Origin of the sequence: Micromonospora sp. CV4, assembly GCF_003667455.1 — a bacterium.
In the GTDB taxonomy this organism is placed as follows: domain Bacteria; phylum Actinomycetota; class Actinomycetes; order Mycobacteriales; family Micromonosporaceae; genus Micromonospora.
Genome location: NZ_RCVI01000252.1, coordinates 1 through 55,801, shown reverse-complemented (window position 1 = coordinate 55,801; position 55,801 = coordinate 1). Strand labels below are relative to the sequence as shown.

At 71.6% G+C, this 55,801-nt stretch carries 57 protein-coding genes (1 of these 57 cut by a window edge); 28 read left to right on the top strand and 29 right to left on the bottom strand.

Features of this window, described 5'->3' with window-relative positions:
- Window positions 1-743 carry the 5' portion of a GH25 family lysozyme gene (locus tag EAD98_RS13850; RefSeq protein ID WP_121654449.1) on the bottom strand. It extends 13 nt beyond the left edge of the window, so only the first 743 of its 756 coding nucleotides appear in the window; the start codon lies at window positions 741-743; the stop codon falls past the left edge of the window.
- A gap of 127 nt (window positions 744-870) precedes the next feature.
- Window positions 871-1,422 carry a Uma2 family endonuclease gene (locus EAD98_RS13845; protein ID WP_121654448.1) on the bottom strand — a complete coding sequence of 184 codons (552 nt, stop codon included), beginning with the start codon at window positions 1,420-1,422 and terminating at the stop codon, window positions 871-873.
- A gap of 101 nt (window positions 1,423-1,523) precedes the next feature.
- Between EAD98_RS13845 and EAD98_RS13840 the strand changes: the two genes are divergently transcribed.
- From EAD98_RS13840 to EAD98_RS13825, 4 genes are all read left to right on the top strand, one after another.
- A complete protein-coding gene (locus EAD98_RS13840; RefSeq protein ID WP_121654447.1) occupies window positions 1,524-2,264 on the top strand; it encodes a M50 family metallopeptidase in 741 nt (246 codons plus the stop codon).
- A gap of 5 nt (window positions 2,265-2,269) precedes the next feature.
- A complete protein-coding gene (locus EAD98_RS13835) occupies window positions 2,270-3,253 on the top strand; it encodes a ketopantoate reductase family protein (RefSeq protein WP_121654446.1) in 984 nt (327 codons plus the stop codon).
- A 62-nt stretch (window positions 3,254-3,315) separates the two neighbouring features.
- Window positions 3,316-3,816: a SigE family RNA polymerase sigma factor gene (locus EAD98_RS13830; protein WP_121654445.1), complete on the top strand. Its 501-nt coding sequence runs from the start codon at window positions 3,316-3,318 to the stop codon at window positions 3,814-3,816.
- Complete coding sequence (locus EAD98_RS13825) at window positions 3,809-4,678, top strand: hypothetical protein (protein WP_121654444.1); 870 nt, start codon at window positions 3,809-3,811, stop codon at window positions 4,676-4,678. Before EAD98_RS13830 ends, EAD98_RS13825 begins: the two co-directional genes overlap by 8 nt.
- A 37-nt stretch (window positions 4,679-4,715) precedes the next feature.
- Here EAD98_RS13825 and EAD98_RS13820 read toward each other — a convergent pair whose 3' ends face one another.
- Window positions 4,716-6,299 carry an acyl-CoA carboxylase subunit beta gene (locus EAD98_RS13820; RefSeq protein ID WP_121654443.1) on the bottom strand — a complete coding sequence of 528 codons (1,584 nt, stop codon included), beginning with the start codon at window positions 6,297-6,299 and terminating at the stop codon, window positions 4,716-4,718.
- An 84-nt stretch (window positions 6,300-6,383) separates the two neighbouring features.
- Between EAD98_RS13820 and EAD98_RS13815 the strand changes: the two genes are divergently transcribed.
- Window positions 6,384-7,259 (top strand): biotin--[acetyl-CoA-carboxylase] ligase, encoded by an 876-nt coding sequence (locus EAD98_RS13815; protein WP_121654442.1) that lies wholly within the window; start codon window positions 6,384-6,386, stop codon window positions 7,257-7,259.
- Window positions 7,260-7,364: 105 nt separating this feature from the next.
- On the top strand, window positions 7,365-7,937 hold the full coding sequence (locus EAD98_RS13810; protein ID WP_121654456.1) for a PH domain-containing protein: 573 nt from the start codon (window positions 7,365-7,367) through the stop codon (window positions 7,935-7,937).
- Window positions 7,938-7,991: 54 nt separating this feature from the next.
- Here EAD98_RS13810 and EAD98_RS13805 read toward each other — a convergent pair whose 3' ends face one another.
- The 3 genes from EAD98_RS13805 to EAD98_RS13795 all read right to left on the bottom strand — a co-directional run bounded on the left by EAD98_RS13805 (window position 7,992) and on the right by EAD98_RS13795 (window position 9,862).
- The gene (locus EAD98_RS13805) at window positions 7,992-8,552 is read right to left on the bottom strand and encodes a MaoC/PaaZ C-terminal domain-containing protein (RefSeq protein ID WP_199723393.1); all 561 of its coding nucleotides are present in this window, start codon (window positions 8,550-8,552) and stop codon (window positions 7,992-7,994) included.
- Window positions 8,549-9,262 (bottom strand): GtrA family protein, encoded by a 714-nt coding sequence (locus EAD98_RS13800; RefSeq protein WP_121654441.1) that lies wholly within the window; start codon window positions 9,260-9,262, stop codon window positions 8,549-8,551. Before EAD98_RS13800 ends, EAD98_RS13805 begins: the two co-directional genes overlap by 4 nt.
- A gap of 63 nt (window positions 9,263-9,325) precedes the next feature.
- Entirely contained in the window at window positions 9,326-9,862 is a 537-nt protein-coding gene (locus tag EAD98_RS13795; RefSeq protein ID WP_121654454.1) for a GtrA family protein, read from the bottom strand.
- A gap of 438 nt (window positions 9,863-10,300) precedes the next feature.
- Here EAD98_RS13795 and EAD98_RS13790 point away from each other — a divergent pair, with 438 nt between their 5' ends.
- From EAD98_RS13790 to EAD98_RS13775, 4 genes are all read left to right on the top strand, one after another.
- Window positions 10,301-12,145, top strand: a complete 1,845-nt coding sequence (locus EAD98_RS13790) for a phosphoenolpyruvate carboxykinase (GTP) (RefSeq protein ID WP_121654440.1) — start codon at window positions 10,301-10,303, stop codon at window positions 12,143-12,145.
- Between the two features lie 37 nt (window positions 12,146-12,182).
- The gene (locus EAD98_RS13785) at window positions 12,183-13,043 is read left to right on the top strand and encodes a hypothetical protein (RefSeq protein ID WP_121654439.1); all 861 of its coding nucleotides are present in this window, start codon (window positions 12,183-12,185) and stop codon (window positions 13,041-13,043) included.
- Between the two features lie 587 nt (window positions 13,044-13,630).
- The gene (locus EAD98_RS13780; protein ID WP_121654438.1) at window positions 13,631-14,773 is read left to right on the top strand and encodes an NAD(P)/FAD-dependent oxidoreductase; all 1,143 of its coding nucleotides are present in this window, start codon (window positions 13,631-13,633) and stop codon (window positions 14,771-14,773) included.
- Window positions 14,774-14,804: 31 nt separating this feature from the next.
- Window positions 14,805-15,575 (top strand): isoprenyl transferase, encoded by a 771-nt coding sequence (locus EAD98_RS13775; RefSeq protein ID WP_121654437.1) that lies wholly within the window; start codon window positions 14,805-14,807, stop codon window positions 15,573-15,575.
- Between the two features lie 44 nt (window positions 15,576-15,619).
- Here EAD98_RS13775 and otsB read toward each other — a convergent pair whose 3' ends face one another.
- From otsB to EAD98_RS13760, 3 genes are all read right to left on the bottom strand, one after another.
- Window positions 15,620-16,444 (bottom strand): trehalose-phosphatase, encoded by an 825-nt coding sequence (gene otsB, locus EAD98_RS13770; protein ID WP_121654453.1) that lies wholly within the window; start codon window positions 16,442-16,444, stop codon window positions 15,620-15,622.
- Window positions 16,445-16,511: 67 nt separating this feature from the next.
- Window positions 16,512-16,865, bottom strand: coding sequence for a hypothetical protein (locus EAD98_RS13765; protein WP_121654436.1), 354 nt, complete (start codon window positions 16,863-16,865; stop codon window positions 16,512-16,514).
- 162 nt (window positions 16,866-17,027) lie between these two features.
- Entirely contained in the window at window positions 17,028-17,471 is a 444-nt protein-coding gene (locus EAD98_RS13760) for an XRE family transcriptional regulator (RefSeq protein WP_089021730.1), read from the bottom strand.
- Between the two features lie 264 nt (window positions 17,472-17,735).
- Here EAD98_RS13760 and EAD98_RS13755 point away from each other — a divergent pair, with 264 nt between their 5' ends.
- The 6 genes from EAD98_RS13755 (at window position 17,736) to EAD98_RS13730 (ending at window position 23,091) form a co-directional block, all read left to right on the top strand.
- On the top strand, window positions 17,736-18,080 hold the full coding sequence (locus tag EAD98_RS13755; RefSeq protein WP_074319161.1) for a hypothetical protein: 345 nt from the start codon (window positions 17,736-17,738) through the stop codon (window positions 18,078-18,080).
- Between the two features lie 31 nt (window positions 18,081-18,111).
- Complete coding sequence (locus EAD98_RS13750) at window positions 18,112-18,447, top strand: hypothetical protein (protein ID WP_121654435.1); 336 nt, start codon at window positions 18,112-18,114, stop codon at window positions 18,445-18,447.
- Between the two features lie 418 nt (window positions 18,448-18,865).
- On the top strand, window positions 18,866-20,281 hold the full coding sequence (locus tag EAD98_RS13745) for a PhoH family protein (RefSeq protein ID WP_121654434.1): 1,416 nt from the start codon (window positions 18,866-18,868) through the stop codon (window positions 20,279-20,281).
- Between the two features lie 277 nt (window positions 20,282-20,558).
- Window positions 20,559-21,248 (top strand): lytic transglycosylase domain-containing protein, encoded by a 690-nt coding sequence (locus tag EAD98_RS13740; RefSeq protein WP_121654433.1) that lies wholly within the window; start codon window positions 20,559-20,561, stop codon window positions 21,246-21,248.
- A 115-nt stretch (window positions 21,249-21,363) separates the two neighbouring features.
- Window positions 21,364-22,017: a rhomboid family intramembrane serine protease gene (locus tag EAD98_RS13735; protein ID WP_121654432.1), complete on the top strand. Its 654-nt coding sequence runs from the start codon at window positions 21,364-21,366 to the stop codon at window positions 22,015-22,017.
- A gap of 105 nt (window positions 22,018-22,122) precedes the next feature.
- Window positions 22,123-23,091, top strand: a complete 969-nt coding sequence (locus EAD98_RS13730) for an NAD(P)/FAD-dependent oxidoreductase (protein WP_121654431.1) — start codon at window positions 22,123-22,125, stop codon at window positions 23,089-23,091.
- Window positions 23,092-23,168: 77 nt separating this feature from the next.
- Here the strand turns inward: EAD98_RS13730 and EAD98_RS13725 are convergent, their stop codons facing one another.
- Both EAD98_RS13725 and glpX read right to left on the bottom strand, forming a co-directional pair.
- Window positions 23,169-24,140: a DMT family transporter gene (locus EAD98_RS13725; protein WP_121654430.1), complete on the bottom strand. Its 972-nt coding sequence runs from the start codon at window positions 24,138-24,140 to the stop codon at window positions 23,169-23,171.
- Window positions 24,137-25,168: a class II fructose-bisphosphatase gene (glpX, locus tag EAD98_RS13720; RefSeq protein ID WP_121654429.1), complete on the bottom strand. Its 1,032-nt coding sequence runs from the start codon at window positions 25,166-25,168 to the stop codon at window positions 24,137-24,139. The genes EAD98_RS13725 and glpX overlap by 4 nt, the downstream gene beginning before the upstream one ends.
- 159 nt (window positions 25,169-25,327) lie before the next feature.
- On the opposite strand from glpX, the gene EAD98_RS13715 reads away from it, so the two are divergent.
- On the top strand, window positions 25,328-26,047 hold the full coding sequence (locus EAD98_RS13715) for a DUF4245 domain-containing protein (protein ID WP_121654428.1): 720 nt from the start codon (window positions 25,328-25,330) through the stop codon (window positions 26,045-26,047).
- 225 nt (window positions 26,048-26,272) lie between these two features.
- The gene (locus EAD98_RS13710) at window positions 26,273-27,121 is read left to right on the top strand and encodes a hypothetical protein (protein ID WP_121654427.1); all 849 of its coding nucleotides are present in this window, start codon (window positions 26,273-26,275) and stop codon (window positions 27,119-27,121) included.
- A gap of 45 nt (window positions 27,122-27,166) precedes the next feature.
- On the opposite strand, the gene EAD98_RS13705 is transcribed toward EAD98_RS13710, so the two are convergent.
- Both EAD98_RS13705 and xseA read right to left on the bottom strand, forming a co-directional pair.
- Window positions 27,167-27,388, bottom strand: a complete 222-nt coding sequence (locus EAD98_RS13705; protein WP_121654452.1) for an exodeoxyribonuclease VII small subunit — start codon at window positions 27,386-27,388, stop codon at window positions 27,167-27,169.
- 46 nt (window positions 27,389-27,434) lie between these two features.
- Window positions 27,435-28,649, bottom strand: a complete 1,215-nt coding sequence (xseA, locus tag EAD98_RS13700; protein WP_121654426.1) for an exodeoxyribonuclease VII large subunit — start codon at window positions 28,647-28,649, stop codon at window positions 27,435-27,437.
- A gap of 159 nt (window positions 28,650-28,808) precedes the next feature.
- On the opposite strand from xseA, the gene EAD98_RS13695 reads away from it, so the two are divergent.
- Together EAD98_RS13695 and EAD98_RS13690 are read left to right on the top strand one after the other, a co-directional pair.
- Entirely contained in the window at window positions 28,809-29,795 is a 987-nt protein-coding gene (locus EAD98_RS13695) for a 4-hydroxy-3-methylbut-2-enyl diphosphate reductase (RefSeq protein ID WP_199723392.1), read from the top strand.
- Between the two features lie 58 nt (window positions 29,796-29,853).
- Complete coding sequence (locus EAD98_RS13690) at window positions 29,854-30,291, top strand: hypothetical protein (protein WP_121654425.1); 438 nt, start codon at window positions 29,854-29,856, stop codon at window positions 30,289-30,291.
- Between the two features lie 42 nt (window positions 30,292-30,333).
- Here the strand turns inward: EAD98_RS13690 and EAD98_RS13685 are convergent, their stop codons facing one another.
- On the bottom strand, window positions 30,334-31,497 hold the full coding sequence (locus tag EAD98_RS13685; protein WP_121654424.1) for a DNA recombination protein RmuC: 1,164 nt from the start codon (window positions 31,495-31,497) through the stop codon (window positions 30,334-30,336).
- A gap of 54 nt (window positions 31,498-31,551) precedes the next feature.
- Between EAD98_RS13685 and EAD98_RS30945 the strand changes: the two genes are divergently transcribed.
- On the top strand, window positions 31,552-32,394 hold the full coding sequence (locus tag EAD98_RS30945; RefSeq protein WP_158609794.1) for a hypothetical protein: 843 nt from the start codon (window positions 31,552-31,554) through the stop codon (window positions 32,392-32,394).
- Between the two features lie 132 nt (window positions 32,395-32,526).
- Here the strand turns inward: EAD98_RS30945 and purH are convergent, their stop codons facing one another.
- On the bottom strand, window positions 32,527-34,098 hold the full coding sequence (gene purH / locus EAD98_RS13675; protein ID WP_121654423.1) for a bifunctional phosphoribosylaminoimidazolecarboxamide formyltransferase/IMP cyclohydrolase: 1,572 nt from the start codon (window positions 34,096-34,098) through the stop codon (window positions 32,527-32,529).
- On the bottom strand, window positions 34,095-34,715 hold the full coding sequence (gene purN / locus EAD98_RS13670) for a phosphoribosylglycinamide formyltransferase (protein ID WP_121654422.1): 621 nt from the start codon (window positions 34,713-34,715) through the stop codon (window positions 34,095-34,097). The genes purH and purN overlap by 4 nt, the downstream gene beginning before the upstream one ends.
- Before the next feature lie 179 nt (window positions 34,716-34,894).
- Between purN and EAD98_RS13665 the strand changes: the two genes are divergently transcribed.
- Both EAD98_RS13665 and EAD98_RS13660 read left to right on the top strand, forming a co-directional pair.
- On the top strand, window positions 34,895-35,101 hold the full coding sequence (locus tag EAD98_RS13665; protein WP_233583814.1) for a CD225/dispanin family protein: 207 nt from the start codon (window positions 34,895-34,897) through the stop codon (window positions 35,099-35,101).
- 116 nt (window positions 35,102-35,217) lie between these two features.
- Window positions 35,218-35,583 (top strand): DUF4190 domain-containing protein, encoded by a 366-nt coding sequence (locus tag EAD98_RS13660; RefSeq protein WP_121654421.1) that lies wholly within the window; start codon window positions 35,218-35,220, stop codon window positions 35,581-35,583.
- 69 nt (window positions 35,584-35,652) lie between these two features.
- Here EAD98_RS13660 and EAD98_RS13655 read toward each other — a convergent pair whose 3' ends face one another.
- On the bottom strand, window positions 35,653-36,942 hold the full coding sequence (locus EAD98_RS13655) for a DUF6350 family protein (protein WP_121654420.1): 1,290 nt from the start codon (window positions 36,940-36,942) through the stop codon (window positions 35,653-35,655).
- Window positions 36,943-37,143: 201 nt separating this feature from the next.
- Here EAD98_RS13655 and EAD98_RS13650 point away from each other — a divergent pair, with 201 nt between their 5' ends.
- A complete protein-coding gene (locus EAD98_RS13650) occupies window positions 37,144-37,401 on the top strand; it encodes a DUF4190 domain-containing protein (protein ID WP_121654419.1) in 258 nt (85 codons plus the stop codon).
- 128 nt (window positions 37,402-37,529) lie between these two features.
- Here EAD98_RS13650 and sucD read toward each other — a convergent pair whose 3' ends face one another.
- The 3 genes from sucD to EAD98_RS13635 form a co-directional block, all read right to left on the bottom strand.
- Window positions 37,530-38,417 carry a succinate--CoA ligase subunit alpha gene (gene sucD / locus EAD98_RS13645; protein ID WP_121654418.1) on the bottom strand — a complete coding sequence of 296 codons (888 nt, stop codon included), beginning with the start codon at window positions 38,415-38,417 and terminating at the stop codon, window positions 37,530-37,532.
- Window positions 38,418-38,419: 2 nt separating this feature from the next.
- Window positions 38,420-39,598: an ADP-forming succinate--CoA ligase subunit beta gene (sucC, locus tag EAD98_RS13640; RefSeq protein WP_089019038.1), complete on the bottom strand. Its 1,179-nt coding sequence runs from the start codon at window positions 39,596-39,598 to the stop codon at window positions 38,420-38,422.
- Window positions 39,599-40,028: 430 nt separating this feature from the next.
- Complete coding sequence (locus tag EAD98_RS13635; protein WP_074314422.1) at window positions 40,029-40,433, bottom strand: cobalamin B12-binding domain-containing protein; 405 nt, start codon at window positions 40,431-40,433, stop codon at window positions 40,029-40,031.
- Window positions 40,434-40,879: 446 nt separating this feature from the next.
- Between EAD98_RS13635 and EAD98_RS13630 the strand changes: the two genes are divergently transcribed.
- Entirely contained in the window at window positions 40,880-41,566 is a 687-nt protein-coding gene (locus tag EAD98_RS13630) for a M23 family metallopeptidase (RefSeq protein ID WP_121654417.1), read from the top strand.
- Between the two features lie 294 nt (window positions 41,567-41,860).
- On the top strand, window positions 41,861-42,628 hold the full coding sequence (locus tag EAD98_RS13625; RefSeq protein WP_121654416.1) for a M23 family metallopeptidase: 768 nt from the start codon (window positions 41,861-41,863) through the stop codon (window positions 42,626-42,628).
- Window positions 42,629-42,664: 36 nt separating this feature from the next.
- Here EAD98_RS13625 and EAD98_RS13620 read toward each other — a convergent pair whose 3' ends face one another.
- On the bottom strand, window positions 42,665-43,132 hold the full coding sequence (locus EAD98_RS13620; RefSeq protein ID WP_121654415.1) for an NUDIX hydrolase: 468 nt from the start codon (window positions 43,130-43,132) through the stop codon (window positions 42,665-42,667).
- Window positions 43,133-43,314: 182 nt separating this feature from the next.
- Window positions 43,315-45,720 carry a DNA helicase PcrA gene (pcrA, locus tag EAD98_RS13615; protein WP_121654414.1) on the bottom strand — a complete coding sequence of 802 codons (2,406 nt, stop codon included), beginning with the start codon at window positions 45,718-45,720 and terminating at the stop codon, window positions 43,315-43,317.
- A gap of 371 nt (window positions 45,721-46,091) precedes the next feature.
- Between pcrA and EAD98_RS13610 the strand changes: the two genes are divergently transcribed.
- Window positions 46,092-46,487: a chorismate mutase gene (locus tag EAD98_RS13610; RefSeq protein WP_121654413.1), complete on the top strand. Its 396-nt coding sequence runs from the start codon at window positions 46,092-46,094 to the stop codon at window positions 46,485-46,487.
- Window positions 46,488-46,599: 112 nt separating this feature from the next.
- On the opposite strand, the gene EAD98_RS13605 is transcribed toward EAD98_RS13610, so the two are convergent.
- The 5 genes from EAD98_RS13605 to EAD98_RS13585 all read right to left on the bottom strand — a co-directional run bounded on the left by EAD98_RS13605 (window position 46,600) and on the right by EAD98_RS13585 (window position 52,338).
- Complete coding sequence (locus EAD98_RS13605) at window positions 46,600-47,616, bottom strand: ABC transporter ATP-binding protein (protein WP_121654412.1); 1,017 nt, start codon at window positions 47,614-47,616, stop codon at window positions 46,600-46,602.
- Window positions 47,609-48,637 carry an ABC transporter ATP-binding protein gene (locus EAD98_RS13600; RefSeq protein ID WP_121654411.1) on the bottom strand — a complete coding sequence of 343 codons (1,029 nt, stop codon included), beginning with the start codon at window positions 48,635-48,637 and terminating at the stop codon, window positions 47,609-47,611. The genes EAD98_RS13605 and EAD98_RS13600 overlap by 8 nt, the downstream gene beginning before the upstream one ends.
- A 26-nt stretch (window positions 48,638-48,663) precedes the next feature.
- Complete coding sequence (locus tag EAD98_RS13595) at window positions 48,664-49,632, bottom strand: ABC transporter permease (RefSeq protein ID WP_121654410.1); 969 nt, start codon at window positions 49,630-49,632, stop codon at window positions 48,664-48,666.
- Window positions 49,625-50,551: an ABC transporter permease gene (locus tag EAD98_RS13590; protein ID WP_121654409.1), complete on the bottom strand. Its 927-nt coding sequence runs from the start codon at window positions 50,549-50,551 to the stop codon at window positions 49,625-49,627. Before EAD98_RS13590 ends, EAD98_RS13595 begins: the two co-directional genes overlap by 8 nt.
- Window positions 50,552-50,700: 149 nt before the next feature.
- A complete protein-coding gene (locus tag EAD98_RS13585) occupies window positions 50,701-52,338 on the bottom strand; it encodes an ABC transporter substrate-binding protein (protein WP_121654408.1) in 1,638 nt (545 codons plus the stop codon).
- Between the two features lie 432 nt (window positions 52,339-52,770).
- On the opposite strand from EAD98_RS13585, the gene EAD98_RS31830 reads away from it, so the two are divergent.
- The gene (locus tag EAD98_RS31830) at window positions 52,771-53,505 is read left to right on the top strand and encodes a PIG-L deacetylase family protein (protein ID WP_305035343.1); all 735 of its coding nucleotides are present in this window, start codon (window positions 52,771-52,773) and stop codon (window positions 53,503-53,505) included.
- Between the two features lie 6 nt (window positions 53,506-53,511).
- Here the strand turns inward: EAD98_RS31830 and EAD98_RS13575 are convergent, their stop codons facing one another.
- Both EAD98_RS13575 and EAD98_RS13570 read right to left on the bottom strand, forming a co-directional pair.
- Complete coding sequence (locus EAD98_RS13575) at window positions 53,512-54,198, bottom strand: response regulator transcription factor (RefSeq protein ID WP_199723394.1); 687 nt, start codon at window positions 54,196-54,198, stop codon at window positions 53,512-53,514.
- A gap of 2 nt (window positions 54,199-54,200) precedes the next feature.
- Window positions 54,201-55,466 carry an ATP-binding protein gene (locus EAD98_RS13570; RefSeq protein WP_121654406.1) on the bottom strand — a complete coding sequence of 422 codons (1,266 nt, stop codon included), beginning with the start codon at window positions 55,464-55,466 and terminating at the stop codon, window positions 54,201-54,203.
- Between the last annotated feature and the right edge of the window lie 335 nt (window positions 55,467-55,801).

Below are 55,801 nucleotides of genomic sequence, written 5' to 3'. Positions count from 1 at the left end.
TTGGCCAGTGCGATCAGCCGCGACCGGTCGCCGTTCCAGTAGTTGCGGTCCACGTTGCCGCTGATCCCGGAGACGGCACCGGTGCTGGTGTACTGCCAGAAGCTCCACACCGGCGCGCCGGCCGGCAGGGCACCGGGCGTGCTCGCCCAGCGGGCCAGCCAGAGCGGGTGGTTCGCCCACGGGCCGGTCCAGCTGCCGGTGCACTGGTTCCAGAAGCTGGTCGTGGTGTAGATGACCGCGTAGCGGCCGGTGCGGGAGCGGTAGGTGTTCAGGAAGTCCTGGACCCAGTTGCGCATCCCGGTGGTGCTGAGGCCGTAGCAGTAGCCGCCGGCGTACGGGTTGGCCTCCAGGTCGAGCGCGGCGGGGAGGGTCCGGCTGTCCGCCGACCAGGCGCCGCCGTTGGAGGCCAGGTAGTTGGCCTGGGTCGAGCCGGCGGAGATGTTCGGCCGGGCGAAGTGGTACGCCCCGCGGATCACCCCGGCGTTGTACGCGTTGACGTAGTTCGCGTTGAAGTTCGGGTCCTTGTAGCTGGTGCCCTCGGTGGCCTTGATGAAGGCGAACTGGATGCCGGCGTTGCGCACGCTGGTCCAGTTGATGGTGCCCTGGTAGCGGGACACGTCCACACCGGGCGTGGTGGCGGCGGCCGCCGGACCGGCGGTCGCGACCAGGGTCGCCGCCGCGGTGGCGAGGAGGGTGAGGCTGGCCGCGAGCACGCGGCGCAGCGGTGATCTGGTACGGGCCATGGCTGCCTCCAAGGACGTCGGTCTATTGACGCCCATCTTTGGAGGTAAGTGCCCTAGATCGCAAGAGTTGCTGAAGAAACTTTCATCGACGGGGGTCTGTGGGTGCTGAACGTCGCGATGGGATGGCTCAGCGTAGGGCGGCGGGGTCGAGCTGCCAGCGGAACGGCTCCACGATGGTCAGCACCTCGCCGGGCTTGGCCACCTGGTCCTCGACGTAGTGCTCGCCGTCCAACCGGTACAGCCGCAGCGAGTGACCGTCGCCGTCCTGCTCGACCAGCAGATACCAGGGGATCCGCGCGATGGCGTAGAGCTGCATCTTGACCAGCCGGTCGGCGGCGGCATTACCCGGTGAGACGACCTCGCAGACCAAGAGGACCTCGGGCGCCTCCACGACCGTGCCCTCGTCGTCGGTGTCCGCCACGACCACGTCGGGGATGACGATCCGGTCGACCCCGAGCCGTACGTTGACCGCCTCGAAGACGAGGAGACTGTGCGGCCGCGCCGCTGGGCGCAGGCTGTCGACGAGGTTCCACGACACCAACTGATGTCGCTTGCTCGGGGCAGGGCTCACGATCAGGCTCCCGTCGAGCAGCTCGATCCGGTCCGGGGTCTCGCTCAGGGCGAGGTAGTCGGCCTCGGTCCAGAGCCCGACGTGGTGTCCCAGCGGTTCCGCACTCACCGGCGGCCACCTCCCGCTCCGCTCGCCACCCGATCAGTCTCACACGATACGAGCCGGTGGCCCGGGACCGACACTGAACGCCGCCGGTAGGCTCGCGCCCCATGATGTCGATCGACGGGCTGGGCGACCTGTGGGACACGCTGTTCGGCGCGCAGCCGGACCCGCCCCCGCTGCTGGTGCTGCTGACCGCGGCCGTCGCGCTGGTGGTGGTCAGCACCCGGCTGCCGTGGCGGATCGCCCGTAACGCCATCACCATCGCGCACGAGGGCGGGCACGCCCTGGTCGCCCTGCTCACCGGCCGCAAGCTGCGCGGGATCCGGTTGCACTCGGACACCTCCGGCCTGACCCTCTCGGCCGGCCGGCCCAGTGGGCCGGGCATGATCCTCACCCTGCTCTCCGGCTACGTCGCCCCGCCGCTGGTCGGGTTGGCCGGCGCCTGGCTGCTCGGCGGCAACCGGATCACCCTGCTGCTCTGGGTCGCGGTGGCGCTGCTCCTGGCCATGCTGATCATGATCCGCAACGCTTTCGGCGTGGTGTCGCTGCTGGTCACCGGCGCCGTGGTGCTCGCCGTCTCCTGGTACGCCACCCCGCAGGTGCAGGCCGCGTTCGCGTACACCGGGGTGTGGTTCCTGCTGCTCGGCGGAGTGCGGCCGGTGGTCGAGCTGCAACAGCTGCGCTCACGCGGCCGGATGCCGGCCTCCGACGCCGACCAGCTCGCCGGGCTGACCCCGTTCCCGGCGTTCTTCTGGGTGCTCCTCTTCGCCCTGGTCAACCTGGCCGCTCTGGTCGCGGGCGCCCTGCTCCTGGCAGGCCCGTTCCTCACCAGCCTGGGAGCAGAATGAGTGCCATGCGATACGTGATCATCGGGGCGGGCGCGGTTGGCGGGACCATCGGTGTACGGCTGGCGGAGGCCGGCCGGGACGTGACCCTGGTGGCCCGGGGCGCGCACCTGGACGCGATCCGCGAGCGGGGTCTGACCCTGCGCCAGCCCGACGGCGAGGTCACCGCCCGGCTCGCCGCCGTGGACGGCCCCGGTGACCGCCCGCTGCCGGCCGACACGGTGCTGATCCTCACCGTGAAGTCGCAGGACACCTCGGGTGCGCTGGCCGCCTGGGTGGACGTGCCGGTGGCCGGGGGTGGTACGGCCGGCGAGCGGCTGCCGCTGGTCACCGCGCAGAACGGGGTGGCCAACGAGCGGGCCGCGCTGCGGCTCTTCGCCGACGTGCATCCGGTGTGCGTCTGGCTGCCGGCCACCCACCTCGACCCGGGCGTGGTGGTGGCCAACGGCTACCCGCACCCGGGAATGCTGCACGTCGGGCGGTACCCGGCGGACGTCGACGACACCGACCGGGCGATCGCCGCCGACCTGACCGCCGCCGGCTTCGTCGCACCGGTCCGGCAGGACGTGATGCGCTGGAAGTACGGCAAGCTGCTCGCCAACCTCGGCAACGGACTCCAGGCGCTGCTCGGTCGGGACATCCCGGACGCGCTGGCCGAGCGGGTACGCGCCGAGGGCGTCGCCGCGCTCACCGCCGCCCGCATCGGGCACACCTCGCCGGACGAGGAGCGGGCCGAACGCGGCGACCGGGTTCAGCAGCGCCCGGTCGCGGGTGCGGACCGCTCCGGCGGCTCCACCTGGCAGAGCCTGGCCCGGGGCACCGGCTCGACCGAGGTCGACCACCTCAACGGTGAGATCGCGCTGTTGGGCCGGCTGCACGGCGTACCGACGCCGGCCAACGTGGCCGTGCAGCGCGCGGTACGCCGGGCGGTCCGCGAACGGATCGGGGCGGGCGCCTTCCCGCTCGCCGAGCTGGAGAAGATGATCGCCTGAGCGGGGCAACCGACCGCCCTGCCCGGCGCGTGTTCCCTGCGACCGACACGGGGAGGTAGCGGGTGCCGGACGTCGACGGGTTCGACGAGTTCTACCGCGGGAGCCGGCAACGGCTGCTCGGTTTCGTCTACGCGCTCACTGGTGATCGGATCGAGGCGCAGGACGCCGTGCAGGAGGCGTACATCCGGGCGTGGCAGCGCTGGTCGACGGTCAGCCGGTACGACGACCCGGAGGCGTGGGTGCGGGTCGTGGCCAGCCGGATCGCGGTCAGCCGGTGGCGCAGCCTGCGCAGTCGTGCCCGCGCGTACCTGCGGCACGGGGCCACCGAGACGGTCCCCGGCCCGGGCACCGACACCGTCGAAGTGGTCGCCGCGCTGCGCCGGCTGCCCGAGGAGCAGCGCACGGCCATCGCCCTGTACTACCTGATGGGCATGCCGGTCGCCGAGGTGGCACGGGAGACCGAGGCCCCGGTGGGCACGGTCAAGGCCCGACTCTCCCGGGGGCGTGCCGCGCTCGCCGGGCTGCTCGCCGTCTCTGATCTGGAGGAGGCTACCGATGCGTGACGACCTGGCATTCGTCGAACGGATCCACCGGGACCTGGGAGACGTGCGATGGCCCGAGCCGCAGGAGATCCGGGCCCGGGCCCGGCGGCGCAGTCGGCGGACCGGGGCACTCGCGGCGACGGCCGTGCTGGTGATCACGGGGGCGTCGGCCGTCGCCGTGGTCGGCAACGGTCGTGGACCGACGCCACCCCCGGTGGCCGCCTCGGCGAGCCCGACCGCACCGGTCCGGGGCGAGATCGCCGTCGACTCGCTGCTGCAAGCGTCCGACCTGGCTCAGCCGGCGCAGGTGCGGCTCAGCCAGTCGGGGTTGGGGGAGATGGTCGTCGTCGAGGACATGCTGGGTTACTGCCGCAAGGAGCAGGGGTTGGCCCCTGCCTGGCAGACGTCCCGCTGGTCACGGGGGCTGACCATGCTCCGGAAGCCCGCGGCGGCCGCCGACGCCGGACCCGACGACTTTCTGCTCAGTCAGGATCTGTACCGGGTGACGCCGGAGGTGGCCGGGTCGTTCTTCGGCGACCTCGACAGGCTGGTGGCTCCCTGCGCCGAGTGGCACCGGTCCGGGGCGTACGAGGTCGCGGGACGCAAGGGAACCGGGGTGGTGACAGACCAGTGGGCGGTGGTCCAGCGGGACTTCGCCGGCGACGGGTCCGCCATGCTGCGCCACACCGTGTCGCAGCCCCGTGACCAGAAGACCGGCAGCGCCATCGGTGGCGCGTCCCCGCCGACCAGCACGGCGGTGGTGCGGGTGGGTGACCTGATCACCGTGCTCACTCTGGGAGAGGACGGCCCCGAGCCGGAGCTGCGCCGCCTGGCCGTGGTGGCGGCGCGCCGGATGTGCCTCGCCGCCAACCCGTCCTGCTGACCGGAACGGGTTGGCGGATCAGGGGACCACGACCGCGTCAGAGCGGGATGTTGCCGTGCTTCTTCGGCGGAAGGGTCTCGCGCTTCGTCCGCAGGACGCGTAGCGCGCGGACGATCTGGGTCCGGGTCTCGTGCGGCGGGATGACCGAGTCGATGTATCCGCGCTCGGCGGCCACGTACGGGTTGGCCAGGGTGTCCTCGTACTCGGCGATCTTCTCGGCGCGAACCGCCGCCGGGTCCTCGGCGCCGGCCAGCTCCGAGCGGTAGAGGATGTTCACCGCGCCCTGCGCGCCCATCACCGCGATCTGCGCGGTCGGCCAGGCGAAGTTCAGGTCCGCGCCGAGATGCTTGGAACCCATCACGTCGTACGCCCCGCCGTACGCCTTGCGGGTGATCACGGTGACCTTGGGGACGGTCGCCTCGGCGTACGCGTAGATGAGCTTGGCGCCCCGGCGGATGATGCCGTCCCACTCCTGGCCCGTGCCGGGGAGGAAGCCGGGCACGTCCACGAAGGTCAGCACCGGAATGTTGAACGCGTCGCAGGTGCGGACAAACCGGGCGGCCTTCTCGGAGGCGGCGATGTCCAGGGTGCCGGCGAAGTGCATCGGCTGGTTGGCCACCACGCCGACCGGGCGCCCCTCGACGCGGCCGTAGCCGACCACGATGTTCTGCGCGTAGAGCGGCTGGACCTCCAGGAACTCCCCGTCGTCGAGGACGTGCTCGATCACCCGGTGGATGTCGTACGGCTGGTTGGCCGAGTCCGGGATCAGCGTGTCCAGTTCGCGGTCCTCGTCGCTGATCGCCAGCTCGGCGGGAGCGTCGAGGACCACCGGCTCGTCGAGGTTGTTCGACGGCAGGTACGACAGCAGCGCCCTGACGTAGTCGACCGCGTCCTCCTCGTCGGTGGCGAGGTAGTGCGCGTTGCCGCTGCGCGAGTTGTGCGTACGCGCCCCGCCCAGCTCCTCCATGCCGACGTCCTCGCCGGTCACCGTCTTGATCACGTCCGGGCCGGTGATGAACATGTGCGAGGTCTGGTCGACCATCACGGTGAAGTCGGTGACCGCCGGGGAGTAGACCGCGCCGCCGGCGCAGGGGCCCATGACCAGCGAGATCTGCGGGATGACGCCGGAGGCCCGCACGTTGCGGAAGAAGATCTCGCCGTAGAGGCCGAGCGAGACCACACCCTCCTGGATACGCGCCCCGCCGGAGTCGTTGATGCCGACCACCGGGCAGCCGATCTTCATGGCCAGGTCCATCACCTTGACGATCTTCTCGCCGAAGACCTCGCCGAGGGAGCCACCGAACACCGTGAAGTCCTGGGCGAAGACGCAGACCTGCCGGCCGTCCACCGTGCCGTAGCCGGTGACCACACCGTCGCCGTACGGCCGGTTCTTCTCCAGCCCGAAGGCTGTGGACCGGTGCCGGGCCAGCTCGTCGAGCTCGACGAAGGAGCCCTCGTCGAGCAGCATCTCGATTCGCTCGCGGGCGGTCTTCTTGCCCCGGGCGTGCTGCTTCTCGACCGCGCGCGCCGATCCGGCGTGCACCGCCTCGTCGACCCGGCGCTCCAGGTCCGCCAGCTTGCCCGCAGTGCTGTGGATGTTGGTCCCGGTCTCGGTAGTCACCCAGGGAATATAACGATGGTTCAGGCCGGCGCCGCTGTGCAGTACGCCTCAGTGCTCCTGCGACCACCGCCGTAGGCTGACGGGATGCCGGGTTCCCCGTACACCGATCTGGACCGCCCGCCGCTCTCGGCGGCCCGGCTGGGGCGCGCGTTGGTCGCGCCGCACGGCCCGTGGTCCCGGCTGGAGCTGCGGGCAGAGACCGGCTCCACCAACGCCGACGTTGCCGAGGCGGCCCGGGCCGGTGAGCCGGAGGGTCTGGTCGTGGTCGCCGAGCGGCAGACCGCCGGTCGCGGCCGGCGCGGTCGCGTCTGGCAGTCGCCGGCACGGGCCGGGATCACCACCAGCGTGCTGCTGCGGCCCGGCGAGGCCGTGCCGGACCGCGGTTGGCCGGCGGCGCCGCCCACCGGGTACGGCTGGCTGCCGCTGCTGGCCGGCGTCGCGCTGGTCGAGGCGGTGGCCCGGCTGGCGGAGCTGGAGGCCACCCTGAAGTGGCCCAACGACCTGTTGATCGGCGACGCGAAGTGCGCCGGCGTGCTGGCCGAGGGGGTGCCCGGGCGCTCGCCGGACCAGCCGCCGGCGATCGTGCTCGGTATCGGGCTCAACGTGACGCTGCGCGCCGACGAGCTGCCGGTGAACCCGACCGGGCTGCCGGCGACCTCGCTGCAACTGGCCGGCGCGGCGGCCACCGACCGGGATCCGCTGCTGCGGGCGTTGCTGCGCGCCCTCGCCGACTGGTACGACCGCTGGCGCTCCGCGGGCGGGGACGCGGTGGCCAGCGGCCTCCGCGACGCCTACCTGGCGGCCTGTTCCACCGTCGGCCGTGAGGTGCGGGTCCTGCTGCCCGGCGGCGACGACCTGACCGGCACCGCCACCGGCGTGGACCCGGACGGTCAGCTCCTGGTCACCACCCCCACCGGCGACCGTGTCCTGGCCGCTGGCGACGTCCTTCACCTCCGGTGAAAGAAACGGTCCCCGGCTGACACAACCCACTCCGCGCGGCTGATCCGCCGGGGCTGTTGGACCGGTTACGGTCTGCGCGTCGGAAAAATGGCGATGGAGGTTCCCGTGGCGTTCCCCGAAGACGTGCTCACCGAGGACGAGCACGTCGTGCTGCACCTGCACCCGCACTGGAAGGCGTTGATCCGGCCGATCGCGGTGCTGGTGCTGGCCGTCGCGGCGGTGGTCGCCGGCGTGCTCCTGCTCCCGGCGGGCGGCGGTGGCTCCATCGCGCTGGCCGTGATCGGAGTGGTCGCCCTGGTCGCCGTGCTCTGGCTCGGGCTGTGGCCGTTCCTGGTCTGGCGCACCACGCACTACCTGTTCACCAACGAGCGGGTGCTGCTCCAGCAGGGTGTCTTCTCGCGGGACCGGCGGGACCTTCCGCTCACCCGGATCAACGACCACTCCATGAACCAGCGTTTCATCGAGCGGCTGCTGGGCTGCGGCACGCTGACCATCGAGTCCGCCGGAGAACGCGGCCAGTCGGTGCTCGCCGACGTCCCGGGGGTCGGCCAGGTGCAGACCACCCTGTACGAGCTGGTCGAGGCTCAGCACGACAAGCACTCGCTGGGCGACGGGGAGATGCGTGACATCCTCGCCGACATGCGCGAGGGCAAGCCGCTGCGGGACACCACGACCTGATCCGGACTCCCGCGACCGCCCCGGCGACCGCCCCGGCCACCGCGCCGGGGCGGGTCAGGCGGGCGGTGCGGTCCCGGACGGCTCCGTGTCGGACGGTTCGGACCCGGGCCGGGGTTCGGCCGGGCGCAGCGCGAACCAGCCGCGGAAGCGGGTCCGCAGCACCTCCTGTTCGGGCCGGTCGTCCGCGCCGAGGCGGAGCATGGTGCCGGTGAGGCTGACGGTGCCGAGGCCCGGGCGGGCGGTGGACGGTCGGGCGCCCATCACGTCGACCCGGACGGCGAGCCGGTCACCGGCGCGCACCGGGGCGAGCCAGCGCAGCTCCTCCAGGCCGGGGGAGGCGTCGGCCGCCGCGCGGGACAGCAGGTGGTCGACGTACGCCCGCATGAACAGGCTGACCGTGTAGAAGCCGCTGGCGATGAGACCGCCGTGCCGGCTCGCTTCGGCCAGCTCCGGGTCGACGTGGTACCACTGCGGGTCGAAGCGGCGGGCGAAGGCGACCATCTCGTCGCCGTCGACCGTGACCACGCCGAGGTCGACGGTGAGCCCCGGGACGAGGTCCTCGAAGAACAGCTCGGCGCGTGTCCCGGTGCCGGAACGGGCTGCGGGTGGTGTCACCGGCGGGGCGCGCGGCGGGTGCCGGCGTGCAGCTCCGCGGCGAGTTCCGCGTCCAGGTCTGCGGAGAAACCGGCGCTCAACGGCGTGGGCCTGCCCTGGGTGGGAGCGCCGATCGGGCCGGGTGTGGACGCCGGGCGGTCGCCGGTTTCCGACTCCTCCAGCTCGGAGACGGATTCGGCCAGCTCGGCGACCGGGTCCATCTCGGCCATCGTGTCCCACTCGTCGCGCGGGATGCTGTGCCAGGTCGGCTCGGCCTTCGCCTCGGCCTCGGCCGGGACGACGGGCTGGAAGACGAAGGTCCGGTACGACCAGAACCGGAACAGGGTGGCCAGCAGCACGCCACCGGTCTTCGCCACGTTCAGCGCGAGCAGCCCGTGCACGCCGAGACCGTACTTGGCGGCGGCCAGGACGCCCAGCTCAATGAGCAGGCCGGTCGCGTTGAAGAGGAAGAACAGGACGTACTCCCGCCGGAGCGCCGATTTCGGGCGATCCCGGTACGTCCAGTGACGATTCATAAGATACGACGTGATCGTGGCAACGATGGTCGCGATCACGGTGGCCTTCAACTGACCATCGGCAAAGACGGTGAGTGCAAGGACATTGAACACCGCGTAATTGATGACGGTGTTGATGCCGCCGACGATGCCGAATTTGAGCGCCTCGCGGATGAACTTCTGCCAGCGCTCAGGCAGCAGACGGACAAGACGCATGCGAAACACCTTAGGGCAGTCGGTGAAGCCGGCGATCACCGGCCGGACGAGGTGGGCGGCAGGTCACGCCCCGTGGTCTCGGTCGTGCTTCACCTGCGGAACGGTCCGGGTTCCCGCTTCGACGAAGACGAACCGCCGGTAGGACCAGAATCGGAAGAGCGTGCCGAGGCCCGTGCCGACGATGAAGCTGGCGATGTTGTCGGCCAGCGGCGTCTGGAACACCTCCGGCCAGATGCTGCCGAGCCCGTACCGGCTGATTGCGAGGCAGGCCACCGCGATGCCGAGGCCGACGGCGTTGAAGAAGAAGAAGAGCGCGTACTCCCGGGCCGGGTTGTTGCGCTGGCGGTGGCGCCAGGTCCAGAACCGGTTGCCGACGAAGGCGAGGGTGGCCGCGATGATGGTGGATATGGTCTTCGCCGTCACCTGTTCGACGCCACGAGCGGTCGTCAGGTAGTTGAACAGGGCGAAGTCGACGAGGAAGGCGATGCTGCCGACCGTGGCGAACTTGCTCAACTCGCGGACGAGGTGACCGAAACGGTCGAGCAGTGCCCGGATCAGACCCGGCCGGGTCTGCCGGGGACCCGGTTGCTCCCCGGTCATCGTGGCGGCCACGGGCCGAGCCTACCGGCTGGTGACCAGTCAGCGGGGTAGCAACGGCGAGCAGGCGTGGTCGCTCGTGCCGGTTGTGCGCGGGGTGCGTCGCTGTTGGACGCAGCGTAACCAATCGGAGGACTGACGCGCCCCGGAACGGGAATCCACGCACCGGTCGGCGGGGCCGGTTCGCCGCCCGACCGCAACTCACGTCGGCCGGGGTGCACAACAAAATTTGCGTGAAACTGCGCGGGAAAGCGGGTAATAGCTCTGAATGCCGCAGCGTAGCCGTACCTTGTGCAGTTCTTCACAACCAGTCCCACTGACTCGGAAGGCTGCCCGGTTTACGCTGAGGCCAATCCCAGGTTTCCACGAAGGCGACGCATCGCGCCGCTGAGACTCGTGCATCCCATAGATCGGTCAGCGTCGACCACAAGGAGATGTGTCATGGTTGCTCCGGCTGTTGTGCGGGGTATCGATCAGGCCCCGACGTCCAATCCGAAACTGCTCGCCTGGGTCCGTGAGGTCGCGGAACTGACCACCCCCGACCGGGTCGTTTGGGTGGACGGGTCCGACGAGGAGTGGCGCCGCCTCACGGATGAGCTGGTCGAGGCCGGCACCCTGATCCGGCTGAACCCGGAGAAGAAGCCCAACTCGTTCTACGCGCGCACCGACCCCACGGATGTCGCCCGGGTCGAGGAGCGCACCTTCATCTGCTCCGTCGACGAGGCGGACGCCGGCCCCACCAACAACTGGATGGCGCCGGCCGAGATGAAGCGGACGATGACCGAGCTTTACCGCGGCTCGATGCGCGGTCGCACCATGTACGTCATCCCGTTCGTCATGGGCCCGGTCGAGGCCGAGAGCCCGATGTTCGGTGTCGAGATCACGGACAGCCCGTACGTGGTCGCCTCGATGCGCATCATGACCCGGATGGGCGCCCGGATCCTCGAGGCGATGGGCGACGACGCGGACTTCGTGCACGCGCTGCACTCGATCGGCGCTCCGCTCGCGCCGGGCCAGCAGGACGTCGCGTGGCCGTGCAACGAGACGAAGTACATCTCGCACTTCCCGGAGAGCCGGGAGATCTGGTCGTTCGGCTCCGGGTACGGCGGTAACTCGCTGCTCGGCAAGAAGTGCTACTCGCTGCGGATCGCCAGCGTGATGGGGCGCGACGAGGGCTGGCTCGCCGAGCACATGCTGATCCTCAAGATCACCTCGCCGGAGGGCAAGGTCTACCACATCGCCGGCGCGTTCCCCTCCGCCTGCGGCAAGACCAACCTGGCCATGGTGGAGCCGACCATCCCGGGTTGGAAGGTCGAGACCATCGGCGACGACATCGCCTGGATGCGGTTCGGCCAGGACGGTCGCCTCTACGCGGTCAACCCGGAGTACGGCCTCTTCGGCGTCGCGCCGGGCACCGACTGGAAGACCAACGCCAACGCGATGCGCACGCTGGACCGGGGCAACTCCATCTTCACCAACGTGGGCCTCACCGACGACGGGGACATCTGGTGGGAGGGCATGGGCGAGCCCCCGGCGCACCTGATCGACTGGAAGGGCAACGACTGGACGCCGGAGAGCGACGCCCTCTCCTCGCATGCGAACAGCCGGTTCTGCACCCCGATCACCCAGTGCCCGATCCTGGCCGAGGACTACTACGACCCCAACGGCGTGCCGATCGACGCGATCCTCTTCGGTGGCCGGCGCAAGGACACCATCCCGCTGGTGACCGAGGCGCGGGACTGGGTGCACGGCGTCTACATGGGGGCGACGCTCTCCTCGGAGACCACCGCCGCCGCGTCCGGCGCGGTCGGCGTGGTGCGTCGGGACCCGATGGCGATGCTGCCGTTCATCGGCTACAACGCCGGTGACTACTTCCGGCACTGGATCGAGATGGGCAAGGGCACCGACGGCGACGCGGCCAAGCTGCCCAAGATCTACTACGTCAACTGGTTCCGTAAGGACCCGGAGGGCTCCTTCCTCTGGCCGGGCTTCGGCGAGAACTCGCGCGTGCTGAAGTGGGTCGTCGAGCGGATCGAGGGCCGGGCCGAGGCGGTGGAGACTCCGATCGGCATGGTTCCGGCGCCGGACGCGCTGGACGTCGAGGGTCTGGACATGACCCCGGAGGACGTCCGGATCGCGCTCAAGGTCGACCCGGACGAGTGGCGCAACGAGCTGCCGATGGTCACCGAGTGGTTCGAGAAGTTCGGTGACAAGCTGCCCGGCGTGCTCTGGGCCGAACTGGACGCGCTGCGGGCCCGCCTGGACGCCGAGCAGCCGCAACGGTAGGTGTGAACACCGCCCCCGCCGGGCAACATCGGATCCCATGAGGACGGCCGCCGAGACCGAGGTCCGGCGGCCGTCCGCCGTCCGGGTGCTCACCGTCCTGCTCGCGACCACCGCGGCGGCCACCGTCGTGGTCGAGCTGCTCAACTGGTGGTACGCCCCGGAGCAGGGCTTCGGGTTGGCGGTGCGGACCGGCTGGGCGATGCTGCGCTCGTTCGGCTTCCTGCTGCTGATCGGGCACGTCCGGCGGGGGCGCAGGGTCGCTCGCCCGTTCGGGCTGATCCTCGCGGTCACCACGATCTTCGCGGTCGGGCGGCTGATCGTGCCCCGGCAGGGAGTGCCGCCCCTGCCCGGGTTGCTCGGCTTCGCCGCGCTCACCGCGCTCTGCGCGGCGGTGGTCTGGCTGCTCCACCGCTCGCCGGCGCTGGCCGGGCACCTGGTCCGGCACCGGCCGCGGCTGGTGATCGACCGGGGCGGCATCTCCTGGCGGGAGATGCCGCCGCGTCGGCCGGAGGCCAGTGGCTGGCTGTTGACCAGCCGGGTGGCGGCGTTCACCTACAGCCCGCTGATGCTGGTGCCGGCGCTGGTGGCCGGCGGATCCATCCTGGACGGTCGCCTGACCGCGGTGCCGGCCGTGCTGCTCTGGATCGGCGCCGGGATCACGGCCAGCTACGCGGTGCTGTTCTGCACCGCGTTCCTGATGCGCGGCAAGCACTGGGCGCGCGGCCTGCTGGTCGTCGTCACGGTGGCCGTACTCGCCGTGGACCTGCCGCTGTGCTGGTGGCTGCTGGGCGTGGACGGCCTGGTCCGCGACGGCGGCCCGCTGCTCGCCGCCGCCGCCCTGACGATGTACGGGCTGCGGCGCGCGGCCCGCGCCGAAGGCGCCGCCACCCCGGCCTGACCCGTGCGGCCCCCGGCCCGGTCACCGCACCGACTGGTCGGTCGTCCGGCGAGCATCCGACCGGTGGCGGCCGGTCCGATGAGCGCGATACCTCAGGGTCATAAATATGACTCTGAGGTATCGCGCTCTCTCGCCTGCGAGGGTCGGGCAGGTCTGACGCTCCGGCGCACGGGCCGGCGGCGTGGCAGCGGCCGGGAGCGTTGGTCTCCGACCGTCGCGAGGTCGGGGGGTCTGACGCTCCGGCGCACGGGCCGGCGGCGTGGCAGCGGCCGGCAGCGTTGGTCTCCGACCGCCGCGAGGTCGGGGGGTCTGACGCTCCGGCGCACGGGCCGGCGGCGGGGGCTGCGGCCGGCAACGTCGGCCTCCGACCGCGGACCAGTCGCGAAGGTGGCTGCGGCACGCACCTGGACGGCATGAGAGGTCGGCGTGCCGGAGCCTTTCGGCCGGATCGGGCGCCTGGGTGTCGGCCGACCCGGGCGGTCAGGAGGCAGGATGGCGGGTGGCGCCGGTCACAGCGACCGGCGGCGCAGGCGGATCGTCGGCGGGGCCGGACCGGCCGCGCCGCACCGGCCGGAGGGAGGCCCGCGGTGGGCGACGAATTCGACGTGGTGGTGGTGGGAGCGGGGCCGGCCGGAGCGGCCGCCGCGCTGACGGCCCGCCGGGCCGGCGCCAGTGTGCTGCTGCTGGACCGGGCCGACTTTCCCCGGGACAAGGCGTGTGGTGACGGGATCGCCGCGCACTCGGTGGACGTGCTCGCCGAACTGGGGGTGACCGAGGCGGTTGCGGGCTACGCGCCGCTGCCCGCGCTGCGCATGATCGCCCCCGGCGGTGGCGCCGTGGCGCGGGCGTTGCCCCGCCCGGCGTACACGGTGCCCCGGCAGGTGTTCGACGCGCGGCTGGTGGCGGCCGCGGTGGCCGCCGGCGCGCAGCTGCGCCGGCACACCGTCCGACGGGTGGAGCCGCGCGCCGACCGGGTGGTGCTCGACGGGGAGGTGTCCGGTCGGGTGGTGGTGGGCGCGGACGGCGCGGGGTCGGTGGTGCGCCGGGCGCTCGGCCATCCGGCGAACCCCGACCGGCACCTGGCGTTGGCCATCCGGGGGTACGCGCCGGCGCTGCCCGGCCCGTCCGAGCAGCTCATCGTCACCTCGCAGGAGCGCTGGCCGGCGTACGCCTGGTCGTTCCCGATCGGCGACGGGCGGGCGAACGTCGGGTACGGGGAGGTGCTTCGCGGTGAGCCGCTGAGCCGGGCGTACCTGCTGGACCGGCTGGCCGCGCTGCTGCCCGGCACCGACCCCGCGACGGTGACCGCGCTGCGTGCCCACCATCTGCCGCTGTCCACCCACCGGCCGGCGCCGGGGCAGGGCCGCACCCTGCTCGCCGGGGATGCGCTGTCGCTGATCAATCCGTTCACCGGGGAGGGCATCTTCTACGCGCTGCTCTCCGGTGCGCTGGCCGGTGCGGCGGCGGCCCGCGCACCCGAGGCCGCCGCCCGCCGCTACGCCGACGGCCTCCGTCGTCGCCTCGGCACCCACCTGCGGCACAGTTCGGTTGCGGCCTGGTTGGCGCGCCGCCGTCGGGTGGTGGACGCGGCGGTCCGGGCGGCCCGCCGGGACGACCGGGTGTTCGACGACGTGGTCGAGTTGGGGCTGGGCGACGGGCGGCTCACCGTCCGTACGCTGGCCATGATCGGCATCGGGCTCCCCGGCGGGGATGGGGCTCCGAGGCGGTGATCCGCCCGCAGGGTCGCTACGCTGCTAGGTGATGACGCTGCGGAACCTTATCTACTCCGTGTACGAGCGCCGGCTCACGGCGAAGCTCGCGGGTAAGCCGGTGCCCCGGCACGTCGGAGTGATGTGCGACGGCAACCGCCGGTGGGCGAGGGAGATGGGCTTCGTCGACCCGAACGACGGGCACCGGGTCGGAGCCGCGAAGATCAAACATGTCCTCGGTTGGTGCGACCAGGCCGGCATCGGGCACGTCACCCTCTACCTGCTGGCGACCGACAACCTGCGCCGGCCGGCCAGCGAGCTGGACCCACTGCTCAAGATCATCGAAGATCTGGTGGTGGAGCTGGCCGAGGAGGGCAACCCCTGGCGGCTGCGCATCGTCGGCGCGCTCGACCTGCTTCCGGCGCAGACCGCGGCGGCGCTCAAGGGCGCCGAGGAGCGCACCCGGGACCGCAGCGGCGGCGCCGAGGTCAACATCGCGGTGGGCTACGGCGGCCGGCGCGAGATCGCCGACGCGGTGCGCTCGCTGCTGCTGGAGCACGCCGCCGCCGGCGGCACCATCGAGGAACTGGCCGAGGTGCTGGACGTCGAGCACATCGCCGAGCACCTCTACACCCGTGGCCAGCCCGACCCCGACCTGGTCATCCGCACCAGCGGCGAGCAGCGGCTGTCCGGCTTCATGCTCTGGCAGTCCGCGCACTCGGAGTTCTACTTCTGCGAGCTCAACTGGCCGGATTTCCGGCACATCGACTTCCTGCGGGCGCTGCGCTCGTACGCCACCCGGCAGCGTCGCTACGGCGCCTGACCCGGCCGTGCCGCTGCCCGGCGACCGAGGCCGTCCGGCCCCGGTCAGGGCAGGTGGGTCAGTGCCCGGGTGAGGAAGTCGCCCAGGGCAGCCGGGGACTCGATGGTCAGGTCGGCGGCGTTCGCCACCTCCTGGCCGGTCTCCGAGTTGGCCACCGCCACGCAGACGCCGAAGAAGTCCGGGTCGGCGGCGGCTCGGGCGCGCAACGCGGCGAAGGCCTTGATGTCCGAAACGTCGTCGCCGAAGTACCAGGCGCCGGTGGCCTCCCGGATCGCCTCGCCGATGACCATGCCCTTGTCCCGGTCGACCGGCGGCTTGAGCTCCAGCACCATCCGACCGGCCTGTACCCGTAGACCCAGGCGGTCGGCCTGTGCCTGCCCCCACTGCTGCATGGTCGGGCCGAGCTGCGGCGCGGTACGCCAGTGCAGCGCGACGGAGAGCCGCTTGTACTCGACCAGCGTGCCGGGCGGCAGCTCCGCACGGGCCAGGTCGGCCAGCTCCGCCATGGTCGGCACCCAGGGCAGCGCGGCCGGCTCGGTGACCGTCTCACCGCCGGAGTGGCTGTGCTCCAGCCCGTAGAGGCCGTAGAGGTCCACGCCGGCGAGTCCGCCGAGCTGGTCCCGGAGGAACTCCACCGGTCGGGCGGAGACGATCGCGACCCGCTGCACCACCGGCGCCAGCGCCTCGATCGCGGCCAGCGCCTTGGGCGCGGGGCGTACCGCGGTGGGGTCGTCGTCGACGGGCGCGAGTGTGCCGTCGAAGTCGAAGAAGAGGACGGTCCCGGCGGCCCGGCCGGCGGTGATCCGCCAGGCCTGGTCGGCGTTCAACGGGGTCCTCGGCTGCTGATTGCCCAGATTCAACGGCGGCACGCGCGTCAGCGTACCCCGGCGATCCAGGCTCATTCCTGGCCGAGTGGGCCCACTCGGCGGCCCATGATCAGCGTTCGGCGGCTCCTCGTCCGCGACGGCCGAACGGCACCACCGCGGCCTCCTGGCCATGGCTCAGGAGATAGCCCTCCACGAACCCGGTGTTGCGATCTCCGGTGTGGTTCTCGATCTCGTTGAGCCGTGCCACCAGGAACTCGGTGAGTGCGCTGATCCGGTCGTTCAGCCGCTCGTGCAGCTCCGCCACGACGGCCAGGATGACCGCGGTGCCGGCGCTGGTGAGCACGAAAAGGTTGACGAGCAGCGGAAGCTGCCCGCCGTTGACCACGAGGGTCACCGCGTTGCCGGTCGCCCACAGTGTCATCGACACCGTGGCCACCACGACTGCCAACCACTTCAGGGTCATGGACAGACCCCTCCTTCTGTCCCGCAGGGCTTGGTTCGGCCTTGTCCCGTCCCCCCGCCGATGACGAGCCCAAGCAGTACGAATAGGGACGCTAGCGTGCCCGTTCCGGCCCCGGAGGCAAACGAATGAACCTGACCAGGCGTTCTTTCGCCATCTGAGGAACTACCCGGCCTGATTGCCTCTTTTTCGGACATCGACCGGCAGCGTTGGGCGGTATGCGAGATATCGGATGGTTTCGCGGATGTGGAACTTCTCCGCGTCCGACACGTTCGGGTCGACCAGACGCCGCAGCAGCGCCTCGACGTCGGGGTCCATCGGCGGGGCCGGTTGGCCGGCGCGCGGGCCGGCGGCCGTGCGGTCCCAGCCGAGGGCGGCGAAGGCCGCGGCGGGGTTCAGCCCCAGGCCCTCGCAGAAGGCGACCACCCGTTCGGCCTCCGGGTCGCTGGCCCAGTCGCCCCGGACCCACCGGTTGATGGTCTGCCGGGAAACGCCGGTGCGCCGGGACACCTCGGTGCCGCTCCAGGCCCGTGTCGCCCGGGCCTCGTCGAGCGCGCGTCGGACGAAGGTGGCGAAGGCGATCTTCCGCGCATTGGCCGTCTCGGTCACCCCGTGACGGTACGGCCAGTCGGCCGTCGGCGTGCGCCTGGGCACGCCATCGTCACGCAGACGTGACGGCTTCCTCGGATTTCCGGTAAACGATCCAGTGCCACTGTTGAGGGGTGTCACCCGGGCAGAATAGATGCCTTTAGGGGCGGCGGTAAACGGACGAAAAGCTGATACTGTCACGCTCATGGGACAATCTACGGTGTGTCACGTGCATGAGACGACTGGTGCTCACATGCGTCACGCCCCCGGCGCGAGGGGGGTGTGGTGACCGAGCTCGCCACCCGAGCCCAGGCCTTCGGGCTGATTGCCGAGGGGGTGGCCGCGGGGCTGACCGCACCGTGGCGCCTCTACCTCGCCCGAGGCTGCCGCTACCTGTCGCTGAGCGTCGGCGACCGCACCGAGTGGAACGCCTGGCGTACCCATCTCGGCTGTCCTGAGCTGAGCGTGCGGGTCTACGACGCGGGCGGGGAGATCCGCCGCTCCTCGGTCGCCGAGGTCGTGCTGGACGGCTGCCGGATCAGCGTCGAGCTCGTCGAGGAGGTCAGCACCGACGACCTGGACCGTCTGCTCGTCGCGGATCCCACCGCGGTCGAGCCGGAGGAGCGATGACCCGGCGTCCGGGCCGGCAAGGGGCCGCCCGATGAGCCCGTTCCTCGCGGTCTTCCTCGTCCTGGTGCTCGGCGCCACCAGCTATGCGGCCGGCCGGCTGCACGGCCAGCTCAGCTACCGCATCGGCTACCGCTTCGGCTACCGGCAGGGCTACTTCGACGGCGACCGGGGCGCCTGGAACCGCCGGCGGCGCGACGCCCAGGCGGCCATCGCCTCCGCCCTGTCGGTCTCACCCGCGGGCGTCGTGCGCCCGGGGGGCAGCGTCGCCCGCCCCGGCACCACCTATACCGGCTCGTCGTTCACGGCGCCGGCCGCCCCGATCACCGGGCGGCACCCGACCGGCACGCTCGTGCGACGGACCGGCTGAGGCTGGTCGGCGGGCCGCCGCGCGCGGTTCCGCCGACCGGCGTGAGCGCGGTGCGTCGTCCGCGGCGGACACGCACCGTCGGGGCCACGTCAGACCGGTGACGGTGGCCCCACCGGCCGGGATGCGCGCAGGGGGCATGCATCCCGGCCGGCTCCGCCGCTCCCCGTCGGCGCCGGTCCGCCGCCGCCGCGTCGGGCTGTGCGGTGTTCACACGGCGGTCTCCGGAGATCCACGATCAACCTCTAGCCGGGACGGTCCGCCGCCGCTAGCGTCTAGGCATGGCACGGGGTTCTCCCGGGCCAGCCGGTCCGCCCGGATCTGCGACCTCGCACACGGGGTTCCGCATCCGACCCCGTGTCCCCGGGCACCGGAGGAGGCGGAACACGGGTGGCGGGTGCCCATCCGTCGGAGCAGGCCTGTGACGACTCGTCGTTCGACCGCCGGTGCCGATCAGACCCCGGCCGCGACTGCCACGACCCGCCGCGCCACCAGGGGCCGCCGTGCGGCGGCCGCCGCGCCGGCCGACCCCAAGGAGCCGCGACCAGCCGGCCAGGCCTTCGTCCTGGACACCTCCGTGCTGCTGTCCGACCCGGCGGCCTTCCACCGGTTCGCCGAGCACGAGGTGGTCCTGCCCCTCGTGGTCATCACCGAGTTGGAGGGCAAGCGGCACCATCCGGAGCTGGGCTGGTTCGCCCGGCAGTCGCTGCGGATGCTCGACGAGCTACGCGTCACGCACGGGCGACTCGACCACCCGGTGCCCGCCAACGACCACGGCGGCACGTTGCGGGTGGAGCTCAACCACACCGACGACGGCGTGCTGCCGCCCGGGTTCCGCACCGAGAGCAACGACGCCCGGATCCTGTCCGTCGCGCTCAACCTCGCCGCCGAGGGGCGGGAGGTCACGCTGGTCAGCAAGGACATGCCGCTGCGGGTCAAGGCCGCCTCGGTGGGCCTGCGGGCCGACGAGTACCGGCACGGCCAGGCCAGCGACCCGACCTGGACCGGCATGTCCGAGCTGGAGCTGAGCGAGGAGCAGATCGGCCGCCTGTACGCCGGCGACACGCTCGACGTGGACGAGGCGGCCGGACTGCCCTGCCACACCGGCCTGGTGCTGCACTCGGGGCGCGGCTCGGCGCTCGGCCGGGTCCTGCCGGACAAGTCGGTCCGGTTGGTCCGGGGTGATCGGGAGGCGTTCGGGCTGCACGGCCGCTCGGCTGAGCAGCGGATCGCCCTCGACCTGCTGCTGGACGAGTCGATCGGGATCGTCTCGCTAGGTGGCCGGGCGGGCACCGGCAAGTCGGCGTTGGCGCTCTGCGCGGGGCTGGAGGCGGTGATGGAGCGCCGCCGGCACAAGAAGGTGATCGTGTTCCGCCCCTTGTACGCGGTCGGCGGCCAGGAGCTGGGCTATCTGCCCGGGTCGGAGTCGGAGAAGATGTCGCCCTGGGCCCAGGCGGTCTTCGACACGCTCGGCGCGGTGGTGCACGAGAACGTGCTGGAGGAGGTGACCTCGCGGGGCATCCTCGAGGTGCTGCCGTTGACCCACATCCGTGGGCGCAGCCTGCACGACGCCTTCGTGATCGTGGACGAGGCCCAGTCGCTGGAGCGCGGTGTGCTGTTGACGGTGCTGTCCCGGATCGGGCAGGGCTCCCGGGTGGTGCTCACCCACGACGTGGCCCAGCGGGACAATCTGCGGGTCGGGCGGCACGACGGCGTGACCGCGGTGATCGAAGCGCTCAAGGGCCATCCGCTCTTCGCCCATGTCACGCTCAGCCGTTCGGAGCGGTCGCCAATCGCCGCCATGGTGACGGATCTGCTGGAGGACATCCCGCTCTGATGGTGCTTATGTAGGGTTTCGTCCGCATTTTCGGTGTGGCGCAGATCACAAAGGGCTTGGTTGGTTTCCCATCGGCCTCACTGTGCGCGATGGTGTCCAACGAGCGCCCACGCACCAGAGGAATCGTTGATGATCGTTCGTCCCGAGATGGACGGACATCGGCGAGGGCCGGTGCGTCGGCGCGACCGGCAACCGGTCGGGGCGCTCGCGGCACGTCTGACGGCCCTGGTGTGGCCGCGCCGCGCCGCGTCCTTGCCCCCGACGAAGGGACCACTTCGTGAGTCGGCTGTGGAGCCGGTTGGGCGCCCGTACGGCTGCTGTCGCACTGCTCTCCGTGGGCGTCGCCGGTGGCTTCTACCTGGGCGAAGACCGCGAAACCCAGCAACAGGGCCTGACCGCGCAGGTCGGCCTTGAGGTCGACCGCGCCGATCTCGCCTACCAGCGCGAGCGGCAGGCCGCCCACCGGGTGAAGTTCGCCAAGCAGCGGGCCGCCGAGTACGAGGCCAAGCTGCGGGCGGCGCAGGCCGCCAAGGAGGCCGCCGAGCGGGCCCGCAAGGCCAAGGCCGCCGCGGCGTCCCGCAAGGCCGAGCGTGCGGCAGCCGAGCGTGCCGCGGCGGAGAAGCCCAAGCCGTACGACGGGCCGATCCCGGCGTCCTGCGCCGAGTACAGCGGCAACCGCAAGACCGGCTGCGCCATGATGATCGATGCGGGTTTCGGCATCTCCGAGTTCCCGTGCCTGGAGAAGCTCTGGACCAAGGAGAGCGGCTGGAACCACAAGGCCAGCAACTCCTCGTCCGGTGCGTACGGCATCCCGCAGGCCCTGCCGGGCAGCAAGATGGGTAGCGTCGCCGACGACTGGCGGACGAACCCGGCCACCCAGATCAAGTGGGGGCTGGGCTACATCAAGGGCCGGTACGACACGCCCTGCGGAGCCTGGGGCTACTTCCAGAGCAACGGCCACTACTGACAGTGTCGACGGCGGGGCGGGATGGGCGACCACCCGCCCCGCCGTCGTCCGTACCGGCCCGGTGCGGACGGGACGCGAGTGGCGGCCAGCCTCTTTTGCTGATAGCAGTTGTGGGGTGACCCTGCACCCGGCGAGCGGCGACCCCCACCAGTTCGGCACCGAGGCGTTCTACGCCGCGCTCGGCCGGGCCTTCGTCGCGATGTGCGCGGTGGTCCCGTTCCTCTTCCTCATCGAGGCCGTCGACCAGGGGCTCGAGTTCGGCCTGGACGCCACCGCCGGCATCATCCCGCAGCGTATCGACGGGTTGGACGGGGTCTTCTTCTCCCCGTTCCTGCACCACGGCTTCGACCACCTCTACAGCAACAGCATCCCGCTGATCCTGCTGGGCACCTTCGTGCTGGCCGCCGGCGCACGCCGGTTCCTCTGGTCGACCCTGATCATCATCCTGGTCAGCGGGCTCGGCGTCTGGTTCACCGGCTCACCCAACTCGGTGGTCGTCGGGGCCAGCGGGGTGATCTTCGGTTACCTGGGCATCCTGCTCACCCGGGGCATCTTCGAGCGCAGCTGGTGGAACTTCGCCGTCTTCCTGCTGGTCGGCCTGCTCTACGGCTGGCAGCTGGTCGGCATCCTCCCCACCGACGAACGGATCTCCTGGCAGGGGCACCTGTTCGGGCTGCTCGGCGGGGTGGTGGCCGCGATCCTGTTCCGTCGTCGCCGCCCGGTCGTCGGCGGCTCGGACTACTCCGGGTCCACACTCAGCCTGCCCTGACGGGTTCCTCGGCGCGCCTCTGGGACGTGCTTGCCCGACCGCTGCCACCCGCCTACCGTCGAGATCAGCAAGCGTTGATCCGTGAGCGGAAAGCGACGGTACGCCATGCGTGAGGTCGATGTTGCCGTGATCGGGGCCGGTCCGGCCGGCCTCTTCGCCGCGTACTACGCCGGGTTCCGAGGACTGTCGGTGGCGGTGATCGACGCGCTGCCGGAGCCGGGCGGTCAGGTCACCGCCATGTACCCGGAGAAGCTGATCCTCGACGTGGCCGGCTTCCCCGCCGTCAAGGGCCGCGATCTGGTCGCCAACCTGGTGGCTCAGGCCGCTCCGTTCAACCCGGACTACCTGCTCGGCACCCGGGCCGAGAAGCTTTCGTACGCAGATGACCGGCCGGTGCTCGGCCTGGCGGGTGGCGACCAGCTCGCCTGCGGCGCGGTCGTGATCACCGGCGGGCTGGGCAGCTTCAGCCCTCGGCCGCTGCCGTGCGCCGACAGCGGGCCGGGCACCGGGATCGTCTACTTCGTGCCGGAGCCGGCCGAGCTGGCCGACCAGGACGTGCTGATCGTCGGGGGCGGCGACTCCGCGTTCGACTGGGCGGTGACGCTGCAACCGCTGGCCCGCTCGGTGACCCTGGTGCACCGGCGGGAGAAGTTCCGGGCGCACGCCTCCACCGTCGCGCGCGTGCTGTCGCTGCCGGTGCGGGTGGTGGTCAACGCCGAGGTCACCCGGCTGTTCGGGGACGGCACGGTGACCGGCGCCGAGGTGGCGGTACGCGGTGGCGCGACCGAGACGCTGCCGGTGGACACCGTGGTGGCCGCGCTCGGCTTCACCGCCGACCTGGGCCCGCTCGCCGAGTGGGGGCTGCGGCTGGACCGCCGGCACATCCTGGTGGACAGCGCCATGGCGACGAACCTGCCCCGGGTCTTCGCGGCCGGCGACATCACCGAGTACCCGGGCAAGGTCCGGTTGATCGCCACCGGCTTCGGCGAGGCCGCGACGGCGGTCAACAACGCGGCGGTGGCCATCGACCCGAGCGCGCATCTGTTCCCCGGGCACTCGTCCGACGCCGGCTGACCACGGCGCCGGTTCGCGTCCGTGGCGGTCACCGACCAGGGTCAGCGAGGGGCGCTGGGCAGGTAGGACGGCGTCACTCAGCGGCGGGTGGGCGGTGCGAGCGCGGCGACCAGCACGGCCACCATGGTCAGCGCGGCCCCGAGCAGGGTGTTCGGGCCCGGGTGTGAGGCCGCGGTGGGCAGCACCACGTCCAACACGACGGCGCCCACGATCTGCCCGGCGATGGTGGCCAGGCCGAGCAGCAGCACACCGGTGAAACGCACGATCGCCGCGGCGATCGCGATGAACACGATGCCGATCGGGCCGCCCAGGTAGAGCCACGGTTCGGTCGGCGCATCGCCGGTCGGCCAGCCGCGTACCGCGATGTCGACCGCGAACGCGACGAGCAGGGCGACCGTGCCCACCGCGAAGTTGACCAGGGTGGCGGTCAGCGCGCTGTCGGCCGCCGCCCGGACCCGGCCGTTGACCGCCTGCTGCCAGGCGATGCCCACCCCGGCGAGCAGGGGCAGCAGGGCCAACGCCAGCGCGCCCGGGTCGCCGAACCGGTCGCCGACCGCCAGGCCCACCGCCAGTACGGTGAGCACCGCACCGGCCAGCCGCTGCCGGGTGACCGGCTGCCGGCCCATCGGCCCGATCCCCGCCCGGTCCACCGCGAGGCTGCTGCCGGTCTGCCCGGCGACCACCGCCACGGTGAAGACCGCCACGCCCAACGAACCGATGGTCAGCCCCTGGGTTGCCACCAGGAACGCCCCGCACACCCCGCCCAGGCACTGCCAGGGCCGGAGCGTGCCCGCCGTGAGGGCCGACCGCACCGCGACCAGGCCGCGCCGCCCGCCTGGGGTCGCGGGCACCAGCACCAGCAGCACCAGCAGGCCGACGCCGAACGAGACCACCGCGGCGGCGAACCCGTCGGCCAGGCGTACCCCCAGCTCACCGTTGATCCGAGACTGCACCGCCACCGCGAGCCCGGAGACCGACGCCAGCGCGACACCGGTGATCCGGCGGGTGGCTGACAGGGTCTGGGGCGTCGCCGTGCCGGTGACGCTCACTCCTGCTCGGCCAGTGGACGACCGTCGAAGTCGACCGCGGAGTAGAGCGCCAGCTTCTCCAGCCGGTGGTACGAGTCGATCACGCGGATGGTGCCGCTCTTCGACCGCATCACGATCGACTGGGTGTACGCGCCGCCGGCCCGGTAGCGCACGCCGCGCAGCAGATCGCCGGAGGTGACCCCGGTCGCGACGAAGAAGCAGTTGTCACCGGTGACCAGGTCGTCGGTGCCCAGCACCCGGTCCAGGTCGTGCCCGGCGGCGAGCGCCTTCTCCCGCTCCTCGGCGTCGCGCGGCCACAGCTTGGCCTGCATCGCCCCGCCCATGCACTTCAGCGCGCAGGCGGAGATGATGCCCTCGGGGGTGCCACCGATGCCCATCAGCACGTCGACGTCGGACTCGCCCCGGGCCGCCGCGATGGAGCCGGCGATGTCCCCGTCCGAGATGAATCGGATGCCCGCCCCGGCCCGGCGGATCTGCGTGACCAGATCGTCGTGGCGGCTGCGGTCCAGCACGCAGACCGTCACCTCGGAGACGTCGGTGCCCTTGACCTTGGCGATCCGCCGCAGGTTGTCGGCCACCCCGGCGTTGATGTCGATCACGTCCGCGTACGCCGGCCCGACGGCGAGCTTCTCCATGTAGAAAACGGCGCTCGGGTCGAACATCGCGCCGCGCTCGGAGACGGCGAGCACCGCCAGCGCGTTCGGCATGCCCTTGCTCATCAGCGTGGTGCCGTCGACGGGGTCGACGGCGACGTCCACCTCCGGGCCGGTGCCGTCGCCGACCTGTTCGCCGTTGAAGAGCATCGGGGCGTTGTCCTTCTCGCCCTCGCCGATCACCACGACGCCGCGCATCTGGATCGAGTTGATCAGCTTGCGCATGGCGTCGACGGCGGCCCCGTCGCCGCCCTCCTTGTCGCCCCGGCCGACCCAGCGGCCGGCGGCCATCGCCGCGGCCTCGGTGACCCGGACCAGGTCGAGGGCAAGGTTACGGTCGAGGTCCTGTGGGATCCGCGTCCTGGTGTTCGTCATGACGGCTGCTCCTCCTCGCGACGGTGCGGGGTGGACCGACGGCGGGACGCCTCCCGCCGCCGGCTTTGTCGCTGATCCTCACACGATGGCTGACCGGGCGTAGGCGCGGGGCGGTGATGGGCCGGATACCGCCGGTCGGGCGGCTGCGAAGATGGGAGGGTGGAACCCGCACAGCCAGCCGACCGCGTACCCGACGACCGCACCCCGCCCGGCGGCCAGCCGCCGGCGGACCTCCCCGCCGGTGCCGGTCCGGAGCACGCCGCGACCGACCCGACGATCCCGCCGGCCGACGAGCCGGCCCTGGTCGCGTCGGGTCCGGCCGCCGCGGAGACCGGCGAGCGGCCCGCGCCGCCGCCACGGGTCGGGTCCGCCAGATCCGAGCGGTCGCCGAAGGACATGGCGATCTCGCTGCTGGTCCTGCTGATCCCGATCGCGCTGCTGCTGGCGTTCTACCGGGGTTTCCTCGGTGGTGACGAGCCCACCACGGTCGATCCGGCGCCGGCGATCGAACAGGCGCAGTCGGCGAACGCCTTCCCGGTGAGTCAGCCGCAGGGGCTCGGCTCCGACTGGCGCACGGTCAGCGCCCGCTACCAGACCGTCGACGGCGGTGCGAATCTGCGGATCGGGTACCTCACCCCGGAGGGGCGGGGCGTCCAACTGCTGCAGAGCAACGTGCCGGCGGAGCGGCTGCTCCCGGCCGAGCTGACCGACGAGGGCCAGCCACAGGGCCCGACGGAGCTGGCCGGGCGCACCTGGCAGCGTTACACCGCACGGGGCAACCAGCAGGCGCTGGTCCTGCTGGAGCCGGCCCGTACGGTCATCATCGTCGGCGATGCCCGGGACAACGAACTGCGTCAACTCGCCGGCGCGCTGCGCTGACGACGGTCATCCTCGCTCCGGTACGACCCACGGACGTCGCCCGGTCGTGGCGCCCCACGACAACCGGACAGTTGGGTGATTGTGCGACGCGTCGACAGGGAACAAAGAGGGAGTGATCCGGGCGCGCTGCTCGGCCCGGGTCGCGCGGCGCGGCCGAAGGTGCTGTCGCGTCGCCCGGTTTCCGGCGCCGTCCTGGTCGTCGGGTGACCCCCTTGGGAGACACGTATGACTGTTCGACGACTCAGTGCCGGCCTGGTAGCCGCCGCCCTGTTCACGCCCGGTCTGGCCGCCTGCAACAGCAGCGGGACGCCCACCGCCGGATCGACCGCTTCCCCGACGGTGAGCGCCTCCGGCGCGCCGAGCCCGTCCGGCTCGCCCGTGGCGGGCGACGCCAAGCAGGCGCTGCTCGACTCCACCAAGGAAATCAGCAACGGAAACTTCCGGTTCACCCTCGCCGGCGCCGGCTCCACGGCGGAGGGCCAGGTGCACCAGCCGAGCCAGAGCGCGTCCATGAAGATCGCCATCGGTGGCCCCTCGTCCGACCTGGCGATGAAGCTCGACGTGATCCACTTCAAGCCGGACAGCTGGGTGAAGCTGGAGCTGAGCGGCCCCACCGCCAACAGCCTGCCCGCCATCAAGCAGCTCAACCTCGGCAAGTACCAGCACCTCGACCAGACCCGGATCAAGGGCAACCGCAGCCTCGGCTTCGACTTCGAGAAGGTCGACCCGGCCGGCAGCGCCGTGCTGACCCAGGGCATCACCGAGGTCCGCAGCACCGGCACCGGCACGTACGCCGGCACCATCGACGTCACCAAGGCGGCCGAGGCCGGCTCGCTGAACGCCGCGACGATCGCCGCGCTGGGCACGCAGGCGAAGACGGTCCCGTTCACCGCCAAGGTGGATCCGCAGGGCCGGCTCAGCGAACTGGTGCTGCAACTCCCGGCCGCCGGGCAGACCGCGGCCCAGGAGATCCGGATGACGTACTCCGACTACGGTGCCGCCACCGCAGCGCAGAAGCCGCCGGCGGACCAGGTCGTCGAGGCGCCGGCCGAGCTGTACAGCCTGTTCAACTGACAGTCGTACCCGGGTGGGGCGGCTCCGGTCGCCCCACCCCGGCGCTCAGGAGGCGGGCTCCTGCCGGGCGGCTTCGATCCGCGCCCGGGCTCCGTCCAACCAGCGCTGGCAGATCACCGCCAGCGCCTCGCCGCGCTCCCAGAGCGCCAGCGACTCCTCCAGGGACGTGCCGCCGGCCTCCAGCCGCTCCACCACCGAGGCCAGCTCGGCGCGGGCCTGCTCGTAGCTGAGCCGCTCGTCCGGCTTGGCCTTCGTGTCGTCAGTCATCGCGTCCATCTCAGCACACCGCTTTCCGACCGTCGCGCCCCGCCACTCAGCCGTCCACCGTGGCGGCCAGCTCACCGTCGGCCAGGCGGACACGCAGCGGGTCGCCCTTGCCGACCTCGGCCGCCGCGCGGACCACGTGGCCGTCCGCGCGCTGCACGATCGCGTACCCCCGGTCGAGGGTCGCCGCGGGGGAGAGGGCGCGCAGCCGGGCCAGGGTGTGCCGCAGCTCGTCGTCGGCCGCGGCGAGCCGGTGGTCCAGGCAGCGCCCGGCCCGCTGACGCAGCGCGCCCAGGTCGGTCGCCCGCTGCTCCACCATCACCTCGGGCCGGGCCAGCACCGGACGGGAACGCAGCCCGTCGAGCCGGTGGGACTCCCGGTCCACCAGGTTGCGCACCGCCCGTTCGAGGCGGTGCCGGGCCTGGCCGATGAGGCGTACCTCCTCGGTGAGGTCGGGAACCACCCGCTTGGCCGCGTCGGTCGGGGTGGAGGCGCGGACGTCGGCGACGTAGTCGATCAGCGGGGCGTCCGTCTCGTGCCCGATCGCGCTGACCACCGGCGTACGGCAGCCGAACACCGCGCGGCAGAGCGCCTCGTCGGAGAAGGGCAGCAGGTCCTCGATGCCGCCGCCGCCCCGGGCGATGATGATCACGTCGATGCTCGGGTCGGCGTCCAGCACCTTGAGCGCGTCGATGATCTGCGGCACCGCCGACGGGCCCTGCACGGCCACGTTGACCGTACGGAACTCCACCGCCGGCCAGCGCCGTCGTGCGTTGGTCAGCACGTCCCGCTCGGCGGCCGACGCCCGGCCGGTGATCAGCCCGATGCGGCCGGGCAGGAACGGCAGGCGGCGTTTGCGGGCCCGGTCGAACAGCCCCTCGGCGGCGAGCAGCTTCTTGAGTTTCTCCAGCCGGGCCAGCAGCTCACCCAGCCCCACCTGGCGGATTTCGTCGGCGCGCAGGCTCAGCGTGCCCCGGGCGGCGTAGAACTCCGGTTTGGCGTGCAGCACCACCCGGGCGCCCTCACGCAGCTCGGGCGCGCCGGCGTCCAGCACGTCCCGGTTGGTGGTGACGGTCAGGCTCAGGTCGGCAGACGGGTCACGCAGGGTGAGGAAGACGGTGCTGGCCCCGGGCCGGCGGCTGATCTGCGCGACCTGCCCGTCCACCCATACCCAGCCGAGCTTCGCGATCCAGGCGCCCACCTTCTGGCTGACCACCCGGACCGGCCACGGCTCCTCCGCGCTGCTCCGCGCTCCGTCACCCACCCACCCACCCTACGGACCACCCCGGTGATCAAGAAGTTTGCGTCAGCGCTGGGCGCGTTCCGGACGAGAACCTCTTGATCACCAGGCCAGCCGGCCCTCGGGACTGTGGTGCGGGTCGCAGCCGCTGCCGGGGGGAAATCGGACACGTACGATGGGCGGGTGACCGAGGCTCAGGCGACCCCCCAGACCGGCAAGCGCGTGCTCCTGGCCAAGCCCCGCGGCTACTGCGCTGGCGTCGACCGCGCGGTGCAGACCGTCGAGGAGGCCCTGAAGCTCTACGGCGCCCCGATCTACGTCCGCAAGCAGATCGTGCACAACAAGCACGTCGTGCAGACCCTGGAGTCCCAGGGCGCGATCTTCGTGGAGGAGAACGAGGAGGTGCCGGAGGGCGCCACCGTCATCTTCTCCGCGCACGGCGTGGCCCCCGAGGTCTACGAGCAGGCGAAGGAGCGCTCGCTGAAGGCGATCGACGCGACCTGCCCGCTGGTCACCAAGGTGCACCAGGAGGCGAAGCGGTTCGCCGCCGAGGACTACGACATCCTGCTCATCGGGCACGAGGGGCACGAGGAGGTCGTCGGCACCGCCGGCGAGGCGCCCGCCCACATCCAGCTGGTGGACGGCCCGGACGGCGTCGACAAGATCACCGTTCGCGACCCGGAGAAGGTCGTCTGGCTCTCCCAGACCACGCTCTCGGTGGACGAGACGTTGGAGACGGTCGCCCGGCTCAAGCAGCGGCTGCCGCTGCTCCAGTCCCCGCCCAGCGACGACATCTGCTACGCCACCTCCAACCGGCAGCACGTGGTCAAGGAGATCGCCCCGGAGTGTGACGTGGTGATCGTCGTCGGCTCCCGGAACTCGTCCAACTCCGTCCGGCTGGTCGAGGTGGCGCTGGACGCCGGCGCCCGCGCCGGTCACCTGGTCGACTTCGCCCACGAGATCGACGACGCCTGGCTGGCCGACGCCCGTACCGTCGGCGTGACCTCCGGCGCGAGCGTCCCGGAGGACCTGGTCCGGGACGTGCTGGCCCACCTGGCCGCGCGCGGCTTCGCCGACGTCGAGGAGATCACCACCGCCAACGAGCGGCTCACCTTCTCGCTGCCGCAGGAGCTGAAGCGGGACATGAAGGCCGCGGCGGCGCGCGGTTGAGTCGCGTCGGGCGGGTTCCGGCGGGAACGCCGCGCCACCGCGGCGCGTCGAAACCGGCATGAGGACCTTTCGGCTCGTCGTCTCCGCCCTGGTGGTCTGCGCGGCGCTGAGCGCCTGCGGCGGCACGGACGGCCCTGCCACCCCCACCCCGAGCGGATCGTCACCGGTGACCGGGCAGCCCACCCCGCCGGCGGCGACCCCGTCGACGGGCGCACCCACCACGCCCACCGCTCCCTCCTCGACGCCGAAGCCGCCCACGTCGCCCGGCGGCCCCACCGTCCCGCCGCCGGTCGGAGCCACCGAACTCACCGGCACGATCACGCCCGGCGTGGAGCCGAACTGCGTGCTGCTCGACGGCTACCTGCTCATCGGCGGTCCGCGGGACGTGCTGAGGGCCGGCGCCAAGGTGACCGTCACCGGCCGGGTCGAACCCGGCATGATGACCACCTGCCAGCAGGGGACGCCGTTCGTCGTGGAGGGCGCGCACCGTAGCTGACCCGGCTCCGGCGGGCTGGCGGGGCGCCGCCGGCCCCACCGGTCAGCGGTCGCGGTCGACGCGGACGGCGTCGTCCAGCAGCTCGGGCGCCTGCGGCTGGCGGGGGGTCAGCTCGACCTGGGCGGGACTGGCCAGCTCCTCGTCCGAGACGCCCAGCTCCGCGAGCTTTCGGGCGCTGACCAGCACCCGGGCCTCCAGCGAACCGACCGCCCGGTTGTACGCGGTCACCGCGCCGGCCAGCGACGAGCCGAGCTTGCCCACGTGGTCGCCGAGGGTGGCGAGCCGGCTGTACAACTCGCGGGCCAGCGTGTGCACCGCGAGCGCGTTGCGGGCCAGCGCCTCCTGCCGCCAGGAGTAGGCCACCGTACGGAGCAGGGCGACCAGGGTGGCCGGCGTGGCCAGCACCACGTTGCGGGCGAAGGCGTGCTCCAGCAGCGTCGGGTCGCGCTGGAGCGCGACGTCGAGGAACGGGTCGGCGGGGACGAACAGCACGACGAACTCCGGCGAGCTGTCGAACGCGGCCCAGTAGGACTTGGCGGCCAGGGCGTCGACGTGCCCCCGCAGGTGCCGGGCGTGCGCGTCGAGGTGGGTGTCCCGGCCGCGCTCGTCGCGGGCCTCCATCGCGGTGAGGTACGCGTCGAACGGCGCCTTCGCGTCCACCACCACCGACCGGCCGCCGTGCAGCCGGACCACGAGATCCGGGCGGACGACCTGCTCGTCGGTGGCGGCGGTGACCTGCTCGGAGAAGTCGCAGTGCTCCAGCATGCCGGCCGCCTCGACGATCCGGCGCAACTGGTGCTCGCCCCAGCGGCCCCGCACCTGCGGCGCGCGCAGCGCCGCCACCAACTGCTTGGTCTCGGTGCGCAGCTCGCCCGAGACCGCGTTCATCGAGCGGACCTGCTCACGCAGCTCGGCGTACGCGTCGACCCGGTCGTGCTCCAGATCGGCGACCCGCTGCTCGTAGCGGCGCAGGGTCTCGTGCAGCGGCGCGACCGCGCGGGCCACCGCCTCCTGGGACTGCGCGGTGGCTTCGTAGCTCAGCGCCCGCATGGACTGCTCCAGGCGCCCCTCGCCGTCCCGGGTTGCGGTGAGCGTGGCGTCCAGCCGGGCGATGTCGGCCGCGGACCGGGAGCGGGCCGCGAGCCAGCCCACCGCCCCGCCCGCGCCGAGGCACACGATCACCAGGAGCAGCGTCGAGACGTCCATCACCGGAGCTTGCCAGACGGATACGACGTGACCCCCGGGGGTACGTTCGTTGACATGGAACTTCTGCTGTGCCTCGCCATCGTGGTGGTCGGCGTGCTGGGCGCCGCGGCGATCATCCGCGCCCAGTCCACCGCCCGGCAGCGCACCGAACTCGGTGACGCCCGGGCGGAGGCGCAACGCTGGTACGAGCGCCTCGGCGGCCAGCTGATGAACCTGCACGGCGACGAGCCGGCGGTCCGTCAGGCCCTGTCCGACGCCGGTGAGCGGTACAACGCGGCCGGCTCGCAGCTGGAGCAGGCGCGTACGCCGCAGCAGTTCGCTCTGGCGCGGGAGACCGCGCTGGAGGGGCTGGCGTACATCCGGGCGGCGCGGACGGCGCTGGGGATCGATCCGGGGCCCGAGGTGCCGCCGCTGGCCGCCGCGCGCGGCGTCGGGCAGCTCACCAAGGAGCGTGCCGTCGACGTGCAGGGGCAGACCTTCCGGGCGGGTCCGCAGCCGGGTCGGGAAACGCCCTACTACTACCCCGGTGGCCGTTACCAGGGCCGGCCGGTGCCGGCGGGCTGGTACTCGACGCCCTGGTGGAAGACCGCGCTGGGCGCCGGAGCCGGTGTGCTCGGCGGCATCCTGATCGCCGACGCGCTGTTCTCGCCCGCCTTCGCCGACCCGGGGTATGGCTACGACGAGGGCTACCAGGAGGGCTTCGGTGACGGCGCCGAGCAGGGCGCGGACGCCGGTGACCAGGGCGGCGACCAGGGCTTCGACGGTGGCGACCAGGGCGGCGGGGACTACGCCGGCGGGGACTACGGCGGCGGGGACTATGCCGGTGGGGACTTCGGCGGCGGCGGTTTCGGTGGCGGTGACTTCGGCGGCGGCGACTTCGGCGGCGGCGACTGGTAACCCCGCGCCCCGTCCTGCCGGTCGATCATGAAGTTGTGGTGGCCGGATCGTACTGTTCAGCGGCTTTTGCGAGGCACCACAACTCCATGATCGACCGGCTCGGACGGGCCCGGGGGCACGGCGGGGCTGGGGTTAGTGGAAGAAGTGGCGGGTGGCGGTTAGGTACATGGTGACGTTGGCTTCCTTGGCGGCGGCGATGACCTCTTCGTCGCGGATCGAGCCGCCGGGCTGCACGATGGCGCGGACGCCGGCGTCGATGAGGATCTTCGGGCCGTCGGCGAACGGGAAGAAGGCGTCCGACGCGACCACCGATCCCCGAGCCCGCTCGGCGCCCGCGCGGCGGACCGCCAGTTGCGCCGAGTCGACCCGGTTGACCTGGCCCATCCCGACCCCGACGGTGGCGCCGTCCTTGGCGAGCAGGATCGCGTTGCTCTTCACCGCGCGCACCGCCCGCCAGGCGAACGCGAGGTCGCGCAGCAGCTCCTCGTCCGCCGCCTCGCCGGCCGCGAGCCGCCACGTCGTCGGGTCGTCGCCGGGGGCGTTCACCCGGTCGGCGACCTGGGCAAGCACGCCACCGGTCACCTGCCGCAACTCCACCAGCGCCGGGGTCCAGGACGGCGCGCGCAGCAGCCGGATGTTCTTCTTGGCTCGCAGCACGTCGACCGCGCCCTCGTCGAAGCCGGGGGCGACCACCACCTCGGTGAAGATGTCGGCCACCTGCCGGGCCATCTCGACCGAGACCGGCCGGTTGACCGCGATCACCCCGCCGTACGCCGACACCGGGTCGCAGGCGTGCGCCTTGCGGTGCGCCTCGGCCACGTCCGCGCCGACCGCGATGCCGCACGGGTTGGCGTGCTTGATGATCGCCACGGCCGGCTGGTCGGCGAAGTCGTTCGCGGCCCGCCAGGCGGCGTCCGCGTCGACGTAGTTGTTGTAGGACATCTCCTTGCCGTGCAGCTGCTCCGCCTGGGCCAGCCCGGCCGGGGCGTCCGGGTCGGTGTAGAGCGCGGCCGGCTGGTGCGGGTTCTCGCCGTACCGCAGCCCGGTCGACTTGCGCAGCGACAGCCCGGCGTACTGCGGCCACCAGTCGTCGGCCGGCGCCAGCTCCTGCGCGCACCACCGGGCCACGGCCATGTCGTACTCGGCGATGTCGGCGAACGCCCGCGCGGCCAGGGCGCGGCGCTGGGCAAGGGTGAACCCGCCCTCGCCGAGCGCGGCGAGCAGCGCCGGGTAGCCGGCCGGGTTGGTGAGCACGGCGACCGACGCGTGGTTCTTGGCCGCTGCCCGGACCATCGCCGGGCCACCGATGTCGATCTGCTCCACGCACTCCTCGACGCTGGCGCCGGAGGCGACGGTGGCCTGGAAGGGGTAGAGGTTGGAGACCAGCAGGTCGAACGCGGCCACGCCCAGCTCGTCGAGCTGCGCGACGTGCGTGTCCTTGCGCAGGTCGGCGAGGAGACCGGCGTGCACCTTCGGGTGCAGGGTCTTCACCCGGCCGTCGAGCACCTCGGGGAAGCCGGTCACCGTCTCCACCGGCGTCACCGGCACCCCGGCGGCGGCGATGGTGCCCGCCGTGCTGCCGGTGGACACGATCTCCACACCGGCGGCGTGCAGGGCCTGGGCCAGCTCGACCAGCCCGGTCTTGTCGTAGACGCTGACCAGCGCCCGCCTGATCGGGCGGCGCCCGTCCTGAGTGGAACTCACGGAACCGTGACCTTCCTTCCGGTGATGGTCCAGCCTTCGCGGACCAGACGGCCGACCTGCTCGACGAGCTGGCGCCGCTCAGCTTCCTTGATGCGCTCGGTGAGCGTCTCCACGTCGTCGGAGTCGAGCACCGGGACCGCGACCTGCGCCACGATCGGCCCGGTGTCCATACCGGCGTCGACGAAGAAGAGCGTGGCCCCGGTGAGCTTCACGCCGTAGGCGAGAGCGTCGCGCGGGCCGTGGATGCCGGGGAACGCCGGCAGCAGGGTGTTGTGTGTGTTCAGGTAGCGGTCACCGAAGGCGGCGAGGAAGTGCGGGCCGACCAGTTTGAGGAACCCGGCGGAGATGACCAGGTCGGGCTGGTGCTTCGCGACGTGCGCGGTGAGCGCCCGGTCCCAGTCCTCCCGGGTGTCGTGGTCGCGGACCCGCTCGACGAACGTCGGCACGCCGGCGGCCGCGGCCCGGTCCAGGCCCGCGATGCCGTCGCGGTCCGCGCCGACCGCGACGACCTGTGCGCCGTACGCGGGGTCGGCGGCGGCTTCCAGCAGCGCCTGAAGGTTGCTCCCGGAGCCGGAGACGAGGACGACGATGCGGGCGACGGACGCGGGCTCGGTCACCGGGCCACCCTATCGGGCAGGTCAGGACACCCATCGGCTGGGCGGCGCGCCGATCTTTGACAGTGCGGACGGGCATCGACCCGGTACGCTGCCGGTCGCTCGGGCTGGACGCCGCGCCGGCCCGCACCCCCGTCGCTGATCCGGCACGCCAGCCGTGTCGTTGGAATGAGGAGCACCCCGTGCAGCCCGGTTACCACCCCCAGCAGCAGCCGCCACCGATCAACAACAACATGACGATGTCGATCGTCGCCATCTTCCTCTTCTGGCCGCTGGCCATCCCGGCGATCATCAACGCGTCGAAGGTCAACCCGCTGCTCCAGCAGGGCGACTACGCCGGGGCCCAGACGGCCGCCGCGGAGTCGCGGAAGTGGTCGAAGTGGCCCTGATCGTGGGCATCGCGTGGTATGCCATCTTCCTGGTGTGCTGTGCTTTGGGCGGTCTGGGCGCGATCATGAGTAGCGACAACAACAGCTACTGACGGAACCAGTCCAAGGAGCTTCGAATGCAGCCCGGTAACCCCGGTCAGGACCCGTACGGCCAGCAGCAGCAGCCGCCGTACGGCGCGCCGGCGTACCCGAACGCCGGCTACCCGCAGCAGCAGGGCCAGAACAACACCCTCGGCCTGGTGTCGATGATTCTCGGCATCGCGGCGATCCCGCTGCTCTGCTGCTTCTACCTGGGCATCCCGCTCGGCATCGCGGCCGTGGTGACCGGCTACCTGGGCCGTCAGAAGGCCGCCCAGGGCCAGGCCAGCAACGCCGGGCAGGCCAAGGCCGGCCTGATCTGCGGCGCGGTCGCCGTCGGGTTGGGCATCCTGCTGATCATCCTGAGCGTCGTGGCGCAGGTCAGCCTGCCGACCCAGCCCTGACCGGTCCGTTCGTGACGGGGCGCTCCGGATTCGTCCGGGGCGCCCCGCGGTCGCACCGGCGGTGAACGGTCACTGCGCCGGGGCTCGGGTGAGCACGCGGGTGGCGGCGGCACCGAGCAGCGCGCCAACCGCGATGACACCGGCCGCCACGAGCCCGACCTGCCAGGCCACCGGCCCGAGCTGCGCCAGCCGGCCGGCGCCGAGCGGGCCACCGGAGATCGCGGCTGCCACGCCGACCAGCACGCCGGCCACCGGCCCGGCCAGCACCGCCGGCGCCAGCAGCTCCGCCCAGCGCTGCGGGGGCCGTTCCGGCCCGGCGGCCCGGGCCACGCGGCGGGCGAGCAGCCAGCCGGCGACCATCCCGACCAGCACCGGCACCGCGAGCAGCAGGGCGCCGAGGCCGTCCACCGGGCCGCGCGGCAGGCCGGCGAGCAGCGGTACGGCCGGCAGCGCGCCGACCGACACCTCACTGGTGCGGACCGCGGTGTCGACGCCGACCGTGAAGCCCGGCCCGAGCAGATAACTCGTCGACCAGATCGCGGCGTTCGGCGCGTACGCCACGCTGACCAGCGTGATCCCGGCCTGCCCGGCCACCCCGGTCCGGTACGCCCCGATCATGTCCGCCGCGTCACCGCCGCCGGTGGCCACCGCCAGGCCGGCCGCGCCGGCGCCCGCGCCGAGCAGCAGCAGCGCGGCCACCAGCCCGGTGCGTACGCCGGCACGTAGTGGGCCCGGCATCCGGGCGACGAGCAGCCGGGTGACGGCGGTGATCCGGGTCGCGCCGACCAGCGCGGCGAGCGTGCCGACCACCGCGAACGTGGCTGCCGCCCGCACCGGGGACGCGTCCGGCCCACCGGCGCCGAGCAGAACGGCCGCCAGGGCGCCGAGCAGCGCGTACGCCACACCGACCGCGACCGCGGCGAGCAACGCCCGGCGTGGTGAGCGGGTGCCGCGGGCGCCGATCGCGCGGCTGACGTGCACTCCGGCCCGGCTCAGCCGCCAGAGTGCGAGCACGGTCAGCGCCAGCGGGGCGAGCGCGAACGGGCCGGACTCGGTGCGCAGCGGCACCCCGTGCCCGAGGAGCCACCCGGCCAACGCGGTGCGCAGGGTGCCGCTCAGCGTCGCGGAATCCGCGCCGAGCTGGACCAGGCCGAGCACGATGGCGACCGGCAGGTACGACGTGAGCGCGGCCCAGCCGGCGGCCACCCCGGCGGCGACGGGCAGTGGTGCGCGCCCGCGCGGCGACTCGCCGGCGCGGGGCGCGGGCACCCGTCGGGCCGGCGCGGCACGGCCGAGCGGCCGGTCGTCGGCGCTCACACCGCCGGCACGGCTGGGATGGTCAGGGGTGACGGGGGACATCCGCTCTACTCTGGCACGTCGCGCCTGCCGGAGCAGTCCGTTAACCCGCCCCGACGGGCGGCGAGTTGACCGAATCGGGCTTTGGGACGCCCGGTCCGGTCTAGCCTCGGCCCTGAGGGGTCGGCTGTCGCCGCCGCCCGGGTCGGGGTCCGCCGGTCGCGGTCCGGTCGGCCCATCGCCCAGGACCGCCGGGAGGTTGCCGTGACGAGCGCATACCCGCCGCCACCGCCGAGGGGACGGGACCGGACCACGCTCTGGGGCGTGCTGGGCATCGTGCTGGGCCTGATCTGCTGCGGCATCCTCGGCATCATCTTCGGCTACCTGTCCATCCGCGACGCCCGGCGGTACAACCAGTCGCCGGTCCTCGGCTACCTCGCCATCGCGTTCGGCGTGATCAACATCATCGGCGGGGCGATCCTGCGCTCCACCGGAAACTACCCGTTCTGGAACAACGACTGAGCGGGCTGGTCAGCTGACGAGCCGACGCTCGTACCGCAGGCCGGGGTTCCGTCGACGCGGCTCCGGAGGTGGTACGCGCAGGGGGTCGACCGGAACCGGTCGACCCCCTGCGGTGCTGCCTGGCCGGCTCAGTTGCCGGACATGATCTCCCGCATCAGCTTCGCGGTCTCGGTCGGCGTCTTGCCGACCTTGACTCCGACCGCCTCCAGCGCCGCCTGCTTCGCCTCGGCGGTGCCGGCCGAGCCGGAGATGATCGCCCCGGCGTGGCCCATGGTCTTGCCGGGAGGCGCGGTGAAGCCGGCGATGTAGCCGACCACCGGCTTGGTGACGTTCGCCTTGATGAACTCGGCGGCCCGCTCCTCGGCGTCGCCGCCGATCTCACCGATCATGACGATGGCGTCGGTCTCCGGGTCGGCCTCGAACGCCTTCAGGGCGTCGATGTGGGTCGTCCCGATGATCGGGTCGCCACCGATGCCGACGCAGGTGGAGAACCCGATGTCGCGCAGCTCGTACATCATCTGGTAGGTCAGCGTGCCGCTCTTGCTGACCAGGCCGATCCGGCCGGAGCCGGTGATGTCGGCCGGGATGATGCCGGCGTTGGAGGCGCCCGGCGAGGCGATGCCCGGGCAGTTCGGCCCGATGATCCGGGTCCGCTCACCCTGCGCCAGGTTGTACGCCCAGAACGCGGCGGTGTCGTGCACCGGCACACCCTCGGTGATCACCACGGCCAGCGGAATCGCGGCGTCGATCGCCTCGACCACGGCGGCCTTGGTGAACTGCGGCGGCACGAAGATGACCGTGACGTCGGCCCCGGTCTCGGCCATGGCGTCCGCCACGGACGCGAAGACCGGAAGCTCGGTGCCGTCGAAGTCGACCTTCTGGCCCGCCTTGCGCGGGTTGACGCCACCGACGACGTTGGTGCCGGCGGCGAGCATCCGCCGGGTGTGCTTGGAACCCTCGGAACCGGTCATCCCCTGCACGATGACCTTGGAGTCCTTGGTCAGCCAGATAGCCATGATCAGACCCCCGCAGCTGCCAGCTCGGCGGCCCGCTCGGCCGCGCCGTCCATGGTGTCGACCCGCTGGATCAGCGGGTTGTTCGCGTCGTCGAGGATCGCCCGGCCGGCCTCGGCGTTGTTGCCGTCGAGCCGGACGACGAGCGGCTTGGTGACCTTCTCGCCACGCTGCTCGAGCAGGGCCAGCGCCTGCACGATGCCGTTGGCGACCGCGTCGCAGGCGGTGATGCCGCCGAACACGTTGACGAAGACGCTCTTCACCGACGGGTCGGAGAGGACGATCTCCAGGCCGTTCGCCATCACCGCGGCGCTCGCGCCGCCGCCGATGTCGAGGAAGTTGGCCGGCTTGACGTTGCCGTGCCGCTCACCGGCGTACGCGACCACGTCGAGGGTGGACATGACCAGACCCGCGCCGTTGCCGATGATGCCGACCTCGCCGTCGAGCTTGACGTAGTTGAGGTCCTTCTCCTTGGCGGCCTGCTCCAGCGGGTCCACCGAGGCCTGGTCGACCAGGGCCTCGTGGTCCGGGTGCCGGAACGCGGCGTTCTCGTCCAGCGTGATCTTCGCGTCGAGCAGCAGCATCCGCCCGTCGCCGTTCTTCGCCAGCGGGTTCACCTCGACCAGCGTGGCGTCCTCGGCGACGAACGCCTGCCACAGGCCGACGGCCACCTCGACCACCTGGTCGGCGACCTCGGCCGGGAAGCCGGCGGCGGAAACGATCTCCCGCGCCTTGGCCTCGTCCACGCCGACGTTCGCGTCGATCGGGGCCTTGACCACGCGGTCCGGGGTCTCGGCGGCGACCTGCTCGATGTCCATACCGCCGGCGACGCTGGCGATGCAGAGGAAGGTGCGGTTCGCCCGGTCGAGCAGGTACGAGAAGTAGTACTCCTCGGCCACGTCCGCGGTCACGGTGATCATGACCTTGTGGACGGTGTGGCCCTTGATGTCCATGCCGAGGATGTCGGTGGCCCTGGCCACCGCCTCATCCGGGCCCTCAGCCAGCTTGACGCCGCCGGCCTTGCCTCGGCCGCCGACCTTCACCTGCGCCTTGACGACCACCCGACCGCCGAGGCGTTCGGCGATCGCGCGGGCCTCCTCCGGGGTAGTGGCGACGCCGCCGGCAAGCACGGGCAAGCCGTGCCGCTCGAACAGGTCCCGCCCCTGGTACTCGTACAGGTCCACGATTGCGCGTCCCGTCCCGTCTCCGCGGCGCGCCGTCGCGCCGCCACCAGCGTTCAGAAAACAGTTTGACGCCTGTCATCACTTGACACAGGCCATTGGCCGCAGCCTAGCGAGGTGGGCACGGCCGGCAACCGAGCGGGTGCGCGGTGTGCGGTAATGCACAACCGGGCGTCGGGGGGGCCGGTTCCGGGCGCGGCGCGGGTGGCGTCAGCCGTCCGGGCGATGTTGCCGCGGGTGCGTAACCCGGCCGTCGGGGCGTCGTTGAGTCAGGTGTCGGAGCGCTGAACAGCGCGATGACGGGAGACGGCCGATGCCCTGTCGGTCGAGGGGTGGCGGCGGGGCATCGTGCATAGAGGGGCCGGACGTGTGAGGGGTGCGTCCGGCCCCTCCCCCGTGCCCGGACCCGTCCGACGGCCCCTTCCGGCGCGCCTCAGGCGACCGGCTGCGCGACGTTCTGCCGGACCCACTCGACGATCGACTGGGTGGTGGCGCCCGGCGTGAAGATCTTGGCGACGCCCAGCTTCTCCAGCTCGGGGATGTCGCCGTTGGGGATGATGCCGCCGCCGAACACGACGATGTCCCGCGCGTCCCGCTCGCCGAGCAACTCCAGCACCCGACGGAAGAGCGTCATGTGCGCGCCCGACAGGACGGAGAGACCGACTGCGTCGGCGTCCTCCTGGATGGCGGTCTCCACGATCTGCTCGGGAGTCTGGTGCAGGCCGGTGTAGACGACCTCCATCCCGGCGTCCCGCAGGGCCCGCGCGACCACCTTGGCGCCCCGGTCGTGGCCGTCCAGGCCTGGTTTGGCGACGACGACCCGAATACGAGAGCTCATCAGCGCACACCTTTCACCGGCTCCACGGCCTTCACCTGAACGAACGGTAACCCGGCCGACCGGGCCCGGGAAATCCGGGCCGGGAAACCGGGCGGCGGCGCGGTGCCCCGGGGGCACGGTCACCGGGAGTAGGGCGTGGTCACGCGGCGGACTCCGTCCCACCTCCCCGTCAAGCCGGACGACTCCGCCGGACCGGTCACGGTCGGCGACGAACGGGCAGTAACGAGGGCACCGATTGACGTCACGAGGCGTGACAATCACGGACGCAAACGGACAGATCGACACGCCAATTCGACGCTCTGGCTTGTGAGTCGCCTGGTGGTTGGCTAACGTGTCCACGGTTGTCATCAAGTCCCAGGACGGGTGACGACGCGGTCAGCAGACGTTCAGCAGAGCTTCACGAACGTCCACCGGCCGCCTCGGAACCCCGACAACGGAGGGTGTGCGTGCGCCAGCGCCTGTCGTCTGAGCCCGATAGATATCGCGGTCGTCGCCGCGTACCCACCCCCCCGCGTAGCCGTTACGCCGCGGTCGTCACGACCGCCTTCGTCGGAGCCGGCATCGTCGCGCTCGGCGCCAGCGCCCTGCCGGACGCCAAGGACGTCAGCCCTTCGGTGCTCGACGAGCTCAAGCAGGCGTCGGTCACCAGCCAGGACGCCGCGGCCCGTGCGGACAACGCCGACCGCGCCTCCCGGGACAGCCGGGTCGAGGACGCGGCCGAGCCCGAGATCTGGCGGCTGCCGCTCCAGGGCTACGACTTCAACTCCCCCTACGGGGTGCGCTGGGGCAAGATGCACACCGGCGTGGATCTGGTCGTCCCCGAGGGCACGCCGTACGTGGCGATCCACGACGGGCTGGTCACCAAGGCCGGCTGGTTCGGCGGGTACGGCTACGCGGTGATCGTCCAGCACGCCGACGGCAGCGAGGCCATCTACGGCCACTCCTCCGCGCTGAGCGTCAAGGAGGGTCAGCAAATCAAGGCGGGCGACCAGCTCGGCCTGGTCGGCCAGACCGGCCACGCCTACGGCACCCACCTGCACCTTGAGCTCCATGTCAAGGGCGAGCCGATCGACCCCGTGCCGTTCCTGCAGGAACGCAATGTGGACATCCAGCTGCAGATCGAAGCAAACTAGAGCGAGGTAGCCGCGCCCTGACGCTGCGTACCGACCGTTCACCGCCCGGATCAGTCGATCCGGGCGGTTTTTCATTGCCCCGGCGGGGTGAATGTCTGCTGGGTCACAGCACTGACTGTGATCGACGCCACCGGTCGACAAGATCAGTTTTGCGGATGGATCACCACGGACCGGGTCATATCCGGGCAGGCAGCACCCGGCGGGTCGGCTGGCGGCCTGGTCCCCGTACCTGTCCCGGCTCGGCCCGACACCAGTATTTCGAGGTCAAGTGCCCCTCGACTGTGAAGGTCCGCCGTGCAGGAAGACAGCTCCGTCCAGAACGAGAACACCCCCGACACCGCCACCGAGCAGCCGCGGCGCGCCGGCCGGCGGAACCGCCTCATCGTGCTCGGCGCGGCCGCCCTGGTTGCCCTCGGCCTGGGGGGCGTCGCCGTCGCCACCACCGGCCCGGACCGCCCGGCGCCCACCGCCGTCTCCCTGGACGCGCAGTCCCGGGCCGAGGCGGCCAGCCGGGCGGACCGCTCCACCCGCGAGTCGAGCGCTCCGATCTCCCCCTCGGCCAGCCCGACCGCGAGCCCGACGGCGGCCAGCGCCGTCCCGACGCCGACGAAGACGGCCACCGCGAAGCCGAAGCCCAAGCCGAAGAAGACCGCGAAGCCGACGCCGGCCTGGGTCGACCCGATGCCGGGCGCCTCGGTCACCTCCTGCTACGGCCAGCGCTGGGGCACTCTGCACGCCGGCATCGACCTGGCGCTGCCGTCCGGCACGCCGATCCACGCCGCGGCCGCCGGCACCGTGGTCCAGGCCGGTGACGCCGCCGACGGGTACGGCAACTCCGTCTTCGTCGACCACGGCAACGGTTACCTGACCCACTACGCCCACCAGAGCCGCATCGCGGTCACCGTCGGTCAGAAGGTCAAGGCCGGTCAGGTGATCGGCTACGAGGGCGCCACCGGCGACGCCACCGGCCCGCACCTGCACTTCGAGGTGCACCAGGGCATGTGGAACCAGATCGACCCGGCGCCGTTCATGCGGACGCGCGGCGTCGACCTCGGCTGCTGAGCCCTCTCTGCGAGAAGTGTCCGTACGGCGGCGGTCTCAGTGCTGAATGAGACCGCCGACCGGAACGGAGGCGACGTGGCCGGTCACCGGAAGGGTGTGCGCCAGTGCGAGGCCGATGTCGACAAGCCCTGATCGGCGCAGCTGAGCTACGTCGGGTATCGGAGTCCAGACCGACTCGGCGGTTTCGCCGTTCGGCTCGGGCCGGAGAGCGCCGCCGGTGATACGCACTCGGTAGAAGATGCCGACGTTCTGGTGCTCGATCCCCCGATGCGCCTCGGCAGCGGGAATCACTCTCGAGTCCACACCCAACAGGCGTTCCACCACCCCGTCGCAGCCGGTTTCCTCGGCGAGCTCCCGGATCACCGCATCGAACGGATCCTCCGCGTGCTCGACCTTGCCGCCCGGGAGGGTCCAGTGACTGCCGCCCGGCGGTGGGACGTAACGGGCGAGCAGGACCCGCTCATCCTCGATGCACACGGCGTACGCCGCCAGCCGGAAACTCATCCGCGCACCTCCCGCCGGACCCTACATCGCCCGGCGCCCGCAAGGCTTCGCCGAAATCCCACAGCCGCACCGCTAGCGCACGCAACTTCAGGGAAAGAGTGGCCTCCGGCGGTGCCGAGACCACCCTTTCCCTGAAGCAGTGCGGATCGTGGGCAGCGGACCTCCGGCCCGCGCGTTTCGGGTCAGAGCTTGTCGATCGGGGCGTGCCGCAGCACCAGCCACATGGTCTGGTCACCGAAGTCGATCTGCGCGCGGGCGCCCGGGCCGTGCCCCTCGACGGCGACGACCCGCCCCAGCCCGTACCGCTGGTGGTTGACCCGGTCACCGGCCGCCACCTTCGGTCCCTGCGGCAGCTCGCTGGCCGTGGTCAGTCGGCTGCCGTCCACCCCGAGCCGCTTGGCCAGCTGGGCCGCCTTCGGCGTGCCCCCGCTGAAGGTGCCCCGAACGCCCGGCGCGCGGTCCGCGCGACCACCGACGCCGCCGCCCCCACCGGCCCACGAGGTGTACGACCCCTCGGTGCGCTCCCAGTGCACCAGCTCCGGCGGTAGCTCCTCCAGGAACCGCGACGGAGGGTTGTAGGCCGGCTGCCCCCAGGCCGAGCGGGTCACCGCCCGGGAGAGGTAGAGCCGCTGCCGGGCCCGGGTGATGCCGACGTACGCCAGCCGGCGCTCCTCCTCCAGCTCGCGGGTGTCGCCCAGCGAGCGCAGGTGCGGGAAGACGCCGTCCTCCAGCCCGGTCAGGAAGACCACCGGGAACTCCAGCCCCTTGGCGGTGTGCAGCGTCATCAGCGTGACCACGCCCTGATGGTCGGGGTCGTCGGAGGGGATCTGGTCGGCGTCGGCGACCAGTGCGACCTGCTCCAGGAAGCCCGCCAGGGTGGCCCGCTCGCCCTCCGCGCCGGTCGCCTCGATCCGCTCGGTGTACTCGCGGGCGACGCTGACCAGTTCCTGGAGGTTGTCCACCCGGCCGGCGTCCTGCGGGTCCAGGCTCTCTTCCAGCTCGGTGAGGTAGCCCGAGCGGGTCAGCAGCGCCTCCAGAACCTCCTCCGGAGTGCCGGTCTCGGCCAGCTCCCGGGCGCCGTCGAGCAGCGCCACGAAGTCGTCGATGCCGTTGGCCGCCCGGCTGGAGATGCCCGGCGCCTCGCGGGCCCGGCGCAGGGCTGCGCCGAAGGAGATCCGGTCGCGGCTGGAGAGCGCCTCGACGCACGCCTCCGCCCGGTCGCCGATCCCCCGGCGCGGGGTGTTCAGCACCCGTCGCAGGCTCACCGTGTCGTCGTCGTTGACCACCGAACGCAGGTACGCGAGCGCGTCGCGGACCTCCTTGCGCTCGTAGAAGCGCACCCCGCCGACCACCTTGTAGGGCAGGCCGACCCGGATGAACACCTCCTCGAAGACCCGGGACTGGGCGTTGGTGCGGTAGAAGACGGCGACGTCGCCGGGGCGGGTCTCGTCGGCGTCGACCAGCCGGTCGATCTCCCGGGCCGCCCAGTCCGCCTCGGCGTGCTCGGTGTCGGCCACGTAGCCGACGATCTGCTCGCCGGCGCCGGCCTCACTCCACAGCCGCTTCGGCTTGCGGGAGGTGTTCCGGTCGATCACCGCGTTGGCCGCGTTGAGGATGGTCTGGGTGGAGCGGTAGTTCTGCTCCAGCAGGATCGTCCGCGCGTCGGTGAAGTCCCGTTCGAACTCCAGGATGTTGCGGATCGTCGCGCCCCGGAACGCGTAGATCGACTGGTCGGCGTCACCGACGACGCACAGCTCGGCCGCCTGGAGCCCCTCGGTGCCGGAGACCAACTCCTTGATCAGCGTGTACTGCGCGTGGTTGGTGTCCTGGTATTCGTCGACCAGGACGTGCCGGAACCGGCGACGGTAGCTCTCGGCCACGTGCGGATGGGACTGGAGCAGATGCACGGTGGTCATGATCAGGTCGTCGAAGTCCAGAGCGTGCGCCTCGCGCAGCCGCCGCTGGTAGAGCGTGTACGCCTCGGCGAGCGCCCGCTCGTTGGGCCCCTTGGCCCGCTCCGCGAACTGCTCCGGGTCGACCAGCTCGTTCTTGAGGTTGGAGACCTGGGCGGCCAGCCCGCGCGCCGGATAGCGCTTCGGGTCGAGGTCCAGTTCGCGGGTGACCAGCTGCATCAGCCGGCGTGAGTCGTCCGCGTCGTAGATCGAGAACGTGGACTTCAACCCGGCGTGCTCGTGCTCGGCGCGCAGGATCCGGACACACGCGGAGTGGAACGTCGACACCCACATCAGCCGGGCCCGCGGGCCGACCAGCGCGGCCACCCGCTCCTTCATCTCGCCGGCCGCCTTGTTGGTGAAGGTGATGGCGATGATCTCTCCGGGGTGCACGTCCCGAGCGGCGAGCAGGTACGCGATCCGGTGTGTGAGCACCCGGGTCTTGCCGGACCCCGCGCCGGCGACGATCAACAGCGGCGAGCCGGCATGGGTGACCGCGTCGCTCTGCGGCCCGTTCAGCCCGGCGAGCAGCTGCTGCGGATCGAGGCGGACGGCGGCCGGCCGGGGCCGGTCCGGACGGGCCTGTGCGGACTCCGGCGCAGGCGGGGACGCGGGAATGTCGAAGAGAGGATGCATCGCGCGACAAGTCTATGCCGCCGGCCGGACACTTCCCCGACCGCGCGGCGTCGTCGTCGGCGCGCCCGACCGCCGACGCGGGACGACGACGGTGACAGCAACCTGGCGGGCACCCAGGGTCACGGCTCCAGGGACGTGCCGGAGCAGAGAAGGTGCCCTGTTGACACCGAATCCTTGCGCAGGGGCCGGCCGCATGGGCATACTCGACGGCGTGTTCGCTCAGCGCTACTACTTTTACTACGGCACCGGGAGTCCGGCAGCCGTAGGTCGCGCCTGATCGATCAGACCTGCGAAAGCCCCGGGCTCCTGGAGCCCGGGGCTTTTTCGTCCCGGGATCCGGGCACCGGGCACGACAGTGCGAGAGGTACCCGATGATGACAGACGTGGCGGAGCAGAGCGGCGGGCCGGTCCGACCGGGGGCGGAGCAGCCCCCGGTCGACGGAAGCGGACCCGCGGCAGGGGTGGCGCCACCGGCCGAGGACGGGGGGCCGGCCGAGGCACGGACCGGCACCGCGGAGCCGGCCGCCGCCGCACGGATCGTGCAGATCAGGGAACGGATCGACGAGATCGACAACGCGATGATCTCGCTCTGGCACGAGCGGGCCACGCTGTCCCAGGAGGTCGGGGCGACCCGGATGGCGTCGGGCGGTACGCGCCTGGTGCTCTCCCGGGAACGGGAGATCCTGGAGCGTTTCCGGGTCGCGCTCGGCGCCGACGGCACCCAACTGGCGCTGCTGCTGCTCCGGGCGGGGCGCGGCCCGCTGTGAGCCGCCGGGGCCGGCCGGCCGGCACGGCGGCCGCGCAGCGCCGGAGCGGGCCCCGGACAGACGAAACCGCCTGCCGTCGTCGTGGTAGACGTCGGCAGGCGGTTCCGGTGACTCAGGCGGCCTCGTGGCTCGCGACGATCTCGCGCTTCTCCGCGAAGTGGCAGGCGCTCGGGTGGTCCGAGCTCGGCCGGATCTCCAGCAGCGGGACCTGCTCGGCGCAGACGTCCTGCGCCTTCCAGCAGCGGGTCCGGAACCGGCAGCCCGAGGGCGGGCTGATCGGCGACGGCACGTCACCGGTGAGCCGGATGATCGTCTTGTTGTGCCGCTGGGTCGGGTCCGGCACCGGCACCGCCGAGAGCAGCGCCTGGGTGTACGGGTGGGTCGGCCGCTCGTAGATCTCGTCCTCGGTGCCGATCTCAACGATCTTGCCGAGGTACATCACCGCGACGCGGTCCGAGAGGTGGCGGACCACCGACAGGTCGTGCGCGATGAAGACGTACGAGAGCCCGAACTCGCCCTGCAGCTGCTCCAGCAGGTTCATCACCTGGGCCTGGATGGAGACGTCCAGCGCCGACACCGGCTCGTCGCAGACGATCACCTCGGGCCGCAGCGCGAGCGCCCGGGCGATGCCGATGCGCTGGCGCTGACCGCCGGAGAACTGGTGCGGGTACCGGTTGATGTGCTCCGGGTTGAGCCCGACCAGGTCGAGCAGCTCCCTGACCTTCGCCCGGCGGCTGCCCTTCGGCGCCACCTCCGGGTGGATCTCGAACGGCTCACCGAGCAGGTCACCGACGGTCATCCGCGGGTTCAGCGAGGTGTACGGGTCCTGCATCACCAGCTGGATCTGCCGACGGAGGCGCCGCAGCGCACCGCCGGAGAGCTTGGAGATGTCCTGGCCCTTGTAGACCACGCTGCCGGCGGTCGGCCGCTCCAGGTTCATCAGCACCCGGGCGAGGGTCGACTTGCCGCAGCCGGACTCACCGACCACACCCAGCGTCTCACCGGCGCGCAGACCGAACGAGACCCCGTCGACCGCCTTGACCTGACCGACGGTCTTCTTGAACACCACGCCCTGGGTCACGGGGTAGTGCTTGACCAGGTCACGGACCTCGATGATGTTCTCAGACACGGTTCACCAGCTCCTCGGCGAAGTGGCAGGCGCTGGCCCGTGCGGTGCCCACCTGCAGCAGGGGCGGGAGCTTCTCCCGGCACACCGGCTGAGCCATGGGACAGCGCGGGTTGAACGGGCAGCCCGGCGGGATGTTCATCAGGTTCGGCGGGAGGCCCTTGATCGTCCGGAGCTGCTGCCCCTTCTCGTCCAGCCGCGGGATCGAGTCGATCAGACCCAACGTGTACGGGTGCGCCGGCTTGGCGTACAGGTCGTACACGTCGGCTTCCTCGACGATCCGGCCCGCGTACATGACCGCGATCCGGTCCGCGACGTCGGCGACCACGCCGAGGTCGTGGGTGATCAGGATCATGCCCATCTGCCGCTCACGCTGAAGCTCGGCGAGCAGGTCCATGATCTGGGCCTGCACGGTCACGTCGAGCGCGGTGGTCGGCTCGTCCGCGATCAGCACCTCAGGATCGAGCGCCAGCGACATCGCGATCATGGCGCGCTGCCGCATACCGCCGGAGAACTGGTGCGGATAGTTGCTGAACCGGCCCTTGGCGTTCGGAATCTTGACCTGGTCGAGCATCTCGATGGCGCGCTTCTTGGACTCCGCGCGACCCATGCCCCGCCGGATCCGGAACTGCTCGGCGATCTGGAACCCGACGGTGAAGACCGGGTTCAGCGCGGAGAGCGCGTCCTGGAAGATCATCGCGATGCCCTCACCGCGGATGCGGCGGCGCTCCTCGCTGGACATGGTGAGCATGTCCTTGCCGTGGAAGCGGACCTGCCCATTGGTGACGAAGCCGGGCGGGGTGTCGAGGATGCCCATGATGGTCTGCGCCGTGACGCTCTTACCGGAGCCGGACTCGCCGAGCACGGCGAGGGTCTCCCCCGCGTCGACGTGGTACGTCACCCCGTTGATGACCTTGGCGACGCCGTCCCGGGTACGGAACTCCACCCGCAGGTCGTCGACCTCGAGCAGCCGGCCGGAGGGACGTCCGGAGCCGCCGGTTCCCGGCGCGGACTGCTCAGACACGAGAATGTCGGACAACTGGATCTCCCCTAGCGGAGTTTCGGATCGAGGGCCTCGCGGACCGCCTCACCGAGCATCACGAAGCTCAGCACGGCGGTGACGAGGAACGCGGCGGGGAAGAACACCAGCCCCGGCGCGACCCGGATGAACTGCTGCCCGTCGCTGATCATGATGCCCCAGGACACCACCGGCGACTTCAGGCCGACGCCCAGGAACGACAGGGTTGCCTCGGCGCCGATGAACGAGCCGACCATGATCGTGCCGTAGACCAGCAGCGGGGCCAGGCAGTTCGGCAGCAGGTGCTTGAGGATGATCCGGCCGGTGCCGGCACCCAGCGCGCGTGCCGCGACGATGTAGTCGGCCTCCTTGGTGGCGAGCACCGAGGAGCGCATCAGCCGCATCACGACGGGCCAGCTCAGCACCATCAGGGAGGCGATCACCAGGCCCATGATCTCGGCCTTGCTGTTGCCGGCGCCCGACCCGTTGAACGTGGTCAGGATGACGATCGCGCCGAGCACGAACGGCAGACCGAAGAAGACGTCGGCGATCCGGCTGAGCAGCGCGTCCACCCAACCACCGCGGTAGCCGGAGATGATGCCCATGGTTCCACCGAGGAGCAGGGTGCCCACCACGGACAGCACGGCGACCACAATCGACGCTCGTGCGCCGTAGATGACCCGGGCGTAGACGTCGCGGCCCTGCACGTCATAGCCGAACCAGCCGTCGGCGGAAGGCTTGTCGAGGCTGCGGGCCAGCGTGCCGTTGACCGCGTCGCCCGGGGCGAACAGCGCCGGGAAGGCCGCCATCAGCAGGAAGATCACGATCAGCGTGGCCGAGATCCAGAACAGCGGCTTGCGCCGCAGGTCCCGCCAGGCGTCACCGAGCAGGCCGCGCGGCTTCTCGTTGCTCTGGGGCAGGCCAGCGGTGGTGGGTGCGCCGGCGTCGGTCGACTGCGCGGGAGGGGTGCTGACGATCGATGCGGTACTCGGGTCACTCATAGCGGATCCTCGGGTCCAGGGCGGCGTAGAGCAGGTCAACCAGCAGGTTCATCAGGAGATAGACCAGCACGAGGACGACCACGATCCCTACCACGGTAGCGCTTTCCTTGGTGATGATCGCGCGGAAGACCTGGCGGCCGATTCCGTTGATGCCGAAGATGCCCTCGGTGACGATCGCGCCGCCCATCAGGGCACCGAGGTCGGTGCCGAGCAGGGTGACCACCGGGATGAGCGAGTTGCGCAGCAGGTGCACGCCCACCACCCGGCGCATCGGAAGGCCCTTGGCGATGGCGGTACGCACGTAGTCGGCGCGGCGGTTCTCCGCGATGCTCGTTCGTGCCACCCGCGCGATGTACGCCACTGACGCGCTACCCAGCACGAAGCCCGGCACGATCAGTTCGGAGAGCCGCATCTCGGAGGAGACGGTCGGCTTGATGATGCCCCACTGCACGCCCAGCAGCCACTGAAGCACGAAGCCGACGACGAAGACCGGCAGCGCGATCAGGAACAGGGTGGAGACCAGGACCAGGTTGTCCAGGAACCCGTTGCGCCGCAGACCGGTCAGCACGCCGGCGCCGAGGCCGATCACGGCCTCGATGCTGAGCGCCACCAGGGCCAGCTTCAGGGTGTTCGGGTAGGCGGTCGCGATGATGTCGCTGATCTCGCGTTGCTGGAACGTCTGACCGAAGTCGCCCTGGAGCAGGTTCTTCATGTAGTTGCCGTACTGCACGAAGACGTTCTGGTCGAGGTGGTACTTCTCGGTCATGAAGGCGATGTACTGGTCCGGGCAGCGGCGGTCACCGCACTTGCCGGCGAACGGATCGCCCGGAACGGCCCAGACGAGGGCGTAGATCATGAACGTCGTACCGATGAAGACCGGCACGAGTTGGAGCAGCCGTCTCAACAGATAACGGCCCATGGGGTGGTCCTCCAGACAGGGGGCGCGTCGGACGGCCGACACGGTGGTGACAACGTGGCGAGTGGAATGTTGTAACACTCACTCGCGGAACGGCCCCGGGTCGGGCTCACCGGATGTGGCGAGCCCGACCCGGGGTCAGACCGTTCGGATCAGAGCTCGACCGAGGTGATGTCGAGTTCGCCGACGTTGTTCAGCTCGAGCTTCTTGATCTTCTCCGAGTGGCCGGACTGCTGGCCGTAGAAGTAGACCGGGATGCTCGGGACGTCCTGGTCAACCAGCTCGACAGCCTTGGAGAACTGCTCGTGCGAGGCCTCCAGGCTCGGTGCGGCGCCAGCGGCCTTGGCCAGGGCGTCGACCTGCGGGTTGCTGTAGAGGCCGTCGTTCGAGGAGCCACCAGTCACGTAGAGGGGGTTGATCCAGTTCTCCACGTCCGGGTAGTCCTGCTGCCAGGCGGCACGGTACGGGCCGGTCATCTTGTGCGCGTTGACCTGCTGGCGGAAGACCGCGAAGGTCGGCATGCCCTCGGCGCGAGCGTTGATGCCGAGGTTGGTCTTGACCTGCTGCGCAACGGCGTCCATCCAGTCCTTGTGGCTGGAGTCCGTGTTGTAGAAGAAGACCATCTCACCCGTGAAGCCACCGGCCTCGGCCAGGAGCCGCTTGGCCTCGGCGGCGTCGAACTTGCAGGCGGTGCAGTTGCCCGGCTTGGCGCCCGGGGTCAGCGGGTTCGCCCAGCTGTCGGCCGGCTTGCGGGTACCGAAGAAGATCTTGTCCGTGATCTCCTGGCGGTTGATCGACAGCGACACGGCACGACGCAGCTTCGGGTTCTGGAAGCGCTTGTCGTACATCGGGAACGCGATCAGGCCGGTCGTCGGCGTGGTGGTCGACAGACCCCGCTCACCGAGGTCGGTCTTCCACTTGTCACCGGCGAGCGCCGAGGTGGGGATCGACTCCAGGAAGTCCAGGTTGTTGGCCAGCAGGTCGTTGTAGGCCGCCGTCTCGTCCTGGTACAGCTTGACGTCGACGTCCTTGACCTTCATGGTGTCGCGCAGGTTGTAGTCGTCGAAGCGCGTCAGCTTGATGAGGACGTTGTCCTCCCACGACAGGAACTTCACCGGGCCGTTACCGATCGGCTTCTTGCCGAACTCCTCGGGCTTCTGGGTGAAGAACACGTCCGGCAGCGGCATGAAGGCGCTGTAGCCGAGCTTGGTCGGGAAGACCGCGGTCGGGGCCGCCAGGGTGACCTCGAAGGTCTGGTCGTCGACGACCTTCAGGCCGGACAGCTTCTCGGCCGAGGGCGGCGGAGCCTTCTTCGGGCCCTCGCCGTCCGGGTCGGACGTGTAGGTCTTGTCGAAGCCCGCGATGTCCGAGAAGAAGGTGCCGTTCTGCGCGCCGTTCGGCGAGTAGGCGGCCCAGTTCCAGGCGTCGACGAAGTTCTTCGCCTTCACCTCGGTACCGTCGTGGAACTTGGTACCCTTCTTGATCTTGATCGTGAAGACCTTGGAGTCCGTGGTGTTGATGGACTCCGCCAGCGCGTTGCGCGGGGCCCCACCGTCGTTCGGGTACTCGACCAGGCCGGTCCACAGCCAGTCGATGACCTTGCCACCGCCGGTCTCCGTGGTGTTCGCCGGGACCAGCGGGTTCTCCGGCTGGACGCCGTGGATAACGATCGAGCCGTCCTTGCTGGCGGCGGCGTCGCCGTCGCCGTCACCGCTCGAGCAACCGCTCGCGACAAGCGCGGCAGCCGCGCTGAGCGCGATCGCGCTCGTCGCCCGCTTCGAGACTCTCATTCCGAGGGGCCTCCTCTTTCTAAGCCTGGTTCCGTCGTGGGTTTCACGCACGTCTGGGGGTGACACCGCCCGACCACCCCGGGGCGCGGGTCGCCGGGTTCACAGGGAAGTTGGAGACACCCCTGATGTTCCGATCCGCCGGGCTCCCCACCCGACGAGGCGCGACCCGACGCAGGCGACACAGCCACGAACCGGCCGCGAAACAGCGGAGGTCGTGGTCGTGGGCCGTACGGAGTGCCGCACACCGAGGGTGAGGTGCTGCCACTGTGACACCCACTGGCCTCTTCCGTGAAGGTGCCGTTATCAAGCCGTTAGTTGCCCGCCACGTTGCCGATACTTGAAAATTGATCATAAAAGGGTCGGGTCGGGCAGCTCTGAGCAGGAAATACGTGGTCCAGCCGGACACCGGCGCCCGGCGTAGTCTCAGGTTCTGTGAGCTTTCCGGCGTCCGCTCCCGTGCTGTCCGACGTCCGCCGCGCGCTGGCGGTCTTTGCCCATCCGGACGATGTCGACTTCGGCTGCACAGGCACGATTGCCGGCTGGGTGGACGAGGGCGTCGAGGTCGCCTATCTGATCATCACCCGTGGCGACGCCGGCGGCTTCGACGACACCGACCGGGCCGAGATGCCCCGCCTGCGCGAGGCCGAGCAGCGGGCCGCGGCCGCCATTGCGGGCGTGCGGCAGGTCGACTTCCTCGACGGGTACCCCGACGGAACGCTGACCTCGACGCCGGCGCTGCGCCGGGACATCGCCGCGGCCATCCGCCGGTTCCGACCCGACCGGGTGTTGACCAGCTCTCCGCTGCGCCGCTGGGACCTGCTGGCCGGGCCGAGCCACCCGGACCACCTGGCGGTCGGGGAGGCCACCACCTGCGCCATCTATCCGGACGCGCGCAACCCGTTCGCGTTCCCGGAGCTGCTGGCCCAGGGGCTGGAGCCGTGGGTGGTCCGGGAGGTCTGGTACGCCGGCGGCCCCGCCCCGGACCACGCCGTCGACATCACCGACCGGTACGACCGCAAGGTGGCCGCGATGCGCGCCCACCACTCACAGACCGGTCACCTGGACGTGCCGGCCTGGATCCACGACCGGCTCGCCGAGGTCGCCGCCGACGCGGGGCTGCCGCCGGGCCGGCTGGCCGGGGCGTTCACGGTGCTGCGGACCACCTGAGCAGGGTCACACGAGCCGGCGGTCCGCCGCCCATCGCGAGAGTTCGTAGCGGTTGGACATCTGGAGCTTGCGCAGCACGTTCGACACGTGCGTCTCCACGGTCTTGATGGAGATGTACAGCTCCTTCGCGATCTCCTTGTACGCGTACCCCCGGGCGAGCAGCCGCAGCACCTCCCGCTCCCGGTTGGTGAGCTGGTCCAGCTCCGGATCGGCCACCGGGGCGTCCGGCCGGGCCGCGAAGGCGTCCAGCACGAACCCGGCCAGCCGCGGGCTGAACACCGCGTCACCGTCGGCCACCCGACGGATCGCCGCCGCCAGCTCGTCCGGCGAGATGGTCTTGGTGACGTAACCCCGGGCACCGGCGCGGATCAGCCCGATCACGTCCTCCGCCGCGTCGGAGACGCTCAGCGCCAGGAACTTCACCTGCGGGTGGCTACGCCGCATCGCCTCCAGCACCGCGCGTCCGCCGCCGTCGGGCATGTGCACGTCGAGCAGCACCACGTCCGGTCCGGTCGCGGCGATCCGGGTGACCGCCTCGGCCACCGTGCTCGCCTCGCCCACCACCTCGACGTGGGCGCCCAGCTCCGCGCGCACCCCGGCCCGGAACATGGCGTGGTCGTCCACCAGGAACACCCGCAACCGCTCGGGGCGGGCCTCCGCCGGGTCGAGGTGCTCCATCGACTGCTCAGCCATGGTCATCTGTTCCTCTCCGCTGCGGACGAGTCCCGGGAGATCGGCAGGATCAACCGGACCTCGGTCCCCTCCCCCGGGCCGGACCGGATCTCGGCCCGTCCGCCGTGCCGCTTCATCCGCCCGATGATCGAGCCGCGTACGCCGTGCCGGTGGTCCTCCACGGTATCCGGGTCGAAGCCCGCTCCCCGGTCCCGGACGAAGACGCTGACCTGATCGGGCTCCACCTCGGCGTAGAGCGACACGGTCTGCACCCCCGCGTGCCGGGCCGCGTTCACCAGCGCCTCCCGGGCGGCGGCGACCAGCGCGTCGACCCGCTCGTCGTTCTCCCGGTCACCGACCACCACCGCCTCCACCGTGATCGCGAAGGTGTCCTCGACCTCGGCCGCGGCCTGCTCCAGCGCCGCCGCGAGACGCTCGTTCGGCGACGCGGTGGGCTTGTAGAGCCAGTTGCGCAGCGAGCGTTCCTGCCCCCGGGCCAGCCGCTGCACCGTCTTGACGTCGGCGGCGTTGCGCTGGATCAGGGCCAACGTGTGCAGCACCTGGTCGTGCACCATGGCGGCCAGCTCGGCCCGTTCCTGCTCGCGGATGCGCCCCTCGCGCTCCGAGCGGAGCTGGTTGTACGTCCGCCAGAGCACCGGCGCCGCGACCACCCCGACCCCGGCCAGCCCGACCAGCGCGAAGATGACCCCGTTGATCACGGCGTCGAAGTTCTGTGCCGGCGAGTAGACCGCCGCGACGCCGATGATGCCGACCGCGACCAGCACCCCACCGCCGATGAACCGCAGCACGAAGGCCCGCCGGTCGCTCTCCTCGACCACCGCGCCGAGCCAGGGCACCGGCATCGTGTCGCCCCAGCGCCGCCGCCGCTCGGGCGCGGACTGGTGCCAGATGACTCCGGCGCCGACCGCGATGATGGCCACCAGCCAGCCGGCGGTGCCCGCCGCGCCGACCGAGTCGAAGACCATCACCTGGATCAACAGGACCCCGAGGCCGATCCCCACGAACGGCAGGAGCTGGGCCACGTCCCGCCGGGGCGGCACCGCGGTGTCACCGGGCCGCAGCGGCACCACCGCCCAGAAGGCCGCGTAGAGGAGCAGGCCGAGCCCGCTCAGCCCGAGCAGCACCATGAACGCGACCCGCACCCGCAGCACCGAGATGCCGAGGTGGTCGGCGATGCCGGCGGCGACGCCGGCGGCCATCCGGTGCTCGGGGGCGCGGTAGAGGCGTGGAGGCGGGGTCGCGATGCTGATCGGAGGCTCCCGGGTCATGGGTGGCGGGTCGGGCGAGGTCGGTGGATCCGATCGTCACACGCTGCGGGGTACCGCGACCACGGGGACGCCCCCGACATTCCGGCCGCCCGGATCTCAGGGTGGGGTCAGGGTCGGGTCCTGAGGTCGCTCGGGCGAACCTGGCAGCAGGATCGAGGCATGACCGAGGAAGCTGCCCCGCCGCCCCGACCCGGGTCGGCACAGCCGGGCGGTTCATCACCGCCCTCACCAGCCGCGATACCCGCCGGCTGGGCCGAGCCGACCCCGTTCGGCCCGCCCACCGGCGCCACCACCGGGTTCGACCCCGGCCCGGCCGCCGACCCCACACCGGGGGC

Bases quoted from the DNA above. Each gene is read 5' to 3' on its own strand.
- EAD98_RS13570 (WP_121654406.1), bottom strand. From the start codon at position 55,466: ATGACCCGGGAGCCTCCGATCAGCATCGCGACCCCGCCTCCACGCCTC.
- EAD98_RS13660 (WP_121654421.1), top strand. From the start codon at position 35,218: ATGCAGCCCGGTAACCCCGGTCAGGACCCGTACGGCCAGCAGCAGCAG.
- EAD98_RS13825 (WP_121654444.1), top strand. From the start codon at position 3,809: ATGCGTGACGACCTGGCATTCGTCGAACGGATCCACCGGGACCTGGGA.
- glpX (WP_121654429.1), bottom strand. From the start codon at position 25,168: ATGACGAACACCAGGACGCGGATCCCACAGGACCTCGACCGTAACCTT.
- sucD (WP_121654418.1), bottom strand. From the start codon at position 38,417: ATGGCTATCTGGCTGACCAAGGACTCCAAGGTCATCGTGCAGGGGATG.
- EAD98_RS13750 (WP_121654435.1), top strand. From the start codon at position 18,112: ATGAGCCCGTTCCTCGCGGTCTTCCTCGTCCTGGTGCTCGGCGCCACC.
- EAD98_RS13835 (WP_121654446.1), top strand. From the start codon at position 2,270: ATGCGATACGTGATCATCGGGGCGGGCGCGGTTGGCGGGACCATCGGT.
- EAD98_RS13620 (WP_121654415.1), bottom strand. From the start codon at position 43,132: ATGAGTTTCCGGCTGGCGGCGTACGCCGTGTGCATCGAGGATGAGCGG.
- EAD98_RS13815 (WP_121654442.1), top strand. From the start codon at position 6,384: ATGCCGGGTTCCCCGTACACCGATCTGGACCGCCCGCCGCTCTCGGCG.
- EAD98_RS13685 (WP_121654424.1), bottom strand. From the start codon at position 31,497: ATGGACGTCTCGACGCTGCTCCTGGTGATCGTGTGCCTCGGCGCGGGC.
- EAD98_RS13775 (WP_121654437.1), top strand. From the start codon at position 14,805: ATGACGCTGCGGAACCTTATCTACTCCGTGTACGAGCGCCGGCTCACG.
- EAD98_RS13730 (WP_121654431.1), top strand. From the start codon at position 22,123: ATGCGTGAGGTCGATGTTGCCGTGATCGGGGCCGGTCCGGCCGGCCTC.
- EAD98_RS13710 (WP_121654427.1), top strand. From the start codon at position 26,273: ATGACTGTTCGACGACTCAGTGCCGGCCTGGTAGCCGCCGCCCTGTTC.
- EAD98_RS13795 (WP_121654454.1), bottom strand. From the start codon at position 9,862: ATGACCGGGGAGCAACCGGGTCCCCGGCAGACCCGGCCGGGTCTGATC.
- EAD98_RS13575 (WP_199723394.1), bottom strand. From the start codon at position 54,198: ATGGCTGAGCAGTCGATGGAGCACCTCGACCCGGCGGAGGCCCGCCCC.
- pcrA (WP_121654414.1), bottom strand. From the start codon at position 45,720: ATGCATCCTCTCTTCGACATTCCCGCGTCCCCGCCTGCGCCGGAGTCC.
- EAD98_RS13800 (WP_121654441.1), bottom strand. From the start codon at position 9,262: ATGCGTCTTGTCCGTCTGCTGCCTGAGCGCTGGCAGAAGTTCATCCGC.
- EAD98_RS13635 (WP_074314422.1), bottom strand. From the start codon at position 40,433: ATGAGCTCTCGTATTCGGGTCGTCGTCGCCAAACCAGGCCTGGACGGC.
- EAD98_RS13585 (WP_121654408.1), bottom strand. From the start codon at position 52,338: ATGAGAGTCTCGAAGCGGGCGACGAGCGCGATCGCGCTCAGCGCGGCT.
- EAD98_RS13705 (WP_121654452.1), bottom strand. From the start codon at position 27,388: ATGACTGACGACACGAAGGCCAAGCCGGACGAGCGGCTCAGCTACGAG.
- EAD98_RS13840 (WP_121654447.1), top strand. From the start codon at position 1,524: ATGATGTCGATCGACGGGCTGGGCGACCTGTGGGACACGCTGTTCGGC.
- EAD98_RS13610 (WP_121654413.1), top strand. From the start codon at position 46,092: ATGATGACAGACGTGGCGGAGCAGAGCGGCGGGCCGGTCCGACCGGGG.
- EAD98_RS13590 (WP_121654409.1), bottom strand. From the start codon at position 50,551: ATGGGCCGTTATCTGTTGAGACGGCTGCTCCAACTCGTGCCGGTCTTC.
- EAD98_RS13785 (WP_121654439.1), top strand. From the start codon at position 12,183: ATGAGGACGGCCGCCGAGACCGAGGTCCGGCGGCCGTCCGCCGTCCGG.
- EAD98_RS13595 (WP_121654410.1), bottom strand. From the start codon at position 49,632: ATGAGTGACCCGAGTACCGCATCGATCGTCAGCACCCCTCCCGCGCAG.
- EAD98_RS13655 (WP_121654420.1), bottom strand. From the start codon at position 36,942: ATGTCCCCCGTCACCCCTGACCATCCCAGCCGTGCCGGCGGTGTGAGC.
- EAD98_RS13790 (WP_121654440.1), top strand. From the start codon at position 10,301: ATGGTTGCTCCGGCTGTTGTGCGGGGTATCGATCAGGCCCCGACGTCC.
- EAD98_RS13690 (WP_121654425.1), top strand. From the start codon at position 29,854: ATGAGGACCTTTCGGCTCGTCGTCTCCGCCCTGGTGGTCTGCGCGGCG.
- EAD98_RS13765 (WP_121654436.1), bottom strand. From the start codon at position 16,865: ATGACCCTGAAGTGGTTGGCAGTCGTGGTGGCCACGGTGTCGATGACA.
- EAD98_RS30945 (WP_158609794.1), top strand. From the start codon at position 31,552: ATGGAACTTCTGCTGTGCCTCGCCATCGTGGTGGTCGGCGTGCTGGGC.